General features: G+C 74.1%; 50 protein-coding genes and 1 pseudogene (2 of these 51 only partly in view). 23 read left to right on the forward strand and 28 right to left on the reverse strand.

The genetic code is table 11. The annotated features are described in order from the left end of the window. The 6 genes from ACZ6O5_RS22780 to ACZ6O5_RS22805 all read right to left on the reverse strand — a co-directional run. A protein-coding gene (locus ACZ6O5_RS22780) for an alpha/beta hydrolase (RefSeq protein WP_465979854.1) crosses the window boundary here: on the reverse strand, window positions 1–109 show its 5' end (the start). The gene continues 716 nt to the left of window position 1, outside the view; the window shows 109 of its 825 coding nt (coding positions 1–109); it begins with the start codon at window positions 107–109; its stop codon lies beyond the left edge, outside the window. Continuing rightward, window positions 106–1,512, reverse strand: a complete 1,407-nt coding sequence (locus ACZ6O5_RS22785) for a flavin-containing monooxygenase (protein ID WP_465979855.1) — start codon at window positions 1,510–1,512, stop codon at window positions 106–108. Before ACZ6O5_RS22785 ends, ACZ6O5_RS22780 begins: the two co-directional genes overlap by 4 nt. Before the next feature lie 483 nt (window positions 1,513–1,995). After that, the gene (locus ACZ6O5_RS22790; protein ID WP_465979856.1) at window positions 1,996–2,691 is read right to left on the reverse strand and encodes an endonuclease/exonuclease/phosphatase family protein; all 696 of its coding nucleotides are present in this window, start codon (window positions 2,689–2,691) and stop codon (window positions 1,996–1,998) included. A 1-nt stretch (window position 2,692) separates the two neighbouring features. Beyond that, window positions 2,693–3,640: an ROK family glucokinase gene (locus ACZ6O5_RS22795; RefSeq protein WP_396771349.1), complete on the reverse strand. Its 948-nt coding sequence runs from the start codon at window positions 3,638–3,640 to the stop codon at window positions 2,693–2,695. A gap of 73 nt (window positions 3,641–3,713) precedes the next feature. After that, complete coding sequence (locus ACZ6O5_RS22800; protein ID WP_465979857.1) at window positions 3,714–4,421, reverse strand: hypothetical protein; 708 nt, start codon at window positions 4,419–4,421, stop codon at window positions 3,714–3,716. A gap of 41 nt (window positions 4,422–4,462) precedes the next feature. Next, window positions 4,463–4,918, reverse strand: coding sequence for an SRPBCC family protein (locus ACZ6O5_RS22805; protein WP_107159917.1), 456 nt, complete (start codon window positions 4,916–4,918; stop codon window positions 4,463–4,465). Window positions 4,919–5,016: 98 nt separating this feature from the next. On the opposite strand from ACZ6O5_RS22805, the gene ACZ6O5_RS22810 reads away from it, so the two are divergent. From ACZ6O5_RS22810 to ACZ6O5_RS22830, 5 genes are all read left to right on the forward strand, one after another. After that, window positions 5,017–6,816 carry an AMP-dependent synthetase/ligase gene (locus ACZ6O5_RS22810; RefSeq protein WP_465979858.1) on the forward strand — a complete coding sequence of 600 codons (1,800 nt, stop codon included), beginning with the start codon at window positions 5,017–5,019 and terminating at the stop codon, window positions 6,814–6,816. A 14-nt stretch (window positions 6,817–6,830) separates the two neighbouring features. Further along, window positions 6,831–8,525 carry a sensor histidine kinase gene (locus ACZ6O5_RS22815; protein ID WP_465979859.1) on the forward strand — a complete coding sequence of 565 codons (1,695 nt, stop codon included), beginning with the start codon at window positions 6,831–6,833 and terminating at the stop codon, window positions 8,523–8,525. Window positions 8,526–8,532: 7 nt separating this feature from the next. Continuing rightward, entirely contained in the window at window positions 8,533–9,201 is a 669-nt protein-coding gene (locus ACZ6O5_RS22820; RefSeq protein ID WP_007072219.1) for a response regulator transcription factor, read from the forward strand. Between the two features lie 197 nt (window positions 9,202–9,398). Further along, entirely contained in the window at window positions 9,399–10,211 is an 813-nt protein-coding gene (locus tag ACZ6O5_RS22825) for an SAM-dependent methyltransferase (protein ID WP_465979860.1), read from the forward strand. Between the two features lie 94 nt (window positions 10,212–10,305). Further along, window positions 10,306–11,979 (forward strand): putative bifunctional diguanylate cyclase/phosphodiesterase, encoded by a 1,674-nt coding sequence (locus ACZ6O5_RS22830; protein WP_465979905.1) that lies wholly within the window; start codon window positions 10,306–10,308, stop codon window positions 11,977–11,979. A gap of 320 nt (window positions 11,980–12,299) precedes the next feature. Here ACZ6O5_RS22830 and ACZ6O5_RS22835 read toward each other — a convergent pair whose 3' ends face one another. Further along, window positions 12,300–12,968, reverse strand: coding sequence for a response regulator (locus tag ACZ6O5_RS22835; RefSeq protein ID WP_465979861.1), 669 nt, complete (start codon window positions 12,966–12,968; stop codon window positions 12,300–12,302). Continuing rightward, complete coding sequence (locus ACZ6O5_RS22840; protein ID WP_465979862.1) at window positions 12,920–14,233, reverse strand: sensor histidine kinase; 1,314 nt, start codon at window positions 14,231–14,233, stop codon at window positions 12,920–12,922. Before ACZ6O5_RS22840 ends, ACZ6O5_RS22835 begins: the two co-directional genes overlap by 49 nt. A 142-nt stretch (window positions 14,234–14,375) precedes the next feature. Here ACZ6O5_RS22840 and ACZ6O5_RS22845 point away from each other — a divergent pair, with 142 nt between their 5' ends. Next, on the forward strand, window positions 14,376–16,499 hold the full coding sequence (locus tag ACZ6O5_RS22845; RefSeq protein ID WP_465979863.1) for an MMPL family transporter: 2,124 nt from the start codon (window positions 14,376–14,378) through the stop codon (window positions 16,497–16,499). Window positions 16,500–16,672: 173 nt separating this feature from the next. Here ACZ6O5_RS22845 and ACZ6O5_RS22850 read toward each other — a convergent pair whose 3' ends face one another. The 4 genes from ACZ6O5_RS22850 to ACZ6O5_RS22865 form a co-directional block, all read right to left on the reverse strand. After that, a complete protein-coding gene (locus ACZ6O5_RS22850) occupies window positions 16,673–17,797 on the reverse strand; it encodes a glycosyltransferase family 4 protein (RefSeq protein ID WP_465979864.1) in 1,125 nt (374 codons plus the stop codon). Then, the gene (locus ACZ6O5_RS22855) at window positions 17,794–19,053 is read right to left on the reverse strand and encodes a M48 family metallopeptidase (RefSeq protein ID WP_465979865.1); all 1,260 of its coding nucleotides are present in this window, start codon (window positions 19,051–19,053) and stop codon (window positions 17,794–17,796) included. Before ACZ6O5_RS22855 ends, ACZ6O5_RS22850 begins: the two co-directional genes overlap by 4 nt. 111 nt (window positions 19,054–19,164) lie before the next feature. Further along, window positions 19,165–19,392 carry a hypothetical protein gene (locus tag ACZ6O5_RS22860; protein WP_425787706.1) on the reverse strand — a complete coding sequence of 76 codons (228 nt, stop codon included), beginning with the start codon at window positions 19,390–19,392 and terminating at the stop codon, window positions 19,165–19,167. A 161-nt stretch (window positions 19,393–19,553) separates the two neighbouring features. Beyond that, entirely contained in the window at window positions 19,554–20,951 is a 1,398-nt protein-coding gene (locus ACZ6O5_RS22865; RefSeq protein ID WP_465979866.1) for an NYN domain-containing protein, read from the reverse strand. Window positions 20,952–21,077: 126 nt separating this feature from the next. On the opposite strand from ACZ6O5_RS22865, the gene ACZ6O5_RS22870 reads away from it, so the two are divergent. The 5 genes from ACZ6O5_RS22870 (at window position 21,078) to ACZ6O5_RS22890 (ending at window position 26,556) form a co-directional block, all read left to right on the forward strand. Continuing rightward, window positions 21,078–22,835, forward strand: a complete 1,758-nt coding sequence (locus ACZ6O5_RS22870) for a DEDD exonuclease domain-containing protein (protein WP_465979867.1) — start codon at window positions 21,078–21,080, stop codon at window positions 22,833–22,835. A 126-nt stretch (window positions 22,836–22,961) separates the two neighbouring features. Continuing rightward, on the forward strand, window positions 22,962–24,749 hold the full coding sequence (locus ACZ6O5_RS22875) for a RelA/SpoT family protein (protein ID WP_465979868.1): 1,788 nt from the start codon (window positions 22,962–22,964) through the stop codon (window positions 24,747–24,749). A 49-nt stretch (window positions 24,750–24,798) separates the two neighbouring features. Further along, on the forward strand, window positions 24,799–25,338 hold the full coding sequence (locus tag ACZ6O5_RS22880; RefSeq protein WP_465979869.1) for an NUDIX hydrolase: 540 nt from the start codon (window positions 24,799–24,801) through the stop codon (window positions 25,336–25,338). Beyond that, on the forward strand, window positions 25,335–26,216 hold the full coding sequence (locus tag ACZ6O5_RS22885; protein WP_465979870.1) for a sugar phosphate nucleotidyltransferase: 882 nt from the start codon (window positions 25,335–25,337) through the stop codon (window positions 26,214–26,216). The genes ACZ6O5_RS22880 and ACZ6O5_RS22885 overlap by 4 nt, the downstream gene beginning before the upstream one ends. 52 nt (window positions 26,217–26,268) lie before the next feature. Continuing rightward, on the forward strand, window positions 26,269–26,556 hold the full coding sequence (locus ACZ6O5_RS22890) for an Lrp/AsnC family transcriptional regulator (protein WP_107159942.1): 288 nt from the start codon (window positions 26,269–26,271) through the stop codon (window positions 26,554–26,556). Between the two features lie 63 nt (window positions 26,557–26,619). Here the strand turns inward: ACZ6O5_RS22890 and ACZ6O5_RS22895 are convergent, their stop codons facing one another. From ACZ6O5_RS22895 to ctaE, 5 genes are all read right to left on the reverse strand, one after another. Next, window positions 26,620–27,294, reverse strand: coding sequence for a DUF4142 domain-containing protein (locus tag ACZ6O5_RS22895; protein ID WP_465979871.1), 675 nt, complete (start codon window positions 27,292–27,294; stop codon window positions 26,620–26,622). A gap of 170 nt (window positions 27,295–27,464) precedes the next feature. Next, on the reverse strand, window positions 27,465–29,096 hold the full coding sequence (qcrB, locus tag ACZ6O5_RS22900; protein ID WP_465979872.1) for a cytochrome bc1 complex cytochrome b subunit: 1,632 nt from the start codon (window positions 29,094–29,096) through the stop codon (window positions 27,465–27,467). After that, the gene (gene qcrA, locus ACZ6O5_RS22905) at window positions 29,093–30,181 is read right to left on the reverse strand and encodes a cytochrome bc1 complex Rieske iron-sulfur subunit (protein WP_465979873.1); all 1,089 of its coding nucleotides are present in this window, start codon (window positions 30,179–30,181) and stop codon (window positions 29,093–29,095) included. Before qcrA ends, qcrB begins: the two co-directional genes overlap by 4 nt. Before the next feature lie 67 nt (window positions 30,182–30,248). Then, window positions 30,249–31,082, reverse strand: a complete 834-nt coding sequence (qcrC, locus tag ACZ6O5_RS22910; protein ID WP_107159950.1) for a cytochrome bc1 complex diheme cytochrome c subunit — start codon at window positions 31,080–31,082, stop codon at window positions 30,249–30,251. A gap of 72 nt (window positions 31,083–31,154) precedes the next feature. Then, window positions 31,155–31,754 (reverse strand): aa3-type cytochrome oxidase subunit III, encoded by a 600-nt coding sequence (ctaE, locus tag ACZ6O5_RS22915; protein ID WP_425787698.1) that lies wholly within the window; start codon window positions 31,752–31,754, stop codon window positions 31,155–31,157. Between the two features lie 108 nt (window positions 31,755–31,862). On the opposite strand from ctaE, the gene ACZ6O5_RS22920 reads away from it, so the two are divergent. The 4 genes from ACZ6O5_RS22920 (at window position 31,863) to ACZ6O5_RS22935 (ending at window position 34,745) form a co-directional block, all read left to right on the forward strand. Further along, window positions 31,863–32,849 (forward strand): cytochrome c oxidase assembly protein, encoded by a 987-nt coding sequence (locus ACZ6O5_RS22920; protein ID WP_465979874.1) that lies wholly within the window; start codon window positions 31,863–31,865, stop codon window positions 32,847–32,849. 47 nt (window positions 32,850–32,896) lie between these two features. After that, window positions 32,897–33,295: a response regulator gene (locus ACZ6O5_RS22925; RefSeq protein ID WP_431936747.1), complete on the forward strand. Its 399-nt coding sequence runs from the start codon at window positions 32,897–32,899 to the stop codon at window positions 33,293–33,295. A 77-nt stretch (window positions 33,296–33,372) separates the two neighbouring features. Continuing rightward, on the forward strand, window positions 33,373–34,419 hold the full coding sequence (trpD, locus tag ACZ6O5_RS22930; protein ID WP_425787696.1) for an anthranilate phosphoribosyltransferase: 1,047 nt from the start codon (window positions 33,373–33,375) through the stop codon (window positions 34,417–34,419). Between the two features lie 119 nt (window positions 34,420–34,538). Continuing rightward, window positions 34,539–34,745 (forward strand): hypothetical protein, encoded by a 207-nt coding sequence (locus tag ACZ6O5_RS22935; RefSeq protein ID WP_465979875.1) that lies wholly within the window; start codon window positions 34,539–34,541, stop codon window positions 34,743–34,745. Between the two features lie 228 nt (window positions 34,746–34,973). Here the strand turns inward: ACZ6O5_RS22935 and ACZ6O5_RS22940 are convergent, their stop codons facing one another. Further along, window positions 34,974–35,402: a cytochrome c oxidase subunit 4 gene (locus ACZ6O5_RS22940; protein ID WP_281936746.1), complete on the reverse strand. Its 429-nt coding sequence runs from the start codon at window positions 35,400–35,402 to the stop codon at window positions 34,974–34,976. Window positions 35,403–35,412: 10 nt separating this feature from the next. Then, window positions 35,413–36,384: an aa3-type cytochrome oxidase subunit II gene (gene ctaC, locus ACZ6O5_RS22945; protein ID WP_405090595.1), complete on the reverse strand. Its 972-nt coding sequence runs from the start codon at window positions 36,382–36,384 to the stop codon at window positions 35,413–35,415. Window positions 36,385–36,554: 170 nt separating this feature from the next. On the opposite strand from ctaC, the gene ACZ6O5_RS22950 reads away from it, so the two are divergent. Together ACZ6O5_RS22950 and ACZ6O5_RS22955 are read left to right on the forward strand one after the other, a co-directional pair. Next, window positions 36,555–37,706: a cysteine desulfurase family protein gene (locus ACZ6O5_RS22950; RefSeq protein WP_465979876.1), complete on the forward strand. Its 1,152-nt coding sequence runs from the start codon at window positions 36,555–36,557 to the stop codon at window positions 37,704–37,706. Between the two features lie 56 nt (window positions 37,707–37,762). Next, entirely contained in the window at window positions 37,763–38,002 is a 240-nt protein-coding gene (locus ACZ6O5_RS22955; protein WP_465979877.1) for a sulfurtransferase TusA family protein, read from the forward strand. Between the two features lie 153 nt (window positions 38,003–38,155). On the opposite strand, the gene ACZ6O5_RS22960 is transcribed toward ACZ6O5_RS22955, so the two are convergent. The 4 genes from ACZ6O5_RS22960 to ACZ6O5_RS22975 all read right to left on the reverse strand — a co-directional run bounded on the left by ACZ6O5_RS22960 (window position 38,156) and on the right by ACZ6O5_RS22975 (window position 41,532). After that, window positions 38,156–38,647 (reverse strand): P-loop nucleotide/nucleoside kinase family protein, encoded by a 492-nt coding sequence (locus ACZ6O5_RS22960; RefSeq protein ID WP_465979878.1) that lies wholly within the window; start codon window positions 38,645–38,647, stop codon window positions 38,156–38,158. A 68-nt stretch (window positions 38,648–38,715) separates the two neighbouring features. Then, window positions 38,716–39,690: a carbohydrate kinase family protein gene (locus ACZ6O5_RS22965; protein WP_465979879.1), complete on the reverse strand. Its 975-nt coding sequence runs from the start codon at window positions 39,688–39,690 to the stop codon at window positions 38,716–38,718. 173 nt (window positions 39,691–39,863) lie between these two features. Further along, window positions 39,864–40,235, reverse strand: coding sequence for an iron-sulfur cluster insertion protein ErpA (erpA, locus tag ACZ6O5_RS22970; protein WP_107159973.1), 372 nt, complete (start codon window positions 40,233–40,235; stop codon window positions 39,864–39,866). A 136-nt stretch (window positions 40,236–40,371) separates the two neighbouring features. Further along, window positions 40,372–41,532 carry a glycerate kinase family protein gene (locus ACZ6O5_RS22975; protein ID WP_465979880.1) on the reverse strand — a complete coding sequence of 387 codons (1,161 nt, stop codon included), beginning with the start codon at window positions 41,530–41,532 and terminating at the stop codon, window positions 40,372–40,374. Window positions 41,533–41,575: 43 nt separating this feature from the next. Here ACZ6O5_RS22975 and nadA point away from each other — a divergent pair, with 43 nt between their 5' ends. The 3 genes from nadA (at window position 41,576) to ACZ6O5_RS22990 (ending at window position 44,999) form a co-directional block, all read left to right on the forward strand. Further along, window positions 41,576–42,751, forward strand: coding sequence for a quinolinate synthase NadA (gene nadA / locus ACZ6O5_RS22980; protein WP_396771295.1), 1,176 nt, complete (start codon window positions 41,576–41,578; stop codon window positions 42,749–42,751). 214 nt (window positions 42,752–42,965) lie between these two features. Beyond that, window positions 42,966–44,321 (forward strand): UDP-N-acetylglucosamine 1-carboxyvinyltransferase, encoded by a 1,356-nt coding sequence (gene murA, locus ACZ6O5_RS22985; RefSeq protein WP_308447822.1) that lies wholly within the window; start codon window positions 42,966–42,968, stop codon window positions 44,319–44,321. Window positions 44,322–44,351: 30 nt separating this feature from the next. Then, window positions 44,352–44,999, forward strand: a complete 648-nt coding sequence (locus ACZ6O5_RS22990) for a DUF3043 domain-containing protein (RefSeq protein ID WP_465979881.1) — start codon at window positions 44,352–44,354, stop codon at window positions 44,997–44,999. Between the two features lie 25 nt (window positions 45,000–45,024). Here ACZ6O5_RS22990 and ACZ6O5_RS22995 read toward each other — a convergent pair whose 3' ends face one another. The 3 genes from ACZ6O5_RS22995 to ACZ6O5_RS23005 are packed head-to-tail and all read right to left on the reverse strand — an operon-like array spanning window position 45,025 to window position 47,721. Next, entirely contained in the window at window positions 45,025–46,011 is a 987-nt protein-coding gene (locus tag ACZ6O5_RS22995; RefSeq protein ID WP_465979882.1) for an ABC transporter ATP-binding protein, read from the reverse strand. Next, window positions 46,008–46,823, reverse strand: a complete 816-nt coding sequence (locus ACZ6O5_RS23000) for an ABC transporter permease (protein ID WP_465979883.1) — start codon at window positions 46,821–46,823, stop codon at window positions 46,008–46,010. The genes ACZ6O5_RS22995 and ACZ6O5_RS23000 overlap by 4 nt, the downstream gene beginning before the upstream one ends. A 46-nt stretch (window positions 46,824–46,869) precedes the next feature. Further along, complete coding sequence (locus ACZ6O5_RS23005) at window positions 46,870–47,721, reverse strand: ABC transporter permease (protein ID WP_465979884.1); 852 nt, start codon at window positions 47,719–47,721, stop codon at window positions 46,870–46,872. A gap of 3,900 nt (window positions 47,722–51,621) precedes the next feature. Here ACZ6O5_RS23005 and ACZ6O5_RS23010 point away from each other — a divergent pair. Together ACZ6O5_RS23010 and ACZ6O5_RS23015 are read left to right on the forward strand one after the other, a co-directional pair. Then, a pseudogene (locus ACZ6O5_RS23010) lies at window positions 51,622–53,288 on the forward strand (WG repeat-containing protein); the annotation flags it as partial. Window positions 53,289–53,339: 51 nt separating this feature from the next. Further along, the gene (locus ACZ6O5_RS23015; protein ID WP_431936760.1) at window positions 53,340–54,338 is read left to right on the forward strand and encodes an aldo/keto reductase family protein; all 999 of its coding nucleotides are present in this window, start codon (window positions 53,340–53,342) and stop codon (window positions 54,336–54,338) included. A gap of 88 nt (window positions 54,339–54,426) precedes the next feature. Here the strand turns inward: ACZ6O5_RS23015 and ACZ6O5_RS23020 are convergent, their stop codons facing one another. Both ACZ6O5_RS23020 and ACZ6O5_RS23025 read right to left on the reverse strand, forming a co-directional pair. Continuing rightward, window positions 54,427–55,224 carry a site-2 protease family protein gene (locus ACZ6O5_RS23020; RefSeq protein WP_281936775.1) on the reverse strand — a complete coding sequence of 266 codons (798 nt, stop codon included), beginning with the start codon at window positions 55,222–55,224 and terminating at the stop codon, window positions 54,427–54,429. Beyond that, window positions 55,221–55,421 carry a hypothetical protein gene (locus tag ACZ6O5_RS23025; protein ID WP_107159991.1) on the reverse strand — a complete coding sequence of 67 codons (201 nt, stop codon included), beginning with the start codon at window positions 55,419–55,421 and terminating at the stop codon, window positions 55,221–55,223. The genes ACZ6O5_RS23020 and ACZ6O5_RS23025 overlap by 4 nt, the downstream gene beginning before the upstream one ends. A gap of 213 nt (window positions 55,422–55,634) precedes the next feature. Here ACZ6O5_RS23025 and ACZ6O5_RS23030 point away from each other — a divergent pair, with 213 nt between their 5' ends. After that, a protein-coding gene (locus ACZ6O5_RS23030; RefSeq protein ID WP_465979885.1) for a bifunctional adenosylcobinamide kinase/adenosylcobinamide-phosphate guanylyltransferase crosses the window boundary here: on the forward strand, window positions 55,635–57,052 show its 5' portion. It continues 598 nt past the right edge of the window; only the first 1,418 of its 2,016 coding nucleotides appear in the window; the start codon lies at window positions 55,635–55,637; its stop codon lies off the right edge, out of view.

Genomic DNA, 57,052 nt, shown 5'->3' on the forward strand with positions numbered 1-57,052 from the left:
GCTTGGCCTCCTCCTGCTCGGGCAGCGCGGCCAGCACCTCGCGGCGTACCGGCCGCTCCGGCCGGGCCCACTCCCAGGCCCGGACCACCCGCACCCGCTCGCTGGTCATTTGTCGTCCTCCAGCTCGTGCAGGGCACGCTGCAACGCGCGCAGGTAGTCGGCGTGCCCGACCTCGAACCAGTGCCGGGTGCTGTCCTTGACCTTCGCCGAGTACCGCTCGCCGAGGCCGGCGCGGACCCGGCGGTCGAACGCGGCGACCCGCTCCGGCCGGGCGATGCGCAGCGTGAGCAGCCGGGCGAAGAGCACGCTCTGCCAGTGCGAGATGGTGAAGATGCCGGAGTCCGGCTGCACCAGGCCGACCACGGCCAGCGTGGGATGACCGGCGGTGAACGCGTTCAGCCACAGGCGGGGCCGGCCGGAGCCGTCCTCGTCGCCGAGCACCCGGCCGTGCAGGAACTCGAAACGCGGCAGATAGCCGGTGGCGAAGACGACCAGTTCCGGGTCGATCCGCCGGCCGTCGCTCAGCTCCACCGTGCGGTCGTGGAAGCGGGTCACGTCCGGCACCGGGGTGATCTCGCCGTGCCCGACGTAGTACACGAGTTGGCTGTTGGCGATCGGGTGCGTCTCGTACACCCGGTGGTCGGGCTTCGGCAGGCCGAACCGGGTCAGGTCGCCGACGGTCAGCCGCAGTGTCCAGTGGTAGAGCCACTGCCGCACCCGCAGCGGCACCCGCAGCGCCAGCAACGTGTCGTTGACCTGGTCGGCCGGGCGGCCGAGGACGTACTTGGGGGCGTACCAGTAGCCGCGCCGGGTGGAGTGCCAGCAGTGGGACGCCTGCTGGGCCGCCTCGACCGCGATGTCACAGCCAGTGTTGCCGGCGCCGACCACCAGCACCCGCTTGCCGCGCAACTGGGCCGGGTCCTTGTAGGACGAGGCGTGCATGACCTCGCCCCGGAACTCCGCCAGCCCCTCGTACCGGGGCAGTTTGGGCGACCAGTTGTGGCCGTTGGCCAGCACCACGGCGGCGTAGCGGGAGGTGCGCTCCGGGCCGTAGCCGCCGGTGCTGCGGGTGGTCACGTCCCAGCGGTCCCCCTCGACCGGCTCGACCCGGATCACCTCGGTGCCGAACCAGACGTGCTGGCGCAGGTCGAAGTGGTCGGCGTAGCGCTCGAAGTAGGACAGCAGTTGGCTGTGGTGCGGGTAGTCCGGCCAGTCGTCCGGCATCGGGAAGTCCGGGAACTGGGTGAACGGGCGGGAGGAGATGAGGTGTGTGCTGCCGTAGACCGGGCTGCGGTCGTGCCGCCAGTTCCACGCCCCGCCGACGCCGGTCTCCCGCTCGTAGCAGTCCACGCCGAAGCCGGCCTCGCGGAGGTTCTTGACGGCGGTCAGCCCGCTGGCGCCGGCGCCGATGACGCAGACCGTGTCGCCCCGGTCGGAGACCGGGCGGTCGTCCCGGCTCGGGACGGCCGTGGGGTCCGGTTCGGGGCGGCCGAGATCGGTGGAGGAGGACACCGGGAAATCTCCTTTGTGCGGCACGCGTGCCGGGTCGGTGCGAAATCCTGCCGAGAATGCCCGCCGTTGTCCAGCCGCCCGGAAGCCGGCACGGCTCACCCGGGCGGACCGCCTGACACTGGGTGACCGCCCACCTCTTCACGCACGGTGAGCGCCGCGTGGCGCGGCGGTCCTGTCGGTCCGACGCCTTTGCTCTGCAGCTACGGACGCAGCACTGGCGTGAGCTGGTCAGGTACCGAAGGGCCGCGACAACGGGCCGCTTCCCGTCGATCACCATGGGTAGCCGGTGCTTATGCGGCTGCAGAGCAAAGGCGCCGACAGGTCGGCTACCCCGACCGCCGACACCTCACGTTCCGTCACGGCCGGGTCGCGACCACCAACGCACCCGCTCCGAGCCCCGTCCGCCGGCCCGAGCCACGGTCGGACCGGAGCGGGCCACCGGCCGGATTTCGCCCCGGACCGCCGGTCCGGCCGCCGCGGCGGTCAGCCGGCGGCGGGCAGCAGCAGGTCGACCAGGACCGGGAAGTGGTCGCTGGCGAGGCGGGTGCGCGGCGTGTCCACCACGTCGTAGTCGACCACGGTGATCCGCGGGTCGACGAAGAGCGCGTCGATGCGGCGCCGGGGATCGGCGCAGGAGAACGTGTGTCGGTCGGCCCGGTCGGCGGCGACCGCGGTGTCGGTCAGCCCCTCGGCCACGGTCCGCCAGGCCGGTCCGTCCGGCCCCTCGTTGAGGTCGGCGCCGGCCACCACCGGCAGCGGGGACGCGGCCAGCTCCCGCTTGAACGCCGCCGCCTGGGCCGGCCGCTCCGCCGGGTCGGTGGACAGGTGCGAGCCGGCCAGCAGGAAGTCGACGCCGCCCACCCGGCACCGCGCGTACGCGGCCCCGCGCAGGTGCCGGCCCGGCGTCAGCGGGTAGCGCGTGCACCGGGTCTCGGTGACCCGTACCCGGAGGCTGGTCAGCAGCAGGTTGCCAAGCGACGGCAGGCCGCCGGCGGCGACCACCAGGCCGAACGAGTCGGCAAGCGTGGCGCACTTCTGCCGCCACCGGAACCGGCGCGGCCCCTCCTGGACGATCACCACGTCCGGCGCGGCCTCGCGGACCACCTCGGCCAGCGCGGCGGTGTCGTCACGCTGGCTGTGGACGTTGTAGGACAGCACCCGCAACGGCACACCCGACACGTCAGATCCTCCGGGCCAGGTCGGCGGCGCCGATCACGCCGGCGGTGTTGCCCAGCTCGGCCGGGCGCACCTCGGCGACGGGCAGGCGGCTGCGCTGGGCCAGCGCGTCGGTGAACGACCGCCGGGTCGGGCCGAGCAGCAGGTCGCCGGCGTCGATCACGCCGCCGCCGACCACCAGCACCTGCGGGTCCAGGATCTGCGCCATGTCCGCGAGGCTGGTGCCGAGCCAGCGCCCGACCTGGGCGAACGCCTCGGTGGAGACCGGGTCGCCGTCCTTGGCCGCGGCGGTCACCATCGGACCGGTGATCGCCTCCGCCTCGCCGTCGGCCAGCTTCAGCAACGCGGTGGCCCGGTGCGGCTCCTGCCGGGCGGCGGCGCGGGCGAAGCGGACCAGCGCGCTGCCGCTGGCGTACTGCTCGATGCAGCCGAGCCGGCCGCAGCCGCACTGGTGGCCGTCCGGCACGGTGAGCATGTGCCCCAGCTCGGCGGCGATGCCGTTGGCGCCGCGGACCAGCTCGCCGCCGAGCACGATGCCGCCGCCGACGCCGGTGCCGATGGTGAACATGACCATCGAGTCGTCGGCGTCCCGGGCCGCGCCGTAGCGGAACTCCGCCCAGGCGGCCACGTTCCCGTCGTTCTCCACGATCACCGGCAGCCCGGTGGCGTTGCTGACGTACTCGCGCAGCGGCTCGTCCCGCCAGGCCAGGTTGGGCGCGAAGAGCACGGTGGAGCGGGTGGCGTCGATCCAGCCGGCCGCGCCGATGCCGACCGCCTCGACGGTCCGGCCGGCGGTCAGCTCCGTGACCACCTCGATGATGACGTCCCGGGTCTTGGCCACGTCGTCGGCGGGGGTGTCCCGTCGCGTCTGCACGAGTACCGCGCCGGTGTCGTCCACGACACCGCCGGCCACCTTCGTGCCACCGACGTCGACTCCGATGGTCAGCGTCACCGCTGCCACTCCCCTCTGCTGTGCTGCCCCGGGCGCCGGCCGAACCGGCCGTGCGATCCGGGATGTCCGGTGGTCAGGCCCCGTCGCCTGGTGCGTCCGCGCCCGCCTCGCCGGGCGCCCGCGAGGCGGGCACCGTGGGCCGGCCGGCCGGCGGCCGGCTCGGCGCCGGCCCCGCCGGCCCGGCGGCGTCGACGGGCGGCTGCGGCGGCTCCGGCTCGGCGTGCCTGCCGCCACGCCGCGACCCCGAGCCGTCGGAAGCACCCGGATCGGCCGCGCCCTCCCCCCGGGTGGCGGCGGACCACACGTCCTGCTCGGGTGCCGGCTGAGAATCATGCCCGGTACGGGTCGCCTCGCGCCACACGTGATCTCCCGACCCGGTCGGCGCGGGGCCGCCGGGGCCGGTCGACGCCGCCGGTGCCGGCGGGTCGGCCGGTGTCCCCGGACCGGCCGGTTCCGCCGGGGCGAACGCCCGCAGCAGGCTGGCCACACCGGCCGCCAGGTCAGCGGCGCCGGTGGCGAGCCGCTCGGCGAATTCCGGACTCGGGTCCCGCAACGCCGCGATCCCCCGGCAGACCGGGCAGACGCAGCATTCCGGCGAGCCGGTGGCGAAACCGGCGCCGGTGCCGGTCGGGATGTGACCGAGGACACCCGAGAGGATCCCACCGAGCGGGCCGCGGCCCCCGGCGCCGGACGAGGCGGCGGCCATCCGCGCGGTGGCCAGCAGCGTGACGACGAGGCGCTCGGCCTCTTCCCGGGCCGAACCCGGATCAGTGGTGCCCATGGTTCGGCTCCTCCAGCGTGACGACCGGGACGGCGATCGGATCAGTTGGCCGCACCGGGTGCTTCTACCCGGCGCTTGAGCTGCTTCAACGCCGTATCCATGATCATTTTTTCGGCCTTGCGGCGGAACATGCCGAGCATCGCCACGGACAGCTCCACCTCCAGCGTGTAGGTCACCGTGGTCGTCCCGTCCGGGTTGCCGACCAGGTCGTACGACCCGCGCTGGGACCGCTGCATCGTCGACGGCGCGACCAGGTGCCACTCGATCCGGGAGATGTCCTCGGCGTACTCGTACGCCAGCACGTACTCGTCGGCCAGCACGCCCGCGTCCAGCGTGAACCGGACCTGGCTGGCGTAGCCGTCCTCGTACTCCTCGATCACCTCGGCCCGGCGCACCGACTCGGTCCACTCCGGGTAACGGGGGAAGTCACAGATGACGGCCGCCACCTGCTCCGGTGACGCGCCGACGATGATCGACTGGGTGGAGGAGTCCGCCATGGGGGGAGGCTACCCGGCTCCTCACCCGGGCGGGCGGGTAGGTTTCGACAGAGCCGACCAGGCCGGCCCGGCGCCGGTGCGAGCACGAGGGAGTGCAGGTGCGCGAGTTCTCCGTCCCGCCGATCGTCACCGTCGGCGACGCGGCCAACCTGACCGACCCGGTCTGGGAAAACGCCGAGGTCGCCCCGGACACCGTGCAGTTCGTCCGGCCGGCCGGCGACGCGGGGCCGGTCGAGGTGACCTGCCGGCAGTTCCGCGACGAGGTGGTCGCGGTGGCCCGGGGCCTGATCGCGGCGGGCGTGTCCCCCGGCGACCGGGTCGGGCTGATGAGCCGCACCCGCTACGAGTGGACCCTGCTCGACTACGCCATCTGGGCGGCCGGCGCGGTCACCGTGCCGATCTACGAGACCTCCAGCGCCGAGCAGGCCGCCTGGATCCTCGGCGACTCGGGCGCGGTGGCAGTGGTGGTGGAGAGCACCGCGCACGCGACGCTCGTCGCCGGCGTCCGGGACCGGCTGCCCGACCTGCGCGAGGTCTGGCAGATCGAACTGGACGCGGTGCACGAGCTGGTCACCGCCGGCGCCTCGGTGGACCCGGCCGAGGTCGAGGTGCGCCGCTCGACGCTCCGGGCCGACGACCTCGCCACGATCATCTACACCAGCGGCACCACCGGCCGGCCGAAGGGCTGCGTGCTGACCCACCGCAACATCTACGCCGACATCGCCAACGCGGTGCCGGTGCTGCCGAACCTGTTCCGCCAGGGCGCCTCCACCCTGCTCTTCCTGCCGCTGGCACACGCGTTCGCCCGGCTGATCCAGGTCGGCGTGGTGCAGGCCCGCGCCACCATGTCGCACTGCGCGGACACCAGCGACCTGGTGGGCGCGCTCCAGGAGTTCAAGCCGACGTTCGTGCTCTCCGTACCCCGGGTCTTCGAGAAGGTCTACAACGGCGCGCGGCAGAAGGCCGAGGCGGACGGCAAGGGCAAGATCTTCGACCGCGCGGAGAAGGTCGCCATCGCCTGGAGCGAGGCGCTGGAGACGCCGGGCGGCCCGGGCCTGGCGCTGCGCGCCCAGCACGCGCTCTTCGACCGGCTGGTCTACGGCAAGCTGCGGGCGGCGCTGGGCGGCCGGTGCCGCGACGCGATCTCCGGCGGCGCACCGCTCGGCGCCCGGCTCGGGCACTTCTTCCGGGGCGTCGGGGTGACCGTCTGCGAGGGGTACGGCCTCACCGAGACGTCGCCGGCCGCCGCCGCGAACCTGCCCACCGGCACCCGGATCGGCACGGTCGGCCGCCCGCTGCCCGGCGTCACCGTCCGGATCGACGACGACGGCGAGATCCTGATCTCCGGCGACATCGTCTTCCAGGGGTACTGGCACAACGAGGCGGCCACCGCCGAGGCGCTCACCACCGACGGCTGGTTCCGCACCGGCGACCTGGGCCAGCTCGACGCGGACGGCTACCTCAGCATCACCGGCCGGAAGAAGGAGATCATCGTGACCGCCGGCGGCAAGAACGTCGCCCCGGCGGTGCTGGAGGACCAGGTCCGGGCGCACCCGTTGATCAGCCAGTGCGTGGTGGTCGGCGACCGGCAGCCGTTCATCGCGGCGCTTGTCACCATCGACGAGGAGGCGCTGCCGAAGTGGCTGGCCGGGCACGGGCGCCCGGAGACCACGAGCGCCGCCGAGCTGCGCGACGACGAGGCGCTGCGGGCCGAGGTGCAGGGCGCGGTCGACCAGGCCAACCAGTCCGTCTCCAAGGCCGAGGCGATCAAGGTGTTCCGGATCCTGCCCCAGGACTTCACCGAGGCGACCGGAGAGCTGACCCCCTCGCTGAAGGTCAAGCGGCAGGTCGTCCACAAGACGTACGCCACGGAGATCGCGGAGATCTACCGGCGCTGACTACGATCCGTCAGGTGCCCGCCTCCACATCCGGACAGCCGCAGACGCAGCTCCTCGCGGTCGCGGCCCGCGCGGTTCTCCTCGCGCTGGTCGCCGCCCTGACCCTGTTCGCCACCCGCGACGCCACCGAACTCTGGTGGATCGCCCTGCTCGGCATCGCCGGGCTACCCGCCGTCCTGGCCCCGCAGCACCGGCTGCTCACCCCGATCAGCCGCTTCGCCGAGGTGGTGGTGCTCGGGCTGGCCGCCAGCCAGGTCGCCGCCGGCGCCCACCTCACCGGCGTCACCGACGGGCTGGGCGCGTCGGCGGTGCTGCCGTACCTGGCCGTGCCGGTCACCGTGACCGCGCTGCGCCGCCGGTTCTCCGAGGGCGCCGCGCTGCTCGCGGTCACCGCGGCGACGCTGCTGGTCAGCGCCGCGTTCACCGAGGTCGGCGGCGAGCCGCAGCTCGGCCAGCTCGGTTACCTCGCGGTCTGCGCGCAGTGGCTGATCCTGGCCGGCCTCGGCCTCTACACCGCCGGCACGCTCCAGCGGGTGATGCGGGTCCGCGGCGAGGGCAAACCCCAGCCGTACGCCGAGGCCACCCGGCTGTTGACCCAGCTCCGGACGGTGGCCCGGCAGCTCCCCGGCGCCACCCTGGACCCGGGCGGCATCTCCGAGCACCTGCTGGAGGAGCTGCGGGTGGTGGCGAAGACCGACCGGGGCGCGGTGCTCTCCGCCAGCGGCGGCGGCCGGCTGGTGGTGCTCGCCCAGATCGGCGCGGACCGGGTCGACTGGGAGACCACGCTCGACGCCGACTCGGCCATCGCCGACGCCTGGGCCAGCCAGCAGCCGACGGTCTCGGCCCGCTCGCAGGCCCGGTCCCGGCACTCCGGTGAGGTGTCCGCGCTGATCGTGCCGCTGGTCGCCGGCGTACGCACGGTCGGCCTGGTGGTGATCGAGGCGGACACCGGCGCCGCGTACCCGCCGCCGGTGGTGTCCCGGGTGACCGCGCTGACCGGCCCGGCGGCGCTGCGGCTGGAGGCCGCGCTGCTCTTCGACGAGGTGCGCTCGCTGGCCACCAACGAGGAGCGGCAGCGGCTGGCCCGGGAGATCCACGACGGGGTCGCCCAGGAGCTGGTGATGGTCGGGTACGGCATCGACAACGCGCTGGCGTACGTCGACGAGGACCCGAAGGAGACCGCCGAGGCGCTGCGTACGCTGCGGCACGAGGTCACCCGGGTGATCCAGGAGCTGCGGTTGAGCCTGTTCGAGCTGCGCAGCGAGGTGGACCGGCACGGTGGCCTGGCGGCGGCGATCGCCGAGTACGCCCGCACCGTCGGCGCCTCCGGCGGACTGCGGGTGAACCTGTCCCTGGACGAGTCCACCGCCCGGCTGCCGGCCGCCACCGAGGCCGAGTTGCTGCGCATCGCCCAGGAGGCGGTGACCAACGCGCGCAAGCACGCCGGCGCGTCGAACCTCTGGGTCACCTGTGAGGTGGATCCCCCGTACGCCCGGATCGAAGTGTCGGATGACGGTCACGGCATCGGTGACCAGCGGCCCGAGGGGCACTATGGTCTTGCGATCATGGCGGAGAGGGCGGAACGTATCCGAGGCCGGTTGGAGATCAGGCCGCGGCAACCCAGCGGCACAACCGTGGCGGTGGTACTCGGCTCGTCGCCCCGGCGCGATAAGGTGCGCGGCAGCGCCGCAGCAGCAGAAGGGGAGTAACCCGAGGATGACCACTAGCCCGACACCGGCCACCCGGACCAAGGTCCTCCTTGTCGACGATCACGACCTGATCCGCAAGGGTCTGCGGCACGCCTTCGAGCGGGACCGGCAGTTCGAGGTCGTGGGTGAGGCCGCCACGGCCGCGGAGGGCGTGCGCCAGGCCGGCGCGCTCCAGCCCGACGTGGTGATCATGGATTTGCGACTGCCCGACGGCAGCGGTCTGGAGGCCACCCGCGCGCTGCGCAAGTCCAGCGCCTCGATGGGCATCGTCGTACTGACCATGTACGCCGGCGACGACCAGCTCTTCGGCGCGCTGGAGGCGGGGGCGAGCGCGTTCGTCCCGAAGACCGCCCCGGCCGACGAGGTGGTGGCCGCGGCCCGGCACGCCGCCTCCTCCCCCAGCGCGTTCACCGCGGCCGACCTGGCCGAGGCGATGAAGCGCCGGCTGGCCCCGTCCGGCCCGCAGCTCTCCCCCCGCGAGGGGCAGGTGCTGCGGCTGCTCGCCGACGGCATGAGCGTCGCCGGCATCGCCAAGCAGCTCTTCGTCAGCGAGTCGACCGCCAAGACCCACATCTCCAAGCTCTACGAGAAGCTGGGCGCGGCCAACCGGGCCCAGGCGCTGATGACCGCGCTGCGGCTGGGGCTGCTGGAGGCCCCCGACGCGCCGAAGTTCTGACGGCACCGCCGGAGAGGCCCCGTCCGCACGCCGGACGCGGGCCTCTCCGGCATTTCGGGCACGAGCCGACCGCGTACGGTGAACGGCCGGACGCGGAACGGCGGTGGTCTTTGCACCGCGTCAGCGGCCGGGCAGAATACCCGGGTGATCCGCGCGGCGGTGACGCCGCGCGTCGCCGACACCCAAGGGGCAGGGACATGCAGCGGCCGGACTGGGCACCCGACACCATCGACATCGAGCGCCCGAGCGTGGCCCGCATGTACGACTACTACCTGGGCGGTTCGCACAACTTCGCGGCCGACCGGGTCGCCGCGCGGGCGATGGTCGAGGCGGTGCCGGAGGCCCCGCTGATGGCCCAGGCCAACCGCGCCTTCCTCCGCCGGGCGGTGCACTACCTGGCCGAGACCGGGGTGCGGCAGTTCCTGGACATCGGCTCCGGCATCCCGACCGTGGGCAACGTGCACGAGATCGCCCAGGGCATCGACCCCGACTCCCGGGTGGTCTACGTCGACGTGGACCCGGTGGCGGTCGCGCACAGCCAGGAGATCCTGGCCGGCAACGAGCGGGCCGCCGTGGTCCGGGAGGACCTGCGCGACCCGGTGGCGATCCTGCGCCACCCGGACGTCACCCGGTTGATCGACTTCACCGAGCCGGTCGCGGTGATGATCGTGGCGGTGCTGCACTTCATCCCGGACTCCGACCGCCCGGAGGAGATCCTGCGGACGCTGCGCGCGGCGCTGGCGCCCGGCAGCCACCTGGTGCTCTCCCAGGCCAGCGACGACGGCCGGGACGGCACCGGCGAGCGGGCCGAGGCGGAACGGGTCTACCGGCGCACCGACAGCCAACTCTTCATCCGCGGTCGGGCCGAGCTGACCGCGCTGTTCGCCGGGTTCGAGCTGGTCGACCCGGGCGTGGTGTGGGTGCCGCAGTGGCGACCGGACGCCCCCGACCAGGCGGAACACGCCGAACGGGCGGTCTTCATGGGCGGGGTCGGGCGGCTCGGTGCCTGACGACGTGGCCACCGTGACCGCCGCCGGCCGCTGCCGCCCCGGCGTCTTCGCCCGGGCCTGGGCCAAGGCGGTCTCCGGGACCAGCTACCTGCCGATGACCCAGGCGCAACTGGAGGAGATGCTGCAACGGCTCACCGAGCGGCTCGCGCAGGCGATGCGCGCCGACCCGTTCGACCTGCGGATCGGCCAGCAGGTGGGCGCGGAGCTGGTGCAGTCGCACATCGCCTCCGCCGAGGGCCTGGGCCGCACCGTCGAGGTGATCCAGCTCCGGCTGGTCCGCGACCTCGACCTGGACGTCGCCGACGTCGAGGACCGGATGTCCCGGCTGCTCGCCACCGTCGCCACCGGGTACGCCCGGGCGCTGCGCGACCGCACGCTGGACGAGCAGGAGTCCATCCGGCGGGCCGCCATGATGGCGCGCGCCCAGGCCGAACGGGCGCTGCGGGACAGCGAGGCCCGCTTCCGGCACCAGGCCACCCACGACCCGCTGACCGACCTGCCGAACCGCACGCTGTTCACCGAGCGGCTGACCGCCGCGATCGTCGCGCCCGGCCGGGGCGCGGACCGGATCGGGGTCTGCTTCCTCGACCTGGACCGGTTCAAGGTGGTCAACGACTCCCTCGGTCACCAGGTCGGCGACTCGCTGCTGGTGGCGGTGGCGCAGCGGCTGCGCCGGACGCTCGGCGAGCACCTGGTGGCCCGCCTGGGCGGCGACGAGTTCGTGATCCTGGTGGAGCGCACCGCGGGCACCGACGACGTGGTCAAGGTCGCCGAGGCGGCGCTGGAGGCGGTACGCGAGCCCGCGCTCGTCGACGGGCACGAGCTGACGGTGTCGGCGAGCATCGGCATCGTGGAGCGGCCGGTGGCCGGCACCTCGCCGATGGAGCTGATGCGCGCCGCGGACAGCACGCTGCACTGGGCCAAGGCCGCCGGCGGGGCCCGCTGGTCGTTGTTCGACGCCGACCGTAACCGCCGCGAGCTGGCCCGCTACGCGCTCTCCGCGGCGATCCCGGCCGCGCTGGACCGGGGCGAGTTCTACCTCGACTACCAGCCGCTGACGTCGCTGCGTGACGGCCGGGTGCTGGGCATGGAGGCGCTGGTGCGCTGGCGCCACCCGGAACTGGGGGTGCTCCGGCCGGACAGCTTCATCCCGCTGGCCGAGGAGACCGGCCTGATCGTGCAGCTCGGCAGCTGGGTGCTGGCCGAGGCGTGCCGCGAGGCGGGCACCTGGTCGGCGGCGGGTGGCGACGCGCCGTTCGTCAGCGTCAACCTGGCCGTACGTCAGTTGCACCGGGCCGACCTGGTGCCCGAGGTGCGGGGCGTGCTCGGCCGTACCGGCCTGCCCCCGGAACGGCTGCAACTGGAGGTCACCGAGAGCACCATGATGAGCACCGTGGTCGAGCCGGTCCGGGCCCTGCGGGTGCTCGGCGATCTCGGCGTCCGGGTGGCCATCGACGACTTCGGCACCGGCTACTGCAATCTCGCGTACCTGCGGGACCTGCCGGTGACCGAGTTGAAGGTGGCCGGCGAGTTCGTGACCGGGTTGCGCGCGCCGGCCGGCGATCCGGGCGGCCGTACCGACGAGCGGATCCTCGCCTCGCTGGTCTCGCTGGCGCACGCCCTGGACCTCACGGTCACCGCCGAGGGGGTGGAGACGGCCGGCCAGGCGGACCGGTTGCGCGCCATCGGCTGCGACGCCGGTCAGGGCTGGCACTTCGGCCGCCCCGGCTCGGCGCTGCAACACCTCACCCGCGCGCCCGCGGCGTAAGGAGGGGCCCCTTCTTAACGCTTCAGGTATAGGAGGGGGCCCCGCTTAACACTGTGCCGAGCGTTTCCCGACCCCGGAGGCACCCATAAACGGTCAGCGCGTTCTCGCCCTCGTTCTCTTCGTCGTCGCGTTCCTGGCGCTGGCAGCCTCCCGCGCCCTTCCCTTCCTGGACGACGTCCCCGGTGCGGCAAAGTTTGGCGTCGCGGTGGCTGGAGCCGCCTGCGTACTGGTGGGCGTCTGGCTGTGGCAGCGAGCCAGCCCCGAATCCGAGGGCTGAGCGGACGTCTGATTCACGTACCACACCCGGTCGCCGCACGCGGTCAGCCTGCCTGGCGGCGGGTGTCCGCCCCGTCCAGATAGGCCAGCACGGCCAGCACCCGCCGGTTGTCGTCACCGGACGGCGGCATCCGCAGCTTGCTGAAGATGCTGTTGATGTGCTTGTCGACGGCCTTCTCGGTGACGAACAGCGGGGCCGCCACCGCGGCGTTCGACCGGCCCTCGGCCATCAGGCCGAGCACCTCGCGTTCCCGCGCGGTCAGCTCGGCGAGCGGCCCGGCGCCGTCGCGGCGGGCCAGCAACTGGGCCACCACCTCCGGGTCCATCACGGTGCCGCCGGCGGCGACGCGGCGCACCGCGTCGACGAACTGGTCCACGTGCGACACCCGGTCCTTGAGCAGGTAGCCGACGCCGCCGCGCCGGTCGGCGAGCAGCTCACGAGCGTAGAGCTGCTCGACGTGCTGGGACAGCACGAGCACCGGCAGCCCGGGCAGCTCGGCGCGGGCCCGCACGGCCGCCTGCAACCCCTCGTCGGTGAACGTCGGCGGCAGCCGTACGTCGATCACCGCGACGTCCGGCCGGTGCGCGGCCAGCGCGGGCAGCACTGACGGTCCGTTGTCGACGGCCGCCACCACCTGGCAGCCGAACGCCTCCAGGATCCTGGTCAGCCCGTCTCGGAGGAGGGCGAGATCCTCGGCGATGACAACGCGCACGGCAGCTCCATGCTGATGACGGTGGGTCCACCGGCCGGACTGGTCACTGCCATCGTCCCATCGAACGCGGCCAGCCGGCGTCCGGTCCCGGCCAGACCGCCGCCGGCCGCCGGCGCCGCCCCGCCCCGGCCGTCGTCACCGACCACGGCGGTCAGCCGCCCGTCGGCGTGCCGCAGCTCCACCCAGGCCCGGGTCGCCCCGCTGTGCTTGCCCACGTTGGCCAGCGCCTCGGCGACCGCGAAGTAGACGGCCGACTCGACCGGGGCGGCGGCCCGGCCGGGCAGGTCGACGGTGACCTCCACCGGCAGCGGCACGGCCAGCGCCAGCGCCCGTACCGCGCCGGGCAGGCCGCGCTCGGCGAGCACCGGCGGGTGGATGCCCCGAACCAGCCCGCGCAGTTCGGCCAGGGCCTGGCCGCTGGCCTCCCGGGCCTCGGCGAGCAGCCGGCGGACCGCCTCCGGGTCGTCACGGACCAGTTGCTCGGCCAGCCCGATGCTCATGCTCAGCGCGACCAGCCGGGCCTGCGCCCCGTCGTGCAGGTCCCGTTCGATCCGGCGCAGCTCGGCGGCCTGCGCGTCCACCGCCTCGGCCCGGGTGACGGTGAGCTGACGCACCCGCAGCGCCAGCGCGGCGCCGCGGGTCGGGGTCAGGAAGAACCCGGCGAACGTCACGTGCAGCCAGACCAGCCAGCGCCCGGCGGCCACCCCGGCGGCCAGCAGCAGCCCGCCCAACGGGACGCAGAGCACCGCCTCGACGAGGTTGTCGAGCGGCCAGAACGGGCCGTAGCCGTACCAGACGCCGACGGCACGCAGCACCAGCGGCACGCCGATCAACCCCTCCAGCCCGTACAGCGGGAGGACGAACGCGGCCAGGCACACCGCGCCGGTGACCGCGCCGGGCAGCAGCCAGGCCAGATCCCGCCAGGTCGCCGGGTCGCCCACCACCCACCGGAACCGCCGCCAGGTGCCGAACTGGGCACCGGCCGGCGCGGGCAGGTAGGGCGGGGGCATCTCGACGCCGCTCCACCGGGCCAGCCGGCGGTGCAGCCCGGCGCAGATCCGGACCGCGCCGGTGACCACCGGGAAGAGGGCGAAGCCGACGCCGAACGCCGGGATCAGCAGCAGCGCGACAAGCGACAGCACGAACAGGGCCACGTGCGTGGTCAACGAAAGCAGCGCGGTCAGCAGCCCCTGGGCGGCGGTCACCGCGGCGGGCCGCAGCCGGGTCCGGAGCAGTACCCGTACCGATGCGTCCACGAGTTCCATTCTCCGGTATCACCGCCGGCCCGCCGGTGGTGCTGGCACCACCCGTGGAGTCGGGGCGGCACCCCTGACCGGCGGGCCGCCGGCCCGAAGGATCGGGTCAGGGCCCGCGGTCCGCGCCGGGCGACGAGTGAGAGGAACCCTGATGTCCCCGCACCGAACGGCCCGGCTGCCCGCCGGCCGCCGCGGCAAGTACGCCGTCCTCGTCCTCTGGCTGGCGCTGCTCGCGGTCGCCGGGCCGCTCGCGCTGAAGCTGGGCGAGACGCAGGACAACTCGACACTCGGCGCGTTGCCGCCCGGCGTCGAGAGCAGCCGCGCCGCACAGCGGGCCGAAGCCGCCTTCCCCGAGTCCCGCCGGCAGTTGGCCGTCGCCGTGTACGTCCGCGACACCGGCCTCACCGCCGCCGACCGGGCCCGGGTCGACGCCGACCGGACGGCCTTCGCCGGGTACGCCGACGGCGGCGCGGTCTCCGCGCCGGCGCCGAGCGCGGACGGCCGGGCGCTGCTGTTCTCGCTCCCGGTCACCCTCGACGAGGAGCGACGCGCCGACGCGGTACGCGCCATGAAGGACCGGCTCGCCGACGCGGCGCCCGGCCTGCGGACCGCGCTGACCGGCGACGCGGTCGCCGAGAGCGACGTCTGGGACGCGTTCGACGGGATGGACGGCGCGTTGCTGCTGGCCACCGCCGTCACCGTCGCCCTGCTCCTGCTCGTCACCTACCGCAGCCCGGTGCTGTGGCTGGTGCCGCTGCTCGCGGTCGGCGTCGCCAACCAGCTCGCCGGCGCCACCGTCTACCTGCTGGCCCGGCACGCCGGCCTGGCGGTGGACTTCCAGAGCCAGACCATCCTCACCGTGCTGGTCTTCGGCGTCGGCGTGGACTACGCCCTGCTGCTCATCGCCCGCTACCGCGAGGAGCTGCGCCGGCACGCCGACCGGCACGCCGCGATGGCGGTGGCGCTGCGCCGGTCGTACGGCGCGGTCTGCGCCTCCGCGGCGACTGTCGCGCTCGGGCTGCTCTGCCTCGTCGCGGCGGACCTGCCCGCCACCCGCGGCCTCGGACCGGTCGGCGCGGTCGGCATCGTGGCCGCGTTGCTGGCGATGACCACGCTGCTGCCGGCGGTGCTCGTGGTGTGCGGGCGGTGGCTGTTCTGGCCGTTCGTGCCGCGCCACACGCCCGGCGCGGACGAGCGCGACCTCGGCGCCGACCACGGGGTGTGGCAGCGGATCGCCGGCCTGGTCGGTCGCCGGCCGCGCCCGGTCTGGGTGGGCACCGCCGTCGCCCTGGTCGCGTTGACCCTCGGGATCGGCAATCTCACCCTGGGCCTGCCCGACGACGAGTCGTTCACCACCGAGGTCGGCTCGGTCGCCGGTCAGCGGCTGGTCGCCGCCCACTATCCGGGCGGGTCGGTCGCGCCGGTCGAGGTGCTGGCCGCCGCCGGCACGGCCGACCTGGTCACGGGTGCGGTCCGCGCGGTGCCGGGCGTCGCGGAGGTGGGCGGTCCGCAGCGGTCCGCCGACGGTCGTTGGGTACGCGTCACCGCGGTGCTCGCCGCCGCCCCGGACAGCGCCGCGGCCCGGGACACGGTGGGCCGGCTGCGCACCGCCGTGCACGCGGTGCCCGGGTCGCAGGCGCTCGTCGGCGGGCGCACCGCGACGCTGCTCGACGAGCGACGCACGGTGGACCGGGACAACCGGGTGGTCATCCCGCTGGTGCTCGCCGTGGTCCTGGTGATCCTGATGCTCCTGCTGCGCGCGCTCGTCGCGCCGCTGCTGCTGATGGCGAGCGTGGTGCTGTCGTACGCGGCGGCGATGGGCGCCGCCGGGCTGCTGCTCGACGCGTTGGGGCACCCGCGGCTGTTCGTCGGCGTGCCGTTGCAGGCGTTCCTGTTCCTGGTCGCCCTCGGCGTGGACTACACGATCTTCCTGATGACCCGGGCCCGGGAGGAGACCGCGTCGATCGGGCACCGGCCCGGGACGCTGCGGGCGCTCACTGTCACCGGCGGCGTGATCACCAGCGCCGGGGTGGTGCTGGCGGCCACCTTCGGCGCCCTGCTGGTGCTGCCGCTGGTGCCGTCGGTGCAGATGGGGGTGATCGTGGCGGTCGGGATCCTGCTCGACACGCTCCTGGTTCGCAGCCTGCTGATTCCGGCGCTGACCCTGGATCTGGGCGTGCGTGTCTGGTGGCCGGGACGGCCGTCGCGTCGCACGGCCGAGCGTCAGGAGGAGGCCCCGCCCACCGTGGCGAGGAGAGAAGCGGCCCCCGCCTGACACGTCGCCGCCGACGAGCCCGCGCCGTCCGCCCGGAGTGCCACGACCTCGCCCTCGGGGCGGGACGCGGTTCGGGGGCGGGCGGGCGGCGCGCTCGACGTGTCCGGACGGAAGCGGCGCACGGGTGAGGCGGAGACCTGACGACGGTGACCGGTGCACCGCTCGGGCGCCGGTCAGCCGGCGAGCAGCGTGGCCATCCGCTCCGCCTGGGTCTCCCAGCGCCACTCCCGCTCGACCCAGGCCCGGCCGGCCGCGCCGAGCTGGCGGGCGAGGTCGCGGTCGGCGAGCAGGGTCGCCACCCGGTCGGCGAGCTGGGCGACGTCCCGGCCCCGGACCACGTACCCGGTCTCCCCCTCGCGGACCGCGTCCGGCGCGCCACCGGAGTCGCCCGCCACCACCGGCAGCCCGGTCGCGCTCGCCTCCAGGTAGACGATGCCGAGGCCCTCCACGTCCAGCCCACGGTTGCGGGTGCGGCAGGGCATCGCGTAGACGTCGCCGGCGGCGTAGTGCGCGGGCAGTTCGGCGCTGGGCACCGAGCCGGTGAAGACCACGTCCCGCTCCACCCCGGCCTGCCGGGCCAGCTTCTCCAGGGTGGCCCGGTAGGGCCCGCCGCCGACCACCAGCAGCGCGGCGTCCGGCACCCGGCGGCGGATCTCCGGCAACGCCCGGATCAGCGCGTCCTGCCCCTTGCGCGGCACCAGTCGCGACACGCACACCACCACCGGCCGGTCGGCGAGGCCGAGCCGCGCCCGGACCGGCTCGCCGTCGACGCCGGGATGGTAGGTCTCCACGTCGACGCCGGGCGCGAGGCGGCGCAGCTCGGTCAGCCCGTCCAACGCCCGGGCCAGCCGCACCCGGGTGTACTCGCCGAGGTAGGTGGTCACGTCCACGCCCCGGCCGATGCGTCGCAGCGCGGACCGGGCGCCGGGCAACGCGGCCCACCCGACCTCGTGCCCGTGCGTCAGCGCCACCGCCCGGCGGATCCCGGCCCGGCGGCGCAGCCCCGACGCGAGCAACCCCAGCGGCGCCGCCGCGCCGAACCACACCGTGTCGCAGTCGTACGCCCGGGCCAGCCGGGCCGCCCGACGGGCGACCAGCGGCGTGGGCAGCAGCACCCGGGTGCGTTCCCGGACCACCTCGAGCGGCTGGTCGGCGTCGAACTTCTCCGCGTCCCGCCAGCTCGACGCGTAGACCACCACCGAGCCGGGCGGCTGGCGCACCGCGAGGTTGTGCACGAAGGACTGGATGCCGCCGGGGCGGGGCGGGAAGTCGTTGGTGATCAGCAAGGTGCGGCTCATCGGCCGTGCTCCCTGGCGTAGGCGCGGGCGGCGGCCATCCGCTCCACGGTGGACGGGTGGGACGCCGACCACAGGTACTCCCAGCGCGGCGGGTCGGGGTCGGCCAGGTTCACCCCGGCCAGCCGGCGCTGCATCGCCTCGAACGTCGCCGGGTCGCCGGTGAGCGCCAGCGCGTGCGCGTCGGCCCGGGCCTCCACCCGTCGGGAGACAAGCGCCTGCACCGGGGTGGCCACCAGCCCGACCACCGTGACCAGCGCGACGAGCAGCGGGAACGCCCGCGGCTGGGCGATGGAGTCGACGCCGGCCAGCCGCAGCAGCGGGGCCCAGGAGCCGACCAGGTACAGCGCCACCACCGCGGCGGCGGCGCCGAGCGCGCCGATCAGCGTGCCGGTCCAGACGTCGCGGTCCTTGGCGTGCCCCAGCTCGTGGGCGACCACGCTTGTCACCTCCGCCGGTTCCGCCTCGCGCAGCAGCGTGTCGTAGACCACCACCCGCCGGGTCGGCCCGAGCCCGGAGACGTAGGCGTTCACCGCCCGGGTCCGCCGGGACGCGTCGGCGACCAGCACGTCGCGGACCGGGACCCCGTCCCGGGCGGCCATCGTGGTCAGCTCGGTACGCAGCGGGCCCGGCTCCATCGGGGTGAACCTGTTGAACACCGGTTCGACGAGCACCGGCAGCACGAACGACAGGGTCACCACCAGGGCGGCGGCGCCGACCGCGCCGTACGCCCACCACCACCGGGGGGCGAGCCGGACCACCGAGTAGAAGGCGAGCAGGACGAGCGCGCCGATGACCGCGCTGACCGCGTACGACTTGAGCAGGTCGACCGTCCAGCCGCCCCAGCCCTGGGTGCTCAGCCCGTAGCGGACCAGCACGGTGCGCCGCCAGGCCGCGAACGGCAGGGTGAGCAGATCGGCGAGGAGCATGACGCCCAACCCGCCGAGCACGGCCTGGGCCACCCAGTGCCCGCCGAAGGGCCGGCCGGCCAGCTCGACCAGACGCCCGCCCAGGGGGGTGAGCCCGAGCAGCAGCGCCACCACCAGACCGACCACGAGCGCCGACCAGCCGGCCGGGCGCAACGCGCCGCCGAACGCCCGGCCTCGGGCCACCTGCTCGACCGGCAGCGCCCGCAACGCGGCGAGCTGGTCGGCGCGGGGCGCCGGCGGCCGGCTCCACGGCACCAGCAGCGCCACGGTGACGACGAGCGCCACCGCCAGCCCGGCCAGGGTCAGCAGCGCCCAGCCGCGCGGGCTCACCACCCCACCCCGCCGTCGCCACCCGTCCGCGTCATGCCGCTCCCCTCCCGCTGTGACCGCCCATCCTATGGCCCGGGCGCGGCGGGACGGCCCGGTGCCCGGGCGGCGGGGTCAGGCCACCCGGCGGCGGGTGGCGCGGCGGGGTGCGGGGGCGGATGCGGGGGTGGCCGCCGGTGGCAGCACCTCCACGTCGAAGCCGGCCCGGGCGAACACCTCGATCGCCCGGTGCTCGGCCGGGCCCAGGTCGGCCGCCGGGGACTCGGGGTCGAGCAGCGCGGTCACCAGGCACCCGGCGCAGCCGGCGCCGCGGATGCCGCAGCCGTCGCAGTCGATGAGCATGAACGCCTCCTGACACGGTCGCCGGTGGCGGTCGGGGAAGGGACCACCACCGTCGGTCACCGCAAGGCTATGCGTCGGGTACGACAGAACCGGACAACGAGGCAGCACCCACCCCGAAAACGATCATCCAGTCACCAGTCCGCCGAAGCGGCGCGAGCGGGTCAGGAGCGGGCGAGCCGGCGCAGCAGCGAGTCGGCGCCCAGCGGGTACGCGCCGTGCCGGCGCACCCCGTCGGCGACCTCGCGGTCCGACGAGACGACCACCACCGGGCGGCCGGCCGGTTCGGCGCGGACCAGCCGCCGGATCAGCTCGTCCGCGGTCTCGCCCTTGCGGGAGAAGAGCACCCGCACGCCGCGCGGCGCCGGCGGCAGCCCGTGGATCCGCTCGGCGCCGTCGAAGACCACCGTGACCTCGTCCCCGGTCTGCGCCGCGATCCCGCCCAACCCGGTGATCAGCCGCTTGCGCTGCTGCTCCAGCGACATCTCCCCGAAGCCGCGCTTGGTGACGTTGTAGCCGTCCACCACCAGGTGCGCCCGGGGCAGCGCGAGGAGCTGGTCGAGCCGGGCCGGGTCGTCGGTGTCGCGAGCCCGGGTCGCCGGTCCGGCCTGGGCGGCGCCCGGCTGGTCGGCGAACGCGTCGGCGACGAAGTCCGCCGGCAGCGTGTCCACCGGGTCGAGTGCCAGCTCCCGGCGTAACCCGACCGCGGCCTGGCCGATCGTCTCCAGCAGCAGCCACAGCCGGGCGTCGTCGACGGAGCGGGCCTCCTTGGCGCTGGCCCGGGCCAGCCCGGCGGCGGCCTCCGCCTCGGCCAGCCGGGCCCGGGCGCGGCGCAGCTCGGCGTCCGCGTCGGCCGCCGCGCGGGCCGCCCGGCCCCGTTCGGTGGCCAGCAGCTCGGTGGCCCGGCGCTCCCGGGCCTGGGTCTCCCGCAGGGTACGGGCCAACTGCCGGGCCTCCTCGCGGAGCTGGCCCAGCTCCTCGCGGACCCGGGCCAGCTCGTCGCGGAGCTTCTCGGCCTCGACCCGGGCCACCGCCCGGTCGTGCTCGGCGCGGGTGGCCCGCTGCTCGGCCTCCCGGACCAGCTCGGCCACGACCGCGCTGTCCGCCTCGGCGCGCACCGCCTCGCCGCTGGCCTCGATCAGCTCCCGCCAGCCCCGGGGCCGGGCCAGGTAGGCCAGCGCGGCCACCTCGACCGGGTCGGCGGCAGCCGGCGCGGTGCCCTCGACCACCGCCGCGCCGAGGTCACCGGCGTCGGCCAGCACCCGGGCGGTGACCCGCTGCCGGAACAGCGGGTCGGCGGTGAGCTGGGCGGCGATCACCGGAGCGCCGAGCCGGGCGCGGCGGTTGGGGGCGAACTTGGCGACCCGGCGCAGCGGCACCGGCACCTCGTCGGCGGGCAGGCCGGGCAGGACCGCGGCGGTCAGCGTGACGATCCGCTGGCGGACCGGCTCGGGGAGCGTGGGCTCGGGCTCGGGCGGCGACGGGTCCTCACCGGGCTCGGGCGCGCCGACCACCGGCTCCTCCGCGGAGGAGCGGTCGTCGTGCGGCTCGGTGAGGGGCATGTGGCAAGTCTCCCACCCCGAACGGGCCCACCGCCCGGTGAGTGAGCCGATCTCTCATCGTACCCCCGTGGTATCACTGGGGCCGGAGTGACGCGAGTGTCGGACCGTGCCGCTACCGTCCCGCTGGTGACGGGAACGGAGTACGTCCAGGAGTCGCTGGCCGGTCTGGACCGGGCGGCGGGCAGCGGCGTCGACCCCGCGCTGCCGCTCTACGCGACCACCTTCGTGGTGGTCGACCTGGAGACCACCGGCGGCGCGCCGGACGGCGGCGGGATCACCGAGATCGGCGCGGTGAAGGTCCGCGGCGGCGAGGAGCTGGGCGTGCTCGCCACGCTGGTCAACCCGGGCGTGCCGATCCCGCCGTTCATCACCGTGCTGACCGGGATCACCCAGGCGATGCTGGTGCCCGCCCCGCCGATCGAGCAGGTGCTGCCGAGCTTCCTGGAGTTCCTCACCGACGCCGTGCTGGTCGCCCACAACGCCCCCTACGACGTGGGCTTCCTCAAGGCCGCCTGCGCGAAGCACGGCTACCGCTGGCCCAACCCGCGGGTGCTGGACACCGCCGCGCTGGCCCGGCGGGTGCTCACCCGCGACGAGGTGCCCAACCGCAAGCTGGGCACGCTGGCCGGCTACTTCCGCACCGCCACCCAGCCCACCCACCGGGCGCTCGACGACGCCAAGGCCACCGTCGACGTGCTGCACGGGCTGATCAGCCGCCTGGGCGGGCACCGGGTCGACACGATCGGCGAGGCGATCGAGTTCGCCCGGGCGGTCACCCCGACCCAGCGCCGCAAGCGGCACCTCGCCGAGGGGCTGCCGAAGGTGCCCGGCGTCTACATCTTCCGGGCCGCCGACGACCGACCGCTCTACGTCGGCACGTCCGTCGACATCGCCACCCGGGTGCGCAGCTACTTCACCGCCGGCGAGAAACGGGCCCGGATCTCCGAGATGCTGGCCGCCGCCGAGCGGGTGGAGGCGGTCGAGTGCGCCCACTCGCTGGAGGCCGAGGTCCGCGAGCTGCGGCTGATCGCCGCGCACGCCCCGCCGTACAATCGCCGGTCGAAATACCCGGAGCGCCAGGTCTGGCTGAAGCTCACCGACGAGGCGTACCCCCGGTTGTCGGTCGTCCGCGACCTCGGCCCCACCGACACCGCCTACCTCGGCCCGTTCCGGTCCAAACAGGCCGCGGAGCTGGCCGCCGCCGGCTTCCACGACGCGGTGCCGCTGCGTCAGTGCACCCACCGGCTCTCCCGGCGCACCACCATGCCGGCCTGCGCGCTGGCCGAGCTGGGCCGCTGCCCGGCGCCCTGCGAGCACCGGATCACCCCGGAGGAGTACGAACACGCCGCCGCCACCCCGTTCCGCACCGCCACCCGCGACGATCCCGCCGTGGTGGTCGACGCCCTGCTCGCCCGGATCGAGGTGCTGTCCGCCGCCCAGCGCTACGAGGAGGCGGCGGTGGCGCGGGGCCGGCTGGTGGCGGTGCTGCGCGCGGCGGTCCGGATGCAGCGCCTGGCGGCGTTGACCGGCATCGCCGAGCTGGCCGCCGCCCGGCCCGCCGCCCGGGGCGGCTGGGAGCTGGCGCTGGTCCGACACGGGCGGCTCGCCGGGGCCGGCGTGTCGCCACCCGGTGTCCACCCACGACCGACCATCGCGGCGATCCGGGCCACCGCCGAGACGGTGCTGCCCGGGCACGGTCCGGTGCCGGCGGCCACCGCCGAGGAGACCGAGCGGATCCTGTCCTGGTTGGAACGGCCGGAGACGCGGCTGGTCGAGAGCACCGCCGGGTGGGCCTCGCCGGTGGCCGGCGCGGGGCGCTTCCGCGACCTGCTGGCGAAGGCCGAGAACGGCGGATCCCACCAACTCTCGACCGAACGCTCATGACCAAGTGTCCGATCGGACGACGCCGACTCCCTTAGGCTGTTGAAGAAGTACAGCACTGCCCGATTCGCGGGTCTGCTCCCGGTCACCGGCCCCGGTGACCGCGGGCCGGGTGAGGAGGTGTCCCAGGTGGACGTCGACGCCGGACACGGCGCCGCCCTGGGCGGCGCCCTTCCGAACCAGGGCGAGCTACCGCTCACCCGCCGGCTGCGTTCACTGCTCACCTGGCCCACCGCCGACGGCGACCCGGTCACCGCGCTGGTCCGCGCCCATCGTGGCATCCATGCCAGCGCCGACGTCTCGGTGCTGCGCCGGGCGTACACGATCGCCGAGAACATGCACCGCGGCCAGTTCCGCAAGAGCGGCGAGCCCTACATCACCCACCCGTTCGCGGTGGCGCAGATCTGCGCCGACCTCGGCATGGACACCACCACGCTGGTCGCCGCGCTGCTGCACGACACGGTGGAGGACACCCGCTACACGCTCCAGGCGCTCCAGGAGGACTTCGGCCGCGAGGTGGCCCACCTGGTCGACGGCGTGACCAAGTTCGACAAGGCGTTCTACGGCAAGGCCGCCGAGGCGGAGACCGTCCGCAAGATGATCGTGGCGGCCGGCAAGGACGTCCGGGTGCTGGTCATCAAGCTGGCCGACCGGCTGCACAACATGCGGACGCTCGGCGTCCGCTCCGCCGCCTCGCGGGAGCGGATCGCCCGCAAGACCCTCGACGTGCTGGTCCCGCTCTGCGACCGGCTGGGCATCCAGACGCTCAAACGCGAGCTGGACGACGTGGTGCTGTTGCACCTGCGGCCCGAGGAGCACGCGCGGATCGCCCGGTTCGTGCACGACCGGCCCGGCTGGGACGCCTACCTCGCCGACGTGGTGGCCCGCACCCGGGCGGCGCTGCGCCGCAGCCGGGTGGACGCCGACGTCTCCCCCCGCCCGCGGCACCTCTACTCGATCTGGAAGGACACCGTCGCCGGTGGCCACGCCGCCCCGTACGACCTGCCCCGCATCGCCATCGTGGTGGACGGCCCGGCGACCGACTGCTACGCCGCGCTGGGCGCCGTGCACGGGCTCTGGCGACCGGTTCCGGGCCGCTTCAAGGACTTCATCGCCTCCCCGAAGAACAACCTCTACCGGTCGCTGCACACCAGCGTCTGCGGCCCGCAGGACCGCACGGTCGAGGTGCTGATCCGCACCACCGAGATGCACCGCTCCGCGGAGTACGGCGTGGCCGCCCACTACCGCTTCCCGCGCGCCGCCGGCCGGGCCGCCGACCGGACGGACGAGCTGTCCTGGCTGCGCCGGGTGCTCGACTGGGAGCAGGACACGGTCGACCCGACCCAGTTCATGGCGTCGCTGCGCTGTGACCTGTCGGAGGCGCAGATCCAGGTGGTCGCCGACGGTCGCCAGTTGGTGCTGCCGGCCGGGGCCACCCCGGTCGACCTCGCGTACGAGCTGGGCACCGAACGCGGCGACCACTGCCTCGCCGCCCGGATCAACGGCCGGCTGGCCCCGCTCTCCTCCGAACTGGAGGAGGGCGACGTGGTGGAGATCTTCACCGAGAGCGACGCGGAGAGCGGCTTCGAGGCCGACGTCGCGCCCCGCGGTCCGCGCCGGGAGTGGTTGGGCTTCGTCAAGTCCCCACACGCCCAGATGCAGATCAACAGGTGGTTCGCCGAGCACACCGAGCCGGGCATCTCGATCGCCGACAAGGTCCGGCTCGGCCGCGCCTCGGTCGGCCTGGCGCTGCGCAAGCACAACCGGGGCCTGGCCAGCGACCTACCCCTGCTGCGGCTCTCCGAGGAACTGGGCTACCCCGACCTGGAGACGCTGCTGGTCGCGGTCTTCGACCGCTCGGTCGAGCCGGACGCGGTGGTCCAGCAGCTCATCGACCTGGTCGACCACCGGCAGTGAGGTGAAGGGCCTTCGCCCCCGCCGACCCGCCGGCCACTAGCCTGAACGCATGATCCCCCGCGCGCGTGCCACCGGACGGGCCTTCGGCTACCGCCTCTTCTACCGGTTGCCGGTCCCGCTGCGGCGGCGGCTGGTCCGGCTGGCCGTGCCGAAGTACATCGTCGGTGCGGTCACGCTGGTCCGGGACGCGGAGGCCGGCGGCGCGGGACGGATCCTGCTGCTGCGCCAACCTCCCGGCCACAGTTGGAGCCTCCCCGCCGGCCTCCTGCAACGCGGTGAGCCCCCGGTGGTCGGCGCCGCCCGGGAGCTGCACGAGGAGTCCGGCGTCCGGCTCTCCCCCGACCGGCTCCGGCCCGCGGTGCCGAACGCGGTGGTGCACGCCAAGGGCTGGGTGGACGTGGTCTTCGAGGTGACGGTGCCGGCGTCGAGCACCACGCTGAAGGTGGACGGGGCCGAGGTGTTGGAGGCCGCCTGGCACCCGCTCGACGATCTGCCCCGGCTCAGCCGCGCCACCGCCAACCTGCTGGCCCACTACGGCATCGGCCCGCGCGCCGGCGAGGTCCCGCCGGCGACGCCACCGAGCGCGTGAGCGCACCGGTCCCCGACTCGTCCGGCCCGGCACGCGGGGTCGAGGTGTGCGCGGTGGTGCTGGCGGCCGGCGCCGGCACCCGGTTGCGCCCGCTCACCGAGCGGGTGCCCAAGGCGCTCTGCCCGGTCGGCAACGTGCCGCTGCTCGACCGGGCCCTGGCCCGGCTCGCCGGCCTCGGCCTGACCGGCCCCGAGCTGGTCGCGGTGAACGCCTGCTACCTGGGCGACCAGGTGACCGCGTGGGTCGGCGACCGGGCCCACCTCTCCGTCGAACCGGGCGAACCGCTGGGCACCGCCGGCGGCGTCGGCCGGCTGCGCGACTGGATCGCCGGGCGGGGCGTGCTGGTCGCCAACGCCGACGCGTACCTGGCCGACCCGGCGGCGCCACCCGGCCCCGACGTGGCCGCGCTGTGCGACGGCTGGGACGGGCGGAGCGTACGCCTGCTCGGTCGGCCGGCGGACGACCCGGCCGCCCCCGGCACCTTCGCCGGCCACCGCTTCGCCGGTCTGTCGCTGCTGCCCTGGCGGCTGGTCCGGGACCTGCCGGCCACGTTCGACGAGCTGGTCCGGGCGGTGTGGCGGCCGGCGGAGGCGGCCGGGGCGCTGACCGTGGTCCGCTACCGGGGGACGTTCTACGACACCGGCACCCCGGCCGACTACCTGGCCGCCAACCTGCACGCCGCCGGTCCGGCCGGGCTGGTCGACCCGTCCGCGACGGTGGACGGACCGGTCACCCGCTCGGTGGTCGGCGCCGGCGCGCGGGTCCACGGCGCGGTCGACCGGTCGGTGATCTGGCCGGGCGCGACGGTCGCCGCCGGGGAACGCCTCGACGGCGTGATCCGGGCCGGCGCCGACCTGACCGTCCCGGCCGCGCGGTGACCGGCGTGGGCTCTAGCATGGGGCTCGTCGCCGACGAACGGAGAAACGTCCCGTGATCACCGCGATCGTGCTGATCGACTGCGCCACCGACTCCATCCCCGAGGTGGCCGAGAACCTGGCCGCCCTGCCCGGCGTCAGCGAGGTCTACTCGGTGGCCGGGCACGTCGACCTGATCGCCATGGTCCGGGTCCGCGAGTTCGAGCAGATCGCCCAGGTCATCGCCGGGAGCATCTCCAAGGTGCCCGGTGTCCTCAACACCGAGTCGCACATCGCGTTCCGGGCCTACTCGCAGCACGACCTGGAGGAGGCGTTCGCGATCGGGCTGGCCAGCGCCGACTGAGACGCCGGTGGCCGGCCCACCCCGGCGAGGGGCGGACCGGCCACCGCCGGTCGTGCGGTCGGGTCAGCTCTGCGCGGGCGCCGGGGTCTCCGTGGTGCCCGGAGCGGGCTCCTCGGTCCCGGTGCCGCCCGGCGCGGACGACTCGGTGCCGCCCGGTGCCGGCGACGTGGTGCCGCCCGGGCTGGGCGTGCCGCTGGCGCTGGTCTGCGGCACCGGGACACCCAGCGTCTGGGCCAGCGCCACCAGCGCGTCGTAGTGCGCCTGCAGGACCGGCAGCGCGTCCTGGGCGAGCTGCACCACCGACTGCTCGGAGCCCTGCGAGATCTCCGTCTGGGTGGCCTGGATGGCCTGGACGTGGCCGGCGAGCTGGGCGGTCACCCACGCCTTGTCGAACTGGGCCCCGTTGAGCCCGTTCAGCTTGTCGAGGACCTTCTGCTGGTCGGCGGTCGGGTCGGCCGGCAACTGCACGTTGAGCTGCTGCGCGGTTGACTTGACCGTCTGGTCCAGTTGGGTGTGGTCCGTGACGAACATCTTGCCCAGGTCCTTGACCTGCTGGTTCTGGCCCTTCTGCTGGGCCAGGTTACCGGCGGTGATCTCGAACAGGTTGACCTGGTGCACCGCCTGCAGATACTGGGTGTCCTGCGTCGACGGCTGCGCCGCGGCCTGAGCCGCGGTGGCGGGCGCCAGCCCCACGACCACCAGCGCAGCCAGCAAACCCAGGCGTTTGATTCCCCACATGCGTTCCTCCCCCATGAGACGTCGGACCGCACGGATACCCGGCTGACCGGGGTTATTCCTGCGATTCCACTCGTCCGGGGCGCCCCGATCCGCCGATCGGGGCGGAGAAACGGACGTGGCGCCCGCCGGAGGAATCCGGCGGGCGCCACGGTCAGTCGTACCCGGAAGGGTCAGCGTCGGCTCTCGCCGCTGCCGACCTCCTCCCGCTCTCCTCGGGGCTCGACCGGCGAGTGGCCCGGCGAGACCGGCGCCTCGGCCGGCTTCTCGATCGGGTAGAAGAAGCCCCGGATGGCGGGCCCGAGGGCACCGAGCCGGTTCATCTTCTTGGGCACCACCCAGCCGACGTAGTCCAGCGCCGGCGCGTGGCCGTCGTGCCCGTCCGCCGACGTGAGCGGCTGGTGGACCTCGACGAACCGGCCGTCGGGCAGCCGCTTGATGATGCCGGTCTCCACGCCGTGGGCCAGCACCTCCCGGTCGTGCTGCTGGAGACCCAGGCAGATCCGGTAGGTGACGTAGTAGGCCAGCGGCGGGATGACCAGCAGGCCGACCCGGCCGGCCCACGTCATCGCGTTCAAACTGATGTGGAACTTGTCGGCGATCACGTCGTTGCCGCCGGAGAGCGTCAGCACGACGTAGAAGGCGACCGCCATCGCGCCCACCGCGGTCCGGGCCGGCACGTCCCGGGGCCGCTGGAGCAGGTTGTGGTGCTTGTAGTCCTTGAGGCGGCGGGCCTCCAGGAACGGGTACATCGTCGACAGGCCCACCAGGATGCCGGGGAGCACGACCGTCGGCCAGAACAGCGGCGGGATGACGTACCCGTTGCCGATCGGGATGTGGATCTCCCAGCCCGGCATGAGTCGGGTCGAGCCGTCGAGGAACATGACGTACCAGTCGGGCTGGCTGGCCGCCGAGACCACCCACGCCTCGTACGGGCCGAAGTACCAGATCGGGTTGATCTGGAAGAGGCCACCCATCAGCGCGATCACGCCGAAGACGACCATGAAGAAGCCGCCCTGCTTGAGCGCGTAGCGCGGGAACATCCGCTCGCCGACCACGTTCTCGTTGGTCCGGCCGGGGCCGGGCCACTGGGTGTGCTTCTGCTTGAACACCAGGCCCAGGTGCACGCTGATCAGCGCCACCAGCAGGCCCGGGATGAGCAGCACGTGGGCGATGAAGAAGCGGCTGATGATGATCATGCCGGGGAACTCGCCGCCGAAGATCGACGAGCTGACCCAGGAACCCACCACCGGGATCGACAGGATGATGCCGGAGGCGATCCGCAGGCCGGTGCCGGAGAGGCCGTCGTCGGGCAGCGAGTAGCCGGTGAAGCCGGCCAGGAAGCCGACCCAGAACAGCAGCGAGCCGATGATCCAGTTGGTCTCACGCGGCTTGCGGAACGCGCCGGTGAAGAAGACCCGGAGCATGTGCACCACGATCGCGGCCATGAACAGCAGGGCCGCCCAGTGGTGCATCTGCCGCATGATCAGACCGCCCCGGACGTCGAACGAGATGTCCAGGCTGGAGGCGTACGCGGCCGACATCGGGGTGCCCCGCAGCGGCGCGTAGCTGCCGTCGTAGGTCACCTCGGTCATCGCCGGCTCGTAGAAGAAGGTCAGGAACACACCGGTCAGCAGCAGGACGATGAACGAGAACAGCGCGATCTCGCCGAGCAGGAAGGACCAGTGGTCGGGGAAGACCTTGTTCAGCAGCTTGCGCAGCGGCGTGGCGACCTGGAAACGGTCGTCCACCGCCCCGGCGGTCTTGGCCGGCAGCGCGGCCGCATCGAACTTTCGGCGCTTCATGGCCGCTCCCAGAAGTCGGGACCGATGGTCTCGGTGTAGTCGGACCTCGCCACGAAGAAGCCTTCCTCGTCCACCTCGATCGGCAGCTGCGGCAGCGGCCGGTTCGCCGGGCCGAAGATCGGCTTGGCGTTGTCGGTGATGAGGAACTGGGACTGGTGGCAGGGGCAGAGCAGCCGGTTGGTCTGCTGCTCGTAGAGGCTGGCCGGGCAACCGGCGTGCGTGCAGATCTTGGAGAACGCGACGTAGTTGCCCCACATGAAGTCGCCACGGCCCTTGCGTTCGTTGGCCGCGCGCGACTTCTGCGCGTCGTCCTCGCGCAGGTGGATCAGCAGGGTCGGGGAGTCGGCGTGCCGGTTGCTGACGCCGCCCTCGATGCCCGGGAACACGGTGAGCTGGCCGCCGACGCTGACGTCCGCCGGGCGGATCGGCCGGCCGTCCTCGCGGATCAGCCGGATCTTCTCACCGCCCTCGGCCGGCGCGAAGCCGGTGGTGAACATCTGGTTGTTCTTGTGCGGCTGCTCGATCAGGCCACCGATCAGCGGCGCCGCGGCGACCGCGCCGACCGGCGCCAGGCCGGCCAGCAGCGAGATGCCGAGCAGCGGACGCCGCTTCACGCCCAGCTCGTCGGCCAGGTAGAGCATGGTCTCGCCGGTGATCTTGCGATCCTCCGGGTTGCCGCCCTGGTCGTGCCGGTCCTGGATCGAGACCTCCTTGGGCAGCAGCTTCTTGCCCCAGGTCAGGATGCCGAAGCCGACGCCGAGCAGGGCCAGGCCCAGGGTCAGGCCGAGCAGCGGCGTGTAGAGCTTGTCGCCGCCGCGACCGGCCTCCCACTGCCACGGCCACCAGATGTAGATCACCAGGAAGGCGGTGGCGGCGACGCCGGTCAGCAGGAACATCAACGCGACCGTACGGGTCAGCCGGCGCTCCGCCTTGCTGCCCGGGACGACCTGCTCCTCGTAGTGGACGATCTCGATGTCGTCCCGCCGGGCGCCCTCCTGGACGATGTCGAACCGGGAGAGTCGGGGGTCGTACACGTCGACCGGCTCCGGACCCTGCGGGGCCTGGTGCTCGGTGTGGGTGCTCATGCCGTCACCTCGCTACGCGTGGCGCCGGTGGCCGGCACCAGGGCAATGATACAGATGTTCGTCCGGGTCACGACTTGCCCGCGATCCACAGGCTCGCGAAGACCAGCGCGACGATGCCGACCAGGAAGATCGCCAGACCCTCGGTCGACGGGCCGTACCGGCCCAGGTTGAAGCCGCCCTGGTCCTGGTCGCTCTTCAGCGTCTCCTGGATGTAGGCGATGATGTCCGCCTTCTCCTGCGGAGTGATCTGGTTGTCGCCGAACACCGGCATGTTCTGCGGGCCGCTCAGCATGGCGGCGTAGATCTGCCGGTCGCTGGCCGGCTTGAGGCTCGGGGCGTACTTGCCGGAGGAGAGCGCCCCACCGCCGCCGCCGAACGCGTGGCACTGCGAGCAGTTGATCCGGAACAGCTCACCACCGGTGGCCATGTTGGCGCCGTCGCGCAGGTTGCCCGACGGCACCTGCGGGCCGCCGCCGAGCTCCTGGATGTACTGCCCGAGCTGGCGCACCTGCTCGTCGGTGAACTGCGGAGGCTTGCGCATGGCCTGCGCCTCCTGCCGGGCCATCGGCATGCGGCCGCTGCCGACCTGGAACTCGACCGAGGCCGACCCGACGCCGATCAGGCTCGGGCCCCGACCCTCGACGCCCTGGGCGTTGCGACCGTGACAGGTCACGCAGCTCACATCGAACAGCGCCTTGCCCTCGTTACCGGCGGCGGTCAGCGGCGGGTTGTCCTGCGCCTGCACGCCCGGGGCGAAGACGGTGTAGGCGCCGCCGGCCAGCATCAGCGCGGCGGCCAGCCGGACCGCGGCACCCAGCCGGCGGCGGCCCCTGCTGCGCGCCACGGGCCGCCCGCGCAGCCGCGCGAGCAGACCGCGTCGGCGGTCGTTGTCAGAAGTCATGACCTGTGTCCTTAACCGGTTGGACCTTGTCTCAGGGGACGGAGCAGCGGCGCGGTTCGGAACGCGCCAAGATCACTGAAGCCAGTAGATCATGGCGTACAGCGCGATCCACACGACGTCGACGAAGTGCCAGTAGTAGGACACCACGATCGCCGAGGTCGCCTGGGCCGGGGTGAACCGACCCATGGTGGTGCGGACCATGAAGATGATGAAGGCGATCAGCCCGCCGGTCACGTGCAGACCGTGGAAGCCGGTGGTCAGGTAGAACATCGACCCGTAACCGTCTCCGTTGATCTTGACGCCCTCGTGCACCAGGGTCCGGTACTCGTTCGCCTGGCCGAGCACGAAGATCAGACCCATCACGAAGGTGATCGTGAACCACCGACGCAGGGCGTGCACGTCACCCTTCTCGGCCGCGAAGACACCGAGCTGGCAGGTCACCGAGGAGAGCACGAGGATCACCGTGAAGGTGGTCGCGTACGGGATGTTGAGAACCTCGGTGTGCTTCTCCCACTGCTCCGGCGCCGCCGCGCGGATCGAGAAGTACATCGCGAACAGCGCCGCGAAGAACATGAGTTCGCTGGAGAGCCACACGATCGTCCCGACGCTGACCATGTTCGGCCGCGTCAGGGAGTGGATCCGGCTCTTGTCAATGGCTGGGGCCGCAGTCACGCGGTCATTATTGCCCTTGACCGGGACCGACGATCAGCGGGGTGGCAAACCGGTGCCCGCAGTGGCCCGATCGTGGTCGTCCGCTTCGCCTGACCTACCCTGAAAAGCGTGCTGCACGTCGATCAGATCCTCGCCGTCACCTCGGCCGCCGCCCCGGCGACCCTGGCGGCGGGGGGCGAGGCCGCCCCACCGCCGTTCACCGTGGCCCGGGTGCTCACCGAGACGCGGCTGGAGAGCTGGCTCACGCTGGGCCTGGTGCTCGCCGCCGGGCTCTACCTCTACGGGGTGCACCGGTTGCGGCTGCGCGGCGACCGGTGGCCGGTGCTGCGTACCGTCGCGTTCCTCGGCCCCGGGCTCGGCGGCATCGCCGCGGTCACGGTCAGCGGGTTCGGCGCGTACGACACCGCGCTGCTCTCGGTGCACATGGTGCAGCACATGGTGCTGTCGATGATCGCGCCGATCTTCCTGGCGCTGGGCGCCCCGGTGACGCTGGCGCTGCGCACGCTGCCGGTGCGGCCCCGCAAGCGACTGCTCGCGGTCGTGCACAGCCGGGTGGCCCGGGTCTACACCTTCCCGCTTGTGGCGTTCGCCATCTTCGTGGCGAACCCGTTCGTGCTCTACTTCACCAACCTCTACGAGTTCACGCTGCGCCACGAGTGGGCGCACGAGCTGGTGCACGCGCACTTCATCATGACCGGCTGCGTCTTCTTCTGGCCGCTGCTCGGCCTGGACCCGCTGCCCGGACGCTGGCCGTACCCGGCCCGCGCGCTGCTCATGCTGCTCTCGGTGCCGTTCCACACCGTGCTCGGGCTCACCATCATGCAGAGCACCACGCTGCTCGGCGGTGACTGGTACCCGTCGCTGAACCTGGCCTGGTCCGACCCGCGCAACGACCAGGTGGTCGCCGGCGGCGTCCTCTGGGCCGGCGGCGAGTTCGTCAGCGTCACCATGCTGGCCGTGCTGGTCGTGCAGTGGATCAAACAGTCGGAGCGCGAGGCCCGCCGGCTGGACCGCGAGCTGGACCGCCAGGAGGCCCGCCAGCGCGCGGCCGAGACGAGCGCCGGGGCCGGGACCGGGCCCACCGGCGGAATGTGACGACCGCTACGATCAGCGGGCAGCTACGAGGTGGGAGCCACGTCACGATGAGCGATCGTCTTTGCACCGTCCTGCTCTACAGCGACGACCCGAAGGTCCGGGACCGGATGCGGCTCGCCGTCGGCACCCGACCGGCGCCCGGCATCGAGATCGAGTTCGTCGAGGCGTCCGACTACGCCGGCTGCGTCCGGCTGGTCGACGACTACGAGATCGACCTGCTCCTGCTCGACGGCGAGGCGAGCCCGGGCGGCGGCATCGGCATCGCCCGGCAGATCAAGGACGATCGGGACGACGCGCCGCTGACCTGCGTGGTGCTGGCCCGTGCGGCGGACCGCTGGCTCGCCGCGTACGCCGAGGTCGACGCCACGCTGACCCACCCGCTGGACCCGGTGATCGCCGGTAGCACCGTGGCGGAGCTGCTGCGCCGCACCCACGCCGCGGCCTGATCCACCTGCGGCGCCACGGCGACGCGGCCGTGGCGCGCCCCCAACCGCTTCACTTCACGCCGCTCGGGAGGCCCGCCATGGGCGAACGGACCTGGCCGCTTCTGCTCAACGCGCTGCTGCGCGGCGAGGAGCTCTCCGCCGCCGACACCGCCTGGGCGATGGGCGAGATCATGGCCGGCTCGGCCACGCCGGCGCAGATCGCCGGCTTCGCCGTGGCGCTGCGCACCAAGGGTGAGACCCCGGCCGAGCTGGGCGGCCTGGTCGAGACGATGCTGACCCGCGCCGTGCCGGTCGAGCTGCCCGAGGAGGTGCGCGCCACCGCGCTCGACGTGGTGGGCACCGGCGGTGACCTCGCGCACACGGTCAACATCTCCACCATGGCGGCGCTGGTGGTCGCCGGCACGGGTGTCCGGGTGGTCAAGCACGGCAACCGGGCCGCCTCCTCCTCCTGCGGCACCGCGGACGTGCTGGAGCAGCTCGGCGTGCCGCTCGACCTGGCTCCGGAGCAGGTGGCCCGCTGCGTCACCGAGGCCGGGATCGGCTTCTGCTTCGCCGCCCGTTTCCACCCCGGCATGCGGCACACCGGCCCGGTCCGGCGCGAGATCGGCGTGCCCACGGCGTTCAACTTCCTCGGCCCGCTGACCAACCCGGCCCGGCCCCGCGCGGGCGCGGTGGGCTGCTTCGACCGGCGGATGGCGCCGGTGATGGCCGCCGTCTTCGCGGCCCGCGGCGACTCGGCGATCGTGCTGCGCGGCGAGGACGGGCTGGACGAGTTCAGCACCGCCGCACCGACCCGGGTCTGGGTGGCGCAGCAGGGCACCGTCAGGGAGTCGGTGCTGGACGCGGCGGAGCTCGGGGTGCCCCGGGCCACCCTCGCCGACCTGCGGGGCGGAGACGCCGTCCACAACGCCGACGTGGTCCGGCGGCTGCTGGCCGGCGAGACCGGCCCGGTACGCGACTCCGTGCTGGTGAACGCCGCCGTCGCGCTGGCCACCCAGGGCCCGCTCGACGGCGATCTGCACGAGGCGCTGCGGGTCAACCTGGACCGGGCCGCCGAGGCGGTCGACTCGGGCGCCGCCGCGAGCACGCTGGAGCGCTGGCTGGAGGTCGCGCGCTCCGCCTGAGCCGTGGCTGTCGGACCCCCGTGCCAAACTACAGGGGAGTAATTTTCCGTTTTCGGTCGATAGCTCTGTCGGTCGGTGGCGTCCCGCCCCGGCCGGCACCGGAGCGAGAGGAGACGCCCGTGTCGGACCGCGAGCTTTACTGCGACATCTGTGAGGGCGTCGTGCTGTTCGAGACGCCGCACTGCGGCGACGGGCACGGCGCCGACTGCCCGGAGCTGGCCTGCACCGGCTGCGGCGCGGCGGTGCTGATCGCCGCCGGCACGCTCCGCCCCGCGACGCGGTCCCGCCGGCGCATGCCGCGCCCCGCCCACCGCCACGCCGCCTGACCTGACCTGACCGTAACCGCGGGGGCCACAGGACGGCGAGCCCCGGCACCCCACCGCACCCCTCTCGGGGGTCCCACCACTCCGATGACCAAGGACTTCGCGTCGGAACCCACCACCCGCGCCGGCCCAAACCCCTTGATCACGCCCAACCCGGCGGACCGGGAGCGTGGAACGCCGCAGGCCCGCGGCCCCGGAGGGGGCGCGGGCCTGCGGCGGAGTTGGTGCGGGTCAGTGCTCGGCGGTGCGGCGGGTGCCCGAGTAGTACTCGAAAAGCAGCCCACAGGCGGCGAAGACCACCGCCACCAGGCCCAGGCCCAGCAGCCAGAACTGCCAGAACACGAGCCCCAGGCCGGCGATCGCGGCGGCCAGCGCCAGACCGAACGGCCAGTAGCTGCCCGGGCTGAAGAAGCCGATCTCACCGGCGCCGTCGGCGATCTCGCCGTCCGCCCGGTCCTCCGGACGCAGGTCGATCCGCCGGGAGACGAACCAGAAGAAGCCACCGCACATCGCGCAGAGCAGGAAGGAGAGCAGCAGCGCCACGGTGCCGACCCACTCGACGTGACCGCCGCTGTCGCCGTACGTCCAGGCGCCGTAGAGCACGGTCGCGCCGAGAAGGAACGTGGCGATGGTGAGGAAGATCTTCCACTCGGTCTTCATGCCGAACCCCTCAGCTTCCCGCGCCGGCCGACGCGTCGGACGGGTTGAAGTTCGCGGTGTTGCGCCGCGTGTCGAACGGCTTGGTCTCGGTGGCGTACTCGGGCTCACCGATCGCCTTGAGCGCGTCCTGGGTCGAGTTGCCGGCCTTCTTGGCGGCCAGGAACTGGTCGAACTTCTCCGGCGAGACGACCCGCAGCTCGAAGTTCATGAACGCGTGGTAGCTGCCGCACAGCTCGGCGCAGCGGCCGACGAACGCGCCCTCCTGGTCGATGCTGGAGACCTCGAAGGTGTTACGGACGTTGCCCGGCATGACGTCGCGCTTGAACAGCAGCTCCGGCACCCAGAACGAGTGGATGACGTCGCGGCTCTGCTCCTCGAACCGGATGGACCGGCCGCTCGGCAGCACCAGCACCGGGATGACCTCGCTGGTGCCCAGCGTCGAGGCGACCGTGTTCGCGTCCCGGCCCTGGCCGTCGCGGTAGTTGAACTGCCAGTTCCACTTGAACGCGACGACCTCGACGGTGACGTCGGGGTTCTTCGTCTCCTTGTTCACGTCGGTCTGCACGACCGCGGTGTAGTAGAAGAGCACGGAGACCACGAGGATCGGCGCGATGGTGTAGAGGAACTCCATCGGCAGGTTGTAGCGGGTCTGCACCGGCAGCTCGTTGCCGCGCTTGCGGTAGCGCACCACGCACCAGAAGATCAGGCCCCAGACGAACACGCCGACCGCCAGCGCCGCGATGCAGGAGGCGATCCACAGGTCGTACATCCGGTGCGACTCGGGCGTGATGCCGCCCTGCGGCCAGCCGAAGCCGCCGAAGGTCTTGCCGACGTCACAGCCGGTGAGCGCAACCAGCAGCGCCGCTCCGCCGAGACCGAGCCCGGCGAGTCGACCAGCACCACGCCGCCGACGCCCACCGGCCCCCGGGGAAGCGCTGTGCCGTACGGCCGACGGCCGTACCTCCGAACTCCTTGCGACCACCTGGTCCTGCCTCCCTAGCGCGCCGCGGCGGTTGTTTTCCTGACACCGACGGCAAAGGCGTCACCGACGGTCGCAGATTACTCGACCATGGCGGGCCAGGCGGTCTTGGGGTCACTGTCCGCCCCCTTCGGGGAGATCGTGGGCGGACCCGGGCGATAGCGTGAAGGACCATGAGCGCCTCCCCCGTCTACCTGGACGCCGCCTCCGCCGTCCCGCTCCATCCGGTCGCGCGGCAGGCGCTGCTGGCCGCCCTGGACGACGGCTGGGCCGACCCGGCCCGGCTCTACGCGCCGGCCCGCCGGGCCCGCCAACTCCTCGACGCCGCCCGGGAGGCCGCCGCGCAGACACTCGGCGTCCGCGCCGACGAACTCTCCTTCACCCCCAGCGGTACGGCCGCCGCGCACGCCGCCGTGCTGGGCGGACTGGCCGGGCGACGCCGGGCCGGTACGACGCTGGCGCACTCGGCGATCGAACACTCGGCGGTGCTGCACGCGGCGGATCGGCACACCGCCGGCGGGGGCGACGCGGTCTCCGTACCCGTGGACCGGCTCGGCCGGTTGGATCTGGACGCCTGGGCGACGGCGGTGACCGCCCCCGGTGTGGCGCTGGCCGCGCTGATCGGGGCCAGTCACGAGGTCGGCACCGTGCAGCCGGTGCCGGCGGCGGCCGAGGTGTGCGCCGAGGCGGGCGTCCCGCTGTACGTGGACGCGGCCCAACTGGTCGGCCGGGCGCCGCTGCCGGCGGGCTGGTCGGTGCTGACCGCCAGCGCGCACAAGTGGGGCGGGCCACCCGGCGTCGGCCTGCTGGTGGTGCGCAAGGGCACCCGGTGGGAGTCGCCGTACCCGGCCGACGAGCGGGAGTCGGGGCGTACCCCGGGGGTGGTGAACCTGCCGGCGGTGGTGGCCGCGGCGGCGAGCCTGCGCGCGGCGGTGGCCGACGCGGCGGCCGAGGCGGCCCGGCTGGCGCCGCTGGTGGACCGGATCCGGGCCCGGGTGGCGGCGGAGGTGCCGGACGTGGAGGTGGTCGGCGACCCGGTGGACCGACTCCCCCACCTGGTGACGTTCTCCTGCCTGTACGTGGACGGCGAGGCGCTGCTGCACGCGCTGGACCGGCGCGGCTTCGCGGTCTCCTCCGGCTCGTCCTGCACCGCGTCGACGCTGCGCCCGTCGCACGTGCTGGAGGCGATGGGGGTGCTGTCGCACGGCAACGTGCGGGTGTCGCTGCACCGGGAGACCACCGAGGCGGACGTGGAGCGGTTCCTGGCCGAGCTGCCCGGCATCGTCGCCGGCCTGCGCGCCGAGGCGGGAGTGACCGGCCTGTGAACGCCGGGAGCGAGCCCGGTGCGGCGGGCCCCGCAGCCGCGGACGAAGGCGAGCCGGTGCGGGCGGGGAGCGAGCCGGACGAGGTGCTGGACTGTCGGGGCCAGCGCTGCCCCCTGCCGGTGATCAACCTGGCCCGCCGGCTGCCCGACCTGCCGGCCGGGGCGGTGGTCCGGGTGCTGGCCGACGACCCGGCGGCAGCCGTGGACATCCCGGCCTTCTGCCGGATGCGCGGCCACGAGTTCCTCGCCGCCCACCCCGACGCCGGCCCCGCCTACGACATCCGCCGCACCCCCTGACCCACCCCCACGCACCCCCCACCCCACCCCACCCCACCCCACCCCGGGCGCGCAGATTCACGGAAAGCGTGGCTATTTCCGGCCTGGAGGCCACTCTTTCCGTGAATCTGCGCGCGGATGGGTGGGGGTGGGGGTGAGGGGTGGGGAGGAGGGTCAGGTGAGGTAGGCGAGGATGCCGGGGAGGGGGTCGGTCGCCACGGCGGTGTCGACCACCAGGCGGGGGCCGATCAGCGGCTCGTACTCGGCGCGGCGTACCAGCGTCTGCTCCCAGGTCGCGGGGGCCTGCCCGGCGGCTGGACGGGCCTCGACCCGACGCCGGTGCTCCGCCTCGTCACCGCAGTGCACCTCGATCACCCGCAGCGGGACGCCGGCCCGTTCGGCCAGGTCGTGCCAGAGGCCGCGGGCGGACGCGACCGGGTTCACCGCGTCGATCACCACGCTCAGCCCGAGGCCGAACTGCACCTCGGCGAGCCCGGCGACCGCGCCGTACGCGGCCATCCCGGGCACGTCGCCGACCAGTCCGTAGCGGCCCAGGGCCCGCTCGACCGGGTCGACCGGCAGGACCGGGGCGCGCAGCGCGGCGCCGACCCGCACGGCGAGCGTGCTCTTGCCCACGCCGGGCAGCCCGGCGAAGGCGACAAGCACCGGCCCTCCGCCCGAGCCGGGGCGGACCGCCGCCGGGCCCACCCCGCCGGTCGGGCCGGCCGGGACGCTCACAGCAGGTGCGGCCGGACGTCCTCGGCGGCCGCGTCCCCGTACGACTCGGCGAGCCGCTTCACGAACAGGTCCCGCCGGACCTCGTACTCCTGGCCGCCGAAGTTCTCCAGCACCAGGGTGGCCAGCAGGCAGCCGACCTGGGCGGCGCGCTCCAGCCCGACGCCCCAGTCGAGCGCGGCGAAGAAGCCGGCCCGGAAGCCGTCGCCGACGCCGGTCGGGTCGACCGCCTGGATCTCCCGCGCGATCGGCACCCGGATGGTGCCGATCTCCCGGCCGGCGATCTCCACCCCGTGCTTGCCCAGCGTGGTGACCCGCACCTTGACCCGGTCCAGCAGTTGCTCGTCGGTCAGGCCGGCCTTGCTCTGCAACAGCGACTTCTCGTACTCGTTGGTCATCAGGTACTCGGCGCCCTCGACCAGGCCGAGCACGTCCGCGCCGTCCATGCGGGCGAGCTGCTGGGACGGGTCGGCGACGAAGGCGTAGCCGCGGTCCCGGCACTCGGCGGAGTGCCGGACCATGGCGGCCGGGTCGTTGGCGCTGACCAGCACCAGGTCGAGGCCGCCGAGGCGCTGCGCCACCGGGGCCAGCTCGATGTTGCGGGCCTCGCTCATCGCACCGGCGTAGAAGGACGCGATCTGGCACATGTCGGTGTCGGTGGTGCAGACGAAGCGGGCGGTGTGCGCCACGTCGCTGACGTGCACCGAGTCGCAGTCGACGCCGTGCCGCTCCAGCCAGGACCGGTAGTCGGCGAAGTCCGCCCCGACGGCGCCGAGCAGCACCGGACGCAGCCCGAGCTGGGCCATGCCGAACGCGATGTTGGCCGCGGTGCCGCCGCGCCGGAGCACCAGCTCGTCGACGAGGAAGGAGAGCGAGACCTTGTCGAGCTGGTCCGCGATGAGCTGGTCGGCGAAGCGGCCGGGGAAGCTCATCAGGTGGTCGGTCGCGATCGAGCCGGTCACGGCGATCTTCATGTCAACCCTCGTGGTCGGGAGCACGGCGCGGTCAGACTACCGGGCGTCCCGGCGCTCCGGTCGATGTCGGTCCTGAAGAGGCCGTTCACCGCACGTTCGCGTAGTAACGAAAACGGCGGAACCACCCCGGAAGGGATGGTTCCGCCGTTCGGCAGGCGTTTCGGCCCGTCGACTCAGCTGAACGAGTCGCCGCAGGCGCAGGAGCTGCCGGCGTTCGGGTTGTCGATGGTGAAGCCCTGGGCGTCGATCCGGTCGGCGAAGTCGATCGTGGCGCCGGTCAGGTACGGGGCGCTCATCCGGTCGACGACGACCTCGACACCACCGAAGTCGGTGACGACGTCACCGTCGAGCGACCGCTCGTCGAAGAAGAGCTGGTACCGCAGGCCGGAGCAGCCACCCGGCTGCACGGCGACGCGGAGCCGCAGGTCGTCGCGGCCTTCCTGCTCGATCAGGGCCTTGACCTTCTGCGCCGCGACGTCGGTGAGGACGACGGTGCTGGGGGCCTCCTTGGCCTCGGTCGACTCGGTCTGCGCTGGCGTGGTCACGTGGAAGTCTCCCTGCGCGGTATGAGGTCCGGACGTACTGGCCAACGCCGCACGTCCGCCAGTATTCCCGGTGGTCCGCCTCCGATCGTACGCCGCTGTCGGCGTGATCACCCGGCGGCGTGACCAGCGGAACGCCTCAGCGGCTCCACTGGCCGGCCAGCCGGGCGCCGAGCGCGCGCAGCCCCTCGGCCGGCCGCTCCATCGCCGCCGCCACTCCCCCACGCTCCTCGCCACCGAAGTGCTCGACCAGGCTGTACGCCTCGGTCACGCCGGCCGCGGCGGCCTCCCGCCGCCCGGTGCTCACCCGCCCCGCCAGCACCACGCACGGCACACCGCGGTCGCGGGCCGCCCCGGCCACGCCGGCCACCACCTTGCCGCGCAGCGACTGGTGGTCGAAGGAGCCCTCGCCGGTGATCACCAGGTCGGCGGCGTCCAGCGCGGCGTCCAGGCCGACCGCGCGGGTGACCAGGCCGATGCCCGACTCGCGCCGGCCGCCGAGGGCCAGCACCGCCGCGCCGAGGCCGCCGGCCGCGCCGCCGCCGGGCAGCGCGCCGAGGTCGGGCGGGCACCCGGGGAGCGTGTCGACAAGCACGGCCGCCCAGCGCTCCAGCGCGGCGTCCAGCAGCAGCACGTCCGCCCGGTCGGCACCCTTCTGCGGCCCGAAGACGCTGCTCGCGCCGTGCAGCCCGAGCAGCGGGTTGTCCACGTCGGTGGCGGCGACCAGCGTCGCGCCCCGCAACCGGGGTACGCCGTCGAGCGCGGCGACCCCGGTCAGCGCCGCCCCGCCGTACGGCAGCGCCCGGCCGCCCGCGTCGAGCGGGGTGACGCCGAGCGGGACGAGCATCCCGGCGCCGCCGTCGTTGGTGGCCGAGCCGCCCAGCCCGAGCACCACGGTCCGCGCGCCCGCCTCGACCGCGGCGGCGACCAGCAGTCCCAGCCCGTACGACGTGGTGGCCTTAGGGTCCCGTTCGGCGGCGGACAGCAGGTGCAGGCCGCACGCCTGCGCGCTCTCCAGGTACGCCACGCCGTCGTCGGTGAGCAGGATCTCACCGGCGGCGGGACGGCCGAGCGGGTCGACCGTGGGCACCGTCAACCGTCGTCCGGGCAGCGCCCCGGCGAGCACCTCGACGAACCCGGGCCCGCCGTCGGCGAGCGGCCGGAGCAGCAGGTCGTCGTCGGGGGCGACGGTCCGCCAGCCCTCGGCCACCGCGGCGGCCACCTCCGGGGCCGACAGGGTGCCGGCGAACTTGTCCGGGCAGAGCAGCACGCGCATGCCGAGCAGTGTGGCAGGCCACATCCGTGGCGGCTGCGCGGCGGCCGGGCTGTGGGACCATGGGGACGTGACTTCGACCTGGGTTGAGCCCTCCAACACGGCCACTGCGCTGCTGCTCCTCGGCCGCGGCAGCGATCCCGCCACCGAGCGTGGCGTGGAGTGTCCGGGTGACCTCCCCGCGCCGAGCGATCCCGACCTGGTGGCCCGCGCGACCGCCGCGAAGGCCGCGCTCGGCACCAGAGTCTTCGTGCTGGGCCACCACTACCAGCGCGACGAGGTGATCCAGTTCGCCGACGTGACCGGCGACTCGTTCAAGCTGGCCCGGGAGGCGGCGGCCCGCCCGGACGCGGAGTACATCGTCTTCTGCGGCGTGCACTTCATGGCCGAGAGCGCGGACATCCTGACCTCGGACGCGCAGAAGGTGATCCTGCCCGACCTCGCCGCCGGTTGCTCGATGGCCGACATGGCCGTGTTGTCGCAGGTCGAGACCGCCTGGGACACGCTGACCGACCTGGGTGTGGCGGCGGACACCGTCCCGGTGACGTACATGAACTCCTCGGCCGACATCAAGGGTTTCGTCGGCCGGCACGGCGGCGTGGTCTGCACCTCGTCGAACGCCAAGCGGGCGCTGGACTGGGCGTTCGAGCAGGGCCGCAAGGTGCTGTTCCTGCCCGACCAGCACCTGGGCCGCAACACGGCGGTGCTGGAGATGGGCTTCTCGCTCGACGACTGCGTGCTCTACGACCCGCACAAGCCGGGCGGTGGGCTCACCGCCGAGCAGGTACGCGACGCGAAGATGATCCTGTGGCGCGGGCACTGTTCGGTGCACGGCCGGTTCACCCTCGACAGCGTGCACGACGTGCGGGCACGGGTGCCCGGCGTGAACGTGCTGGTGCACCCGGAGTGCCGCCACGAGGTGGTCACCGCCGCCGACCTGGTGGGCTCCACCGAGTTCATCATCAAGGCCATCGAGGCGGCCCCGGCCGGCTCGGCGTGGGCGGTGGGCACCGAGCTGAACCTGGTTCGCCGGCTCGCGCTGGCCCACCCGGACAAGCAGATCATGTTCCTCGACCGGGCGGTCTGCTACTGCTCGACGATGAACCGGATCGACCTGCCACACCTGGTGTGGGCGTTGGAGGAGCTGGTCGCCGGCCGGGTGGTCAACCAGATCACGGTGGACCCGGAGACCGCCGGGCACGCCCGCGCGGCGCTGGACCAGATGCTGGCACTGCCCGGCGCCTGATCACCCTCGGTGAGATCGCTGGCACGGAAACGTACCGGACACCCCGGTTCGTGCCCCCGCTGGCGATGTGACCGATTCCATTCTCGTCACGGAGGGCTATGCTGCCGGGGCGACGACATACGCGTGCCGGTTTTCCCATGGCCGCGATCCGGGTAGCGATGAGCAATCGCGAGCCCTCACCTACACGGCAACACCCAACGCGCTGGAGGTTGCGTTGACCGACGACGTCCTGGTCGTACACGGAGGCACTCCGCTCGAAGGGCGGATCCGCGTGCGCGGCGCGAAGAACCTCGTGTCCAAGGCGATGGTGGCCGCCCTGCTCGGCGACACACCCAGCCGGCTGTTCGACGTGCCGCGGATCCGTGACGTCGAGGTGGTCCGCGGGCTGCTCGGCCTGCACGGGGTGAAGGTGACCGACGGCACCGAGGACGGCGAGCTGGTCTTCGACCCGTCCAACGTCGAGAGCGCCAGCACCGACCAGATCAACGTGCACGCCGGGTCCAGCCGGATCCCGATCCTGTTCTGCGGCCCGCTGCTGCACCGGCTCGGCCACGCGTTCATCCCCGACCTGGGCGGCTGCCACATCGGCCCGCGCCCGATCGACTTCCACCTGCAGGCGCTGCGCGAGTTCGGCGCGACCGTCGACAAGACCCCCGAGGGTCTGCACCTGTCGGCGCCGAACGGGCTGCACGGCACCAAGTTCGCGCTGCCGTACCCGAGCGTCGGCGCCACCGAGCAGGTGCTGCTGACCGCGGTGATGGCCGAGGGCGTCACCGAGCTGCGCAACGCCGCCGTCGAGCCGGAGATCATCGACCTGATCTGCATCCTGCAGAAGATGGGCGCGATCATCAAGGTCCACACCGACCGGGTGATCGAGATCCAGGGCGTCAAGAAGCTGCACGGCTACACGCACCGGCCGATCCCGGACCGCATCGAGGCCGCGAGCTGGGCGGCGGCGGCGCTGGCCACCCGCGGCCACGTCGAGGTGCTCGGCGCGCAGCAGGCCGACATGATGACGTTCCTGAACATCTTCCGCTCCGTCGGCGGCGAGTACGAGGTCACCGACAGCCGGCCGCCGAAGCTCGGCGACCCGGGCCAGGAGGGCGGCATCCGGTTCTGGCACCCGGGCGGCGAGCTGAACGCGGTGGCCCTGGAGACCGACGTGCACCCCGGCTTCATGACCGACTGGCAGCAGCCGCTGGTGGTCGCGCTCACCCAGGCCCGGGGCCTGTCGATCGTCCATGAGACGGTCTACGAGCAGCGGCTCGGCTACACCGAGGCGCTGAACACGATGGGCGCCAACATCCAGGTCTACCGGGACTGCCTCGGTGGCACCCCGTGCCGTTTCGGCCGGCGCAACTTCAAGCACTCGGCGGTGATCGCCGGCCCGAGCAAGCTGCACGCGGCCGACCTGGTCATTCCGGACCTGCGGGCCGGGTTCAGCCACCTCATCGCGGCGCTCGCCGCCGAGGGCACCTCCCGGGTGTACGGCGTCGACCTGATCAACCGGGGCTACGAGGACTTCGAGGCCAAGTTGGCTGACCTGGGCGCGCACGTCGAGCGTCCCTGATCCACCCGGTCATCGGCCCGGCGCACCGCGATGTGCGCCGGGCCGCATCGGTTGGCTACCCTTGCCGGCGTGCCGTCGCTGTTTCGCCGCAAGTCCGCCGACCCCGTCGAGGAGTCCGTCACCACGGTGACGACCGACGAGGAGTCCGCCGCCGCCCGCCCCCGGGGCTACACGCCCAGCAAGAAGGAGTTGGGGCGGACCACTCCGAAACGTCCGGCCGCCGGTCGCCGCGCCGCCGCGCCGGTCCGCCCGCTGACCAAGGAAGAGGCCCGGGAGCAGCGCCGCGCCACGCGCGCCGAGGCCACCGCCGAGTTCCGCCGCGAGGGCGGTCCGCGGGACCGGGGGCCGGAGCGGCTGCTGGCCCGCAACGTGGTCGACTCCCGGCGTACGGTCGGCACCTGGTTCTTCGGCGGCGCGCTGATCGTGCTGGTCGGTTCCAACCAGGCCATGCCGCCGGTCGTGCGGTTGCTCTCCAACCTGCTCTGGGGCGCGCTGGCCCTGGGCGTCCTGATCGACTCGGTGCTGATCTCCCGGAAGATCAAGAAGCTGGTCCGCCAGCGCTTCCCGAAGAGCACCGAGAAGCTCGGCTCGCTCTACTTCTACGCGATCATGCGGTCGATCACGTTCCGCAAGATGCGCGCCCCGGCCCCCCGGGTCAACATCGGCGACAAGGTCTGAGCAACGCGTTAAGAAGGGCCCCCTGCTATACGCCAGGCGTTAACAGGGGGCCCTTCCTTTCGCTCTGGTAGAGGCGGGCGACGACCTCCTCGATGTCCGGCTCCACGATCGAGATGTCGCGCAGCGTGGCCAGGCCGGCCAGCCCGGCCACCACCTCGGCGACGCTCGCCCGGTCCAGCGCGAACACCAGCCGCCGCCCGTCCGCCTCCACCCGCTGCACCGGCGCGCCCGGCAGCACCGGCGGCTCGGGCAGCGCGGTGTCCAGCTCGGCGACCACCATCCGGCGTGAGCCGTACCTGTGGTGCAGCTCCGCGATCGACCCGTCGTGCACCACCCGGCCGTGGTCGATGACCACGAGCCGCCGGCAGAGCCGCTCGATGTCGGCCAGGTCGTGCGTGGTGAGCACCAGCGTGGTGTCGCCGGCCCGGCCCAGCTCGGCCAGGAAGCCCCGGACCGCCTGCTTGCTGACCACGTCCAGCCCGATGGTCGGCTCGTCCAGGAAGAGCACCTCCGGACCGTGCAGCAGCGCCGCGGTCAGCTCGCCGCGCATCCGCTGCCCCAGGGAGAGCTGCCGGACCGGGGTGTCCAGGAACGCATCCAGGTCGAGCAGGTCCCGGCAGCGGGCCAGCCGCGCCGCGTGCGCGCCGGCCGGCACCCGGTAGACGTGCCGCAGCAGGTCGAACGAGTCCCGCAGCGGCAGGTCCCACCACAGCTGCGACCGCTGCCCGAACACCACCCCGATGCGCAGCGCCAGCCGGGTCCGGTCGGCCACCGGCCGCAGCCCGCAGACCCGGGCCCGGCCCGCCGACGGCATGAGCACACCGGTGAGCATCTTCAGCGTGGTCGACTTCCCGGCGCCGTTCGGCCCGATGTAGCCGAGCATCTCGCCGCGCTCCACCCGCAGGTCGACGCCGTCGACCGCGGTCACCGTCCGTTTCTCGCGGCGCAGCGTCCCGGTCCTGACCCGCACCGTGAACTCCTTGCGCAGCCCGTCCATCTCGATGACGTTCATGACCCCGTACTCCGGTAGTGACGGATCCCGACGCGCCAGGCCACGACCGCGACCGCCGCCGCGACCAGCGCGACGCCCGGCGACGCCCAGCCCACCCAGGCCGGCAGGCCCAGCGGGTCGGCGCGGCCGAGCAGCGCCAGCGCCGGGTGGTAACTGACGAACGCGAACCCCATCCCGTACGCGAACAGCGCGCGGAACCACCCGCCGTAGACGGTGACCGGGTACGAGGTGAAGTCGCGCCCGCCGTAGGTGACCGAGTTGGCCAGCTCGCCCGAGTCGACCCAGTAGAACGACACCGTGGCGGTGGTGACGAAGACCGAGGCGAAGAAGACCACCGCGGCCGGCGGGGCGACCACGGCCAGTGCGATCCGGCCCGGGGTCCAGTCGATCCCGGCCGAGGCGAGCGCGAACCCGAGCACCGCCAGGCCGAACACCGCGCGGGACACCTTGCGCAGTGGCAGGTCCATCAGCAGCAGTTGGGGCAGCGCGGCGAGCGGGCGGACCAGCACCGCGTCGAAGAGGCCGGTGCGCACGTACCGGGGCAGCCGCTCGACGTTGCCGACGAGCAGGTCGGCGGCGGCGAACCCGCACGACGACAGCCCGACCACGACAAGCGTCTCGCGCAGTGTGAAGCCGCCCAGCTCACGCGTCACCCCGAAGATCACCAGGACGGTGACCACGTCGAACACGGTCGCGCCGAGGTTGCCGACCAGGTCGACCACGAACGACGTGCGGTAGGCCGCCTGCGAACGCGCCTGCGCCCCGAGCAGCGCCCGGTACGCCCGCAGCGCCCCGCCGCCGACCTCAGCCACCCTGGGCGCACTGCCGTGCTCAGCCACCCTGGGCGCACTGCCGTGCTCAGCCACCCTGCACCACCAGGCGGCGCTCGGCCCGGCGCTGCACCAGCCGGCAGAGCGCCAGCAGCAGCACCGCCCAGCCGAGTTGGAGCCCGACCAGGCCGAGCCCCGTCGACATCGGCTCCCGCTCGACAAGCACGTCCAGCGGGACCTGGAGGAGGCTCGGGAACGGGGTGGCGTAGCGCAGGGTCGCCTCCAGCCAGCCGGGCAGGAAACCGAGCGGGAAGTAGAGCCCGGCCAGCACGCCCGAGCCGAGCGTCCAGAGGATCATCGGGCCCCGGACGTCCTGCAACCAGTAGGCGGTGGCGTTGACCAGGTAGCGGCAGCCGAAACAGACCACGACCGCGAGCAGCGCGGAGAGCAGGAACAGCGGCACGGTGGCCCAGTGCCGGGGCAGGTACACCGCGAAGAAGAACGGGCCGACCACCAGCGGGGGCACCAGCCGGGCGAGCGCGGCGAACCCGGCCCGACCCATGTCGACGGCGAGATAGTTGGTCACCGGGTGCACCGGTCGCAGCAGGTCGGCGGCCACCTCGCCGGAGCGGATCCGGTCGGCCAGCTCGGTCCAGCCCCAGATCGCGATGACCGCCAGCAGCCCCTGCCCGGCCCAGACGAACGTGGCGAGCTGCGCCCGGTCGTAGCCGGCGACGGTGCCGGCCGCGCCGGTGGCGGCGAGGAAGATGTAGCAGCGCAGGAAGCCGAAAACGGTGTTGGTCACCACGCCGGCCAGGGCCGCCTGGCGGTAGGTGGCATGCCGCCGGAACCCGGCCGCCACTATCGCGCCGAATGTCCGAAACCATGGGGTAACGTGTCCATCGGTGGGTGATGCCACAGTGGCGGTGACCGAGCCCACGCCGTTACCCTCCTTCCGCAGCCAAGACGTGCTGGCCGGGCGACTCTACCGGCGCGTCCGCCGCCCCAGCGCGACAATTTCCAACGAGGTGACACCGCCGTGAGCGAGCGACGCGAGCCGGTTCCGGAGCCGCGCCGCGCGAGCCGCGGAAGGGGCTGCCGATGAGTGGCTGGGGCAGCTGGCGTGAGCCGGCCGAACCGGCCTGGGCGCTGGCGCCCACCCACGAGTGGCAGCCACAGTTCCCCGGGCAGCGCTACCCGGGTGACATCGGCCTCGAACACCTGACGCCCCCGCCGCGTCGCCGGGCCGTGGTCGGGCGCGCCGAGGTGCGCCCGGTCAGCCCCGCGCCCGAGGACGCGCATCCGACCAGCCCGGCGCCGACCGACGCGTACCCGGCCGGGCCGCGCGGGACGTACCCGGTCAGCCCCGCCGGGCCGCGCGGGACGTACCCGGTCAGCCCCGCCGGGCCGCATGGGACGTACCCGGTCAGCCCTGCCGGGCCGGACGAGCGACGCGGGCAGCGGCCGGTCGGTGCGGCGGGCGAGTGGCGCGGCCGTCCGGACCGCCCCGGCGCGGACGGCCGACCGCCTCGACCGGCGGACCGGACCCCGCCCGGCCCGCCCCCGACACCCGAACGCTTCGACCAGCGCTGGACCCACCCCGGGTCGCCGTCGCACCGGTCGACCCCACCGGCGCCGGGCTGGATGCCGGAGCCGAGCGAGGCCCCGCAACCCGCCGCGAGCTGGTCCGAACGCCGGCGGCCGGCGGACGACCGCCGCGCCCCGGTGGACGGTCGCGAAGCCGGACCCGACCGTCGCGAAGCCGGACCCGACGGTCGCTGGGCTCCGGCGGCCGACGAGGGGCGGAATGCCGTACCGGGCCGACCCGCGGAACGCCACGGCGGCCAGGCCGGCCCCGCGCGCGAGCGTGGCACCGCGGCACGCGGTGAGCCGGGTCGTGACGGTTGGCGCGAACCGGGACCGCCTCCGACGGACCGGCGCGAGCCGACCGGTGGACGGTGGGCCGACGACACGCCGCGCCGGGACGCCGCCGGCCCCACCGGGACCGACCGGTACGGCGCCCCGCGCCCCGCGGTCGACCAGCGGTGGGACGGTCAGCGCCCGCCACTCGACCGGACCCACGCGCCGCAGGGCGAGTGGCCGGTGATCGAACGGCGGTCGCGTACCGAGCCGGCCGCGTACCAGCCCGACGAGCGGTCCCGCCCGCACGCGGAGCGGCCGGCGCGGGACGGGTACCCGGGCGGTCCGCCCGACGACCGGCGCCGCGACGGCCACCGTCCGGAGCAGGACGGCCCGGCCCGCCCCCGCCCCGAGTCCCGGGATGCCCGACCGCCCGCCGCGCGCCCCGACCACCGGGCTCGGCCGGCCCAGTGGCCGGTACGCCCCGACGAGCACCCACCGGTCCGTGCCGGTGACGCCCCGACGCGGCCGGTACCGCCGAGCCGACCCGACGAGCCACGGCGGTCCGCTCCCCCGGCCCCCGGTCGCTACGACGAGATCCGCCGGCCGGCTGCCGAACAGGATCGCCGGGTCCCCACCGGACCGGCCGCCACCGGACCGGTCTCCGGCGTGCCCGGAACCGCCGTGCCCGGAACCGCCGTGCCCGGAACCGCCGTGCCCGGGACCGGCCGGCCGGCGGCACCCGCGGCACGGGCGTCCGCGCCCGACGTGGCGGTCGACGCGCCGGCCGCGGCCACTCCCACTCGCCCGGCCCCGACCCCGGCCCCGCCCGCCCCCGCCCGCCCGGCTCCGCCTGCCTATCCCGGCCCCGCATCCGGGCAGACATCCGGAAGCGGCCCGGCCCGATCCGGCCCCTCCGGTCCGGCCGAGATGCGAACGCCACACACCGCGCCGGCCGCTTCGGCCGGGAATGAACGCCCGACAACCGGCGCGACAGCGGGCGGCTCGGCTGCCGACCCGGATCAGGACCGGCGGGAGCCTGTCCGGTACCGCCCGCCGGTACCCGAGGCGGGTCCGGCACCGCAGCCGAGGGACTCCGGTGCGGAGGCATGGTTCCGGCCGAACAAGCCGGCGACGACCGGCGGGCGTGACGCCCAGCCCGGCGACACGGCCCGTGCCGAGCCACAGGCTGCGCCGTCCGTTTCCGCCGGGGCGACCTTGCCGGCAGAGCCGGTCCCCGCCACTTCCTCGACCGGCCACGCGCCGACGGACCGGCGTCAGACTGCCGGACCGACCGACCAGGCCCGGACTGCCGCACCGGCGGATCAGGACCCGGGTGTCGGGCCGGCGGACGAGGACCCGACCGCCGCGCAGGCCGGACCGGAGCGTCGGGTCGCTTCGATCGCGCCCGCCGAACCGACGGGTGTGACAGGCGACCGCTATCGACCTGAGAGCGTGAACGACTCGGCGGTCGTGTCCGGAATCGGCACCGTGTCCCGGACCACCGACCGAGCCGAAGACACCGGGCCCACCTCCACCGCCGTCGACCATGTCGACCCGCCGGCAGCCGAACCGGTCGCCGCCGCGACAACCGAGGTGGCGCTTCCCGACGCGCGTCCGTCGGCGTCCCCGGCGTCGATGCCTGCCGAATCTCCGACGCCGACACCGCCCTCTCCGTCTGCCAACCCTCGAACCCCCACGCCGGCTGTCCCGGCCACCGGCTCCGTACCATCCGCTGGTCACGACCGACCGGCACCGGCCGAAGAGCCGACCGCGGACCACACCGTCAGGCCCGGCCAGGTCGACGCGTTGGCCGACGACCAGGACGCCCGCACCACCACCCGTAGCGACCCGTTCGCCGACGACCGGGACGCCCGCACGACCAGCCATGCCGCGGCGACCCGCACCGGGGCCGACGACGCCCCGGTCACGGTGGCCGACGACGCGCCGCTCACGGGCACCGACGACACGCCGAACGCGGCGGCCGCCGATGAGCCGGTCGCGCTGGTCGGTGACACGCCGCACACGGGCACCGACGACGCCCCGGTCACGGTGGTCGACGACGCGCTGGTCAGGGTGGCCGACGACGCGCCGCACGCGAGCCCGGGCACCGACCTCGGGTCAGACGCGGTGACCGACGACCCACCGCACGCCAGCGCCCCGCCACACCCGATCGTCACCGACGACCCGCGCGCCGAGACCGATGCCACGGCATTCGCGGTCGCCCACGTCCAGCCGGGTACCGGGACCGACGCCGTGGCGTACCCGGATGCCACGGCGCAGGTCACGGCGGTCGCGGGCATGACCGTCCCTTCGGGAGCGACAGCGGACCCGGCCACGCCGTCGTCGGGGGCCGGGAGCACCGGTGCGGACGGCGACGGGCGCGGGCAGGTGGTGCCGGGCGACCTGCCCGCTGACGCCGCCGCACCCGGCTCCGCGCCGATCATGGATGCCCCGACCGGTGACGAGCGGGCCGGCGGCGGCCCGACCCTCGACGAGCGGGCCGCCGGCAACGCGACCGACGACGTCCCGACCGGCGACGCCCCGACCGACGACAACCTGACCGACGACGCCCCGACCGACGACGACAAGGCGGTCGAGGACGTCGCGCGCGGCAGTGAGCCGGGAGACGTCTTCCGACCGGTACCGGACCGACGGGTCACGACGGCCGGCGAGGAGCGCCCCGTCGGGGCGACCCGCGCTGAGGAAGAACCGCATCGTTCAGCCGCTGCCGAAGAAGATTCGGCTCCCCTGCTGTCGACCGCCGTGGATTCCACCCGCGCCACCCCGGCCGGAGAAAATACGGTTGGGCCGTCCGCGGGTCCGTCCGACACCGCCCGGAGCGTCGCCGCGACCGACCCGGAGCCCGCCGGCCCGACCCGGATGGACGGCGCTACCACCGGCTCGCGTGCCCCCGGCACGACCCCGGCCGGCAGCCCGACCCCGACCGCCACGAGCCCCACCGGCACGCCCCGGGCCGGCGGCATCGGCACCGGCACCGGCACCGGCACCGGCACCGGCACCGGCACCGAAGTCTCCGGCACGGCCCAGGCCCACGCCACGCCCGCCGGCTTTCCTCTCCCCCGCACGGCCCGAGCCGACGACACAGCCAGCACCACCGACACGACCAGCACCACCGACACGACCCGAGCCGACGACACGGCCAGCACCGGCAACACCGACACGGCCGGCGGAGGGCGGGGCGCATCCGAGCCGACCGGTTCGGCGTCGACACGTACCGACGCCGAACCGGTACGTGTGGACGAGGCCGACGGGCCGGCTGACGCGCGTACCCCCGAATCGGGGCCGGCGGGCGACGAACCGGCACCGGCGCGTCCGGTGGACCCGGAGCGGGCCCTGGCCGCGGTCGGCTGGCGGCTGCACCCGGAGACGCTGCGCGAGGAGGCGCCCGATCCGGCGGAGCTGCGGCGGATCCGGGACGGGCTCACCGGCAAGCTCGACACCGCGCTGGACAACCGCAGCCGGGCCCGGCTGCTCAGCCTGCGTGCGGTGGCGTCCCGGGTCCTCGGTGACGCCGACGACGCGGTCGCCGACGCGCGGCTGGCCCTCACGTACGCGGAGGCCACCGGCGAGTTGCGGCGGACCGCGCTGGCCCGCGCCCGGCTGGCCGAGGTGCTGCGGTGGCGGGGCGAGTACGCGGAGGCCGACCGGCTCTTCGCCGAGGCCAACTCGGCGGAACTGCCGGACCGGTTGCGTGCGCTGCTGCACGAGCACGCCGGTCGCTGCTGTTACGACCAGGGCCGGCTGACCGAGGCGTGCCTGCACTTCGAGCGGGCGCTGGACCTGCGCCGGGGCGAGGACGCGGCGCTGAACGCGCGGACCCTGGTCGCACTGGACGCGGTCGCGGCGCGGGCGGCGCGCGACGGGTTCGGGCCGGCACCGCGCGGGCGGGCGGAGGTGCTCGGCACGCCGCGGTACCCGGTGGCGACGTTCGACGAGGAGCAGCAGCTCTGGGGGTACGCGGACGCCGACGGTGAGCTGGTGATCCGGCACCGGTACGCCGAGGTGCAGCCGTTCCACGAGGGACTGGCCTGGGTCCGACGGCCGGAGGCGTCCCGCTGGGCGTTGATCGACACCTCGGGGGCGGCGCTGATCGAGGCGAACAACGGCTACCGCTCGGTGGGCGCGTTCGCCGAGGGCCTGTCGTGGGTGAGCATGGACGGCAAGGGCCGGTGGATGGCCGTCGACCGGACGAACATCGTGAAGATTCCGCCCGGTTACGAGGAGGTCCGGCCGTTCCGCAACGGTCTGGCCGCGGTGCGGCAGAACGGCGGCTGGGGGGCAGTGGACCACGCCGGCGAGGTGGTGGTGCCGACCCGCTACCACGGCCTCGGCACGGCGCTGGCCGACGGCCGGCACCTGGACGGCTTCACGGAGGAGGGGCTGGCGGTGGTCGAGCTGGCCGGCCGGCGGGGCGTGGTGGACCGCAACGGCCGGGTCCGGGTGGCGCCCGCGTACCCGACGCTGGTGATCCACCCGGTGGCGTTCCTGGTCGCCACCGAGGCGGGTCGCTGGGGCGCGCTGGACCGGCACGGCGAGCCGCTGATCGACCCGGTGCACCCGGGCCGGGCCGCGGTGGCCGCCGAGATCGACCGGCTGCTCGCCGACGCGAACCCGGTGCTCTGACCCGGGGAGCCACGGCGGGTGCCCGCCGCCGGGCGGAGTTAGGGTCGGAGCATGGAATTCCGACACCTGGGCCGCTCCGGCCTGATGGTCAGCGAGATCTCGTACGGCAACTGGATCACCCACGGCTCGCAGGTCGAGGAGGACGCGGCGGTCGCCTGCGTGCGCGCCGCCCTCGACAGCGGCATCACCACGTTCGACACCGCCGACGTCTACGCCGGCACCCGCGCCGAGTCGGTGCTCGGCCGCGCGCTGGCCGGCGAGCGCCGCGAGGGGCTGGAGATCTTCACCAAGGTGTACTGGCCGACCGGGCCGGGCCGCAACGACCGTGGCCTGTCCCGCAAGCACATCATGGAGTCGATCGACGGCTCGCTGCGCCGCCTGCAGACCGACCACGTCGACCTCTACCAGGCTCACCGCTTCGACGTCAGCACCCCGCTGGAAGAGACGATGGAGGCGTTCGCCGACGTCGTGCACGCCGGCAAGGCGCACTACATCGGCGTCTCGGAGTGGACGGCGGCGCAGCTGCGCGAGGCGCACGCGCTCGCCCGTGAGCTGCGCATCCCGCTGGTCTCCAGCCAACCGCAGTATTCGATGCTGTGGCGGGTCATCGAGGCCGAGGTGATTCCGGCCAGCGAGGAGCTGGGCATCGGCCAGATCGTCTGGTCGCCGATGGCGCAGGGCGTGCTCTCCGGCAAGTACCTGCCCGGCCAGCCGCCGCCGGCCGGTTCCCGCGCCACCGACGAGAAGTCCGGCGCGAACTTCATCGCCCGGTGGATGTCCGACGAGGTGCTGACCCGGGTGCAGCAGCTCAAGCCGCTCGCCGAGCAGGCCGGGCTGACCATGGCGCAGCTCGCGGTCGCCTGGGTGCTACAGAACCCGAACGTGTCCTCGGCCATCATCGGCGCGTCCCGGCCCGAGCAGGTGCACGACAACGTGAAGGCGGCGGGCGTGAAGCTCGACGCCGGCCTGCTCAAGGCGATCGACGACATCGTCGAGCCGGTCGTCGAGCGGGACCCGGCGAAGACGGACAGCCCGGCGCGGCGTCCGTGACGTCAGTCGTCCCCGGGCCGGCGTCGCCGTCGGCCCGGGGACGACCGGCGCACACCCCGCCGGGCCGGTCGCCCGTCCGGCGGGCCCGTCAGCCCTGCCAGAACCGGATCAGGTAGAGGCCCAGCCGGTAGAGGTCCGGTGGGAGGCCGAGCGCGTCGCCGACCGCGAAGACCCCGCCGAAGAACGCGCCGCCGATGCGCGGGCTCCACAACAACGCGAAGAGCAGGATGAATCCGTACGGGGCGAACAGGTCGTACATCCGCCGGTAGGCGGGACTGAGCCAGGGCTGGATCATGTTGCCGCCGTCCAGGCCCGGCACCGGCAGCAGGTTGAGCACGCTGGCCATGAGCTGGAGGAACGCGAGCAGCCCGACGCCGGCCCAGAACTCCAGCGGCCCGCCCAGCGCCGGCCCCCACGTCACGGCCGCCACCAGCACCAGCGTGAACACCACGTTGGTGGCCGGCCCGGCGAGACTGACCAGGGTGTGCCGCAGCCGCCCGGGAATGGCGTGCCGGTCCACCCAGACCGCGCCGCCGGGCAGGCCGATGCCGCCGAGCAGCACCACGACCACCGGCAACACGATCGACAGCAGCGGGCTGGTGTACTTCAGCGGGTTGAGCGTCAGGTAGCCCCGGTGGGCGATGTCCCGGTCACCGGCCCGGTACGCGACCACGGCGTGCGCGTACTCGTGCAGGCAGAGCGAGACCAGCCAGCCGGCGACCACGAAGAGGAACACGTCGAACCGGACGTTGCCGTACCGGTTCCAGGTCATCACCCCGCCGGCCGCGAAGAGCGCGACCAGGGCCAGGAAGATGGGGCTGGGCCGGAACGCCGCCCGGGGCACGCCGAGGATCAGCGGGTCGCCCGGGCGGTCGTAGCCCGTCATTCGGCCGGGGGTTGCAGGCTCATCCGGTAGTCCACCCGGTCGTCCTCGACCAGCACGACCGAGGTGACGCCGGATGTCGCGAGCTCCCGCCAGGTCTGGCCGATCCAGGACTCGGCGTCCGCCTGGCTCGGGAACGACTCGCCCGGCCCGTCGACCGGGTCGCCGTTCGCGCCCTCGTACCGCCAGCTCCACGCCATGCCGCGTCTCCCCTCGCCGCCCGTCGCCCCGCAGGACCGGAAACCCCCGCAAGCCTAGTCGGCCCGTCGCGCCACAGCCCTCACCGCTCCCGCGATCTTGCGGTCGCTGCCCCGACAGAACGGGGCATTCGCCGCGTCCTGCGGGCAGCAACCGCAAGATCGGCGCTGGGAGGGGGTGGGGCGGGACGGGGGCGGGAGAACTAAGGTACGGACATGTCCGTTGACGGGTGGCACACCCTCCTGGTGCTCGGCGGTATCCGCTCCGGCAAGTCCGAGTTCGCCGAGTCCCTGGTCGCCGACGCGCCCATGGTCCGCTACGTGGCCACCGCCCCGACCGGGGATCCGGATGACACCGAGTGGGCGACCCGCCTCGCGGCGCACCGCGCCCGGCGGCCGGGAAGCTGGACCACCGAGGAGACCGCGACGGATCCGGGCCGGCTGGCCGAGGTGATCACCGCCGCCGGCCCGAACGACACGCTGCTCGTGGACGACCTGGGTGGCTGGGTCACCGTGCTGCTCGACCCGACCCACCAGCCGGCCGACGACACCGCCACCGTCGCCGAGCTGGCCGCCGCCGTGCGGGCGAGCGAGGCCCGGCTGGTGCTGGTCAGCCCGGAGGTGGGCCTCTCCCTGGTGCCCACCACGCCGTTGGGCCGGGCGTTCACCGACGCGCTGGGCGCCACCAACCGGGCGGTGGCCGACGCCTGCGACGCGGTCGCGCTCGTGGTGGCCGGGCAGACCGCCTGGCTCAAGCCGCCCGCCGCGTCGCTCCCGACCGTGCCGGCGGCCCACGCCCCGGCCGACGCCACCACCCCCGCCGGGGCCCACCCGGCCGGGGTCGCGACCGACGCCGCCACGGGCGGAGCCGGAGCCGCGACCGCCGCCACGGGCGGAAGCCACCCGACCGCCCCGGGCGGAAGCCACCCGGCCGGCACGGTCGGCGCGCCGCCCGAGCCACGGCACGCGGCCGGCGGTCGGGGCGTCGACGACGTGGCGCTGCCCGAGGTGCTCACCCCGGCCGCGACGCCGCCACCGGCCGGCGCGCCGGCCGGGCCGGCCGGCGCCGGCGACTGGGCGGCACCCACCATGGCGCTGCCGATGATCGCCACCGGCCTGGTCATCCAGCCGGGCATGGAACTGCCGATGCCGGACGACTACACCGGCCCGCAGGCCGTCGACCGGCTCGCCACGCTCGACGTTCCCGGCGCCGGCCTGGGCGTGCTGGAACAGGTGGTCGGCTTCGCCGCCGCCACCCAGGGCAGCGCGAACCCGCGTCCCTGGGCCGCCGTCCGGGTGCTGCTGCTGCACGGCGACCACGAAGGCGGCGCGTCGGCCGGCGCGGTGGCCGGCGAGTCGGCGCGGCGCGCCCGCCAGGCGCGCGCCGGCCGGGGTGCGCTGGCCCGGCTGGCCGCCGAGAACGGCGCCAGCCTCCAGGTCGTCGAGGCGCCGGCCTCGGCGCCGTTCGAGGACGGCCCGGCGCTCACCGGCGAGCAGGTCGAGGCCGCGCTGCGCTACGGGTGGCGGTTGGCCGAGCAGGCCGCCGACGCGGGCGTACAACTGCTGGTGCTGGCGGCGTGCGGGGCCGGCGCCGAGGCGGCAGCCGCGGCGGTGCTGGCGGCCACCGCCGGCGC

It is taken from the genome of Micromonospora sp. NPDC049201 (assembly GCF_055586805.1).

Bases quoted from the DNA above. Each gene is read 5' to 3' on its own strand.
- ACZ6O5_RS23025 (WP_107159991.1), bottom strand. From the start codon at position 55,421: ATGGCGTGGAGCTGGCGGTACGAGGGCGCGAACGGCGACCCGGTCGAC.
- qcrC (WP_107159950.1), bottom strand. From the start codon at position 31,082: ATGACTTCTGACAACGACCGCCGACGCGGTCTGCTCGCGCGGCTGCGC.
- ACZ6O5_RS22950 (WP_465979876.1), top strand. From the start codon at position 36,555: ATGAGCGCCTCCCCCGTCTACCTGGACGCCGCCTCCGCCGTCCCGCTC.
- ACZ6O5_RS22845 (WP_465979863.1), top strand. From the start codon at position 14,376: ATGTCCCCGCACCGAACGGCCCGGCTGCCCGCCGGCCGCCGCGGCAAG.
- ACZ6O5_RS22940 (WP_281936746.1), bottom strand. From the start codon at position 35,402: ATGAAGACCGAGTGGAAGATCTTCCTCACCATCGCCACGTTCCTTCTC.
- ACZ6O5_RS22925 (WP_431936747.1), top strand. From the start codon at position 32,897: ATGAGCGATCGTCTTTGCACCGTCCTGCTCTACAGCGACGACCCGAAG.
- ACZ6O5_RS22830 (WP_465979905.1), top strand. From the start codon at position 10,306: ATGACCCAGGCGCAACTGGAGGAGATGCTGCAACGGCTCACCGAGCGG.
- ACZ6O5_RS23020 (WP_281936775.1), bottom strand. From the start codon at position 55,224: ATGACGGGCTACGACCGCCCGGGCGACCCGCTGATCCTCGGCGTGCCC.
- ACZ6O5_RS22995 (WP_465979882.1), bottom strand. From the start codon at position 46,011: ATGAACGTCATCGAGATGGACGGGCTGCGCAAGGAGTTCACGGTGCGG.
- ACZ6O5_RS22895 (WP_465979871.1), bottom strand. From the start codon at position 27,294: ATGTGGGGAATCAAACGCCTGGGTTTGCTGGCTGCGCTGGTGGTCGTG.
- ACZ6O5_RS22805 (WP_107159917.1), bottom strand. From the start codon at position 4,918: ATGGCGGACTCCTCCACCCAGTCGATCATCGTCGGCGCGTCACCGGAG.
- ACZ6O5_RS22990 (WP_465979881.1), top strand. From the start codon at position 44,352: ATGTGCGCCGGGCCGCATCGGTTGGCTACCCTTGCCGGCGTGCCGTCG.
- trpD (WP_425787696.1), top strand. From the start codon at position 33,373: ATGGGCGAACGGACCTGGCCGCTTCTGCTCAACGCGCTGCTGCGCGGC.
- ACZ6O5_RS22825 (WP_465979860.1), top strand. From the start codon at position 9,399: ATGCAGCGGCCGGACTGGGCACCCGACACCATCGACATCGAGCGCCCG.
- ACZ6O5_RS22880 (WP_465979869.1), top strand. From the start codon at position 24,799: ATGATCCCCCGCGCGCGTGCCACCGGACGGGCCTTCGGCTACCGCCTC.
- ACZ6O5_RS22800 (WP_465979857.1), bottom strand. From the start codon at position 4,421: ATGGGCACCACTGATCCGGGTTCGGCCCGGGAAGAGGCCGAGCGCCTC.
- ACZ6O5_RS22865 (WP_465979866.1), bottom strand. From the start codon at position 20,951: ATGCCCCTCACCGAGCCGCACGACGACCGCTCCTCCGCGGAGGAGCCG.
- ACZ6O5_RS22975 (WP_465979880.1), bottom strand. From the start codon at position 41,532: ATGTGGCCTGCCACACTGCTCGGCATGCGCGTGCTGCTCTGCCCGGAC.
- ACZ6O5_RS22820 (WP_007072219.1), top strand. From the start codon at position 8,533: ATGACCACTAGCCCGACACCGGCCACCCGGACCAAGGTCCTCCTTGTC.
- ACZ6O5_RS22965 (WP_465979879.1), bottom strand. From the start codon at position 39,690: ATGAAGATCGCCGTGACCGGCTCGATCGCGACCGACCACCTGATGAGC.
- ACZ6O5_RS23015 (WP_431936760.1), top strand. From the start codon at position 53,340: ATGGAATTCCGACACCTGGGCCGCTCCGGCCTGATGGTCAGCGAGATC.
- qcrA (WP_465979873.1), bottom strand. From the start codon at position 30,181: ATGAGCACCCACACCGAGCACCAGGCCCCGCAGGGTCCGGAGCCGGTC.
- qcrB (WP_465979872.1), bottom strand. From the start codon at position 29,096: ATGAAGCGCCGAAAGTTCGATGCGGCCGCGCTGCCGGCCAAGACCGCC.
- ACZ6O5_RS22850 (WP_465979864.1), bottom strand. From the start codon at position 17,797: ATGAGCCGCACCTTGCTGATCACCAACGACTTCCCGCCCCGCCCCGGC.
- ACZ6O5_RS22860 (WP_425787706.1), bottom strand. From the start codon at position 19,392: ATGCTCATCGACTGCGACGGCTGCGGCATCCGCGGCGCCGGCTGCGCC.
- ACZ6O5_RS22840 (WP_465979862.1), bottom strand. From the start codon at position 14,233: ATGGAACTCGTGGACGCATCGGTACGGGTACTGCTCCGGACCCGGCTG.